Origin of the sequence: Variovorax paradoxus, from assembly GCA_016806145.1 — a bacterium.
In the GTDB taxonomy this organism is placed as follows: domain Bacteria; phylum Pseudomonadota; class Gammaproteobacteria; order Burkholderiales; family Burkholderiaceae_C; genus Variovorax.
On the sequence record CP063166.1, the window covers coordinates 5,579,125 to 5,635,481 of the forward strand.

The following is a 56,357-nucleotide window of genomic DNA, read 5'->3' on the forward strand; positions in this document are numbered from 1 at the left end:
CCACCAGCAGCCGGCGGCGCGCGCCCTCGTAGCCGCGCCGCGCGCGCTGTACCGGCTGCGGCCGGCCGGCGCCGGCCACCGCCTCGTGCACGCGCGGCAGGAACAGCCGCACGCAGAACAGCGAGCCCACGCCCGGCGTGCTGCTGACCTTCATCTCGCCGCCCATCAGGTCGGTCAGCATCTTGGCGATGGTGAGGCCCAGCCCCGCGCCCGGCGCGGCCGCGGCGCCGGCCGAATCGCCGCGCGCGAAGGGCTCGAAGATGCGCTCGATCTCGGCCGCCGTCATGCCCGGGCCGGTGTCCTCGATCTCCACCGCGGCGAACTCGCGCGCATAAGCGAGGCGCAGCGTGACCTGGCCGGCGGCCGTGAACTTGATCGCGTTGCCCAGCAGGTTGATGAGGATCTGGCAGACCCGCTTCTCGTCGGCACGCACCACCTCGGGCAGCGCGCCCGCGGCCTCGAAGCGGAAGGCCAGGCCCTTCTCGGCCGCCTGCAACTCGAACATGTCGGCCAGCTCGCGCAGGGTGTCGGCGAAGCGCATCGGCCGCGCATGCAGCGTGAGCTTGCCGGCCTCGATGTGGGCGATCGCCAGGGTGCCCTCGATCAGCGACAGCAGGTGCTCGCCGCCGCGCTTGATGACCGCCACCGCCTGCTGGCGGTGCGGCGGCACCGAATGGTCTTCGCCCATCAGCTGCGCATAGCCGAGGATGCTGTTGAGCGGCGTGCGCAGCTCGTGGCTGATGGCGCTGATGTAGCGGCTCTTGGCCTGGTTGGCCTGGTCGGCGGCGCGCCGTGCCTGATCGGCCGCGAGCTTGGCCTGCTCGGCCACCTCGCGCGCCTCCTCGGCGGTGCGCGTGGCCGACTGCAGCGCGCGGTCGGTCTCGCGGTGCAGCTCGATCTCGCGCACCAGCAGGTGGGTCTGGCGGTTCGATTCCTCCTGCGCCACCTTGCGGCTCTGGTGCGCCAGCACCAGCCACCAGGCGACGATGCCCGCGATCACCAGCAGCGCCATGTAGGCCTTGAGGAAGCCCGAGCGCAACGAGGCCTGCTGCGCGGCCGCGAGCGCCTGCGCCACCTCGCTCTGCGCGGCCAGCTCGAGCGCGCGCTCGCCGAGCGCGCGCAGCTCCTGCTGGTAGAGCACGCCGAACACCACCGCCAAGAGCGGCACGATGATCAGCATCAGCAGCAGGAAGTGGCCCAGGCCGGTGTCGAGGTAGCGCCAGCTGCGCCGCGGCAGCAGCCAGCGCAGCACCGCCGACCACTGCGCCGACAGGCTCGCATGCGGCTTGCAGAGGTCGCCGCAGCGGGCGTCGAGCGTGCAGCACAGCGAGCAGATCGCGCCCTGGTAGGCCGGGCAGTGGGCCATGTCGGGGCCTTCGTATTCGCGCTCGCAGATCACGCAGCGCTGCACCGCGAGGCGGCGGTAGGCGCCTTCGGACTCGACCCGGGCCCACTGCACCGGCCGGCCAGCGGCCACTGCGGCGCCCTCGACCGAGCCGCGCGCCAGGTAGTAGCGCCCGCCCGTGGCCCAGGCCAGGAGCGGCGAGGCGACGAGCGCCGTGCCGAGCGCGATCAGCGCCGAGAAGGCCTGCGCCAGCGGCCCGAACACGCCCAGGTGCGCTGTGATCGACAGCAGCGAGGCCAGCGCCATCGCGCCCACGCCCACCGGGTTGATGTCCCACAGGTGGGCGCGCTTGAACTCGATGCCCGGCGGCGACAGGCCCAGCGGCTTGTTGATGACCAGGTCGGCCACCACGGCCATCATCCAGGCGATGGCGATGTTGGCGAACAGCCCGAGCACGTCGCCCAGCGCCTCGAACACGTTCATCTCCATCAGCATGAAGGCGATCAGCGCGTTGAACACCACCCACACCACGCGCCCCGGGTGGCTGTGGGCCACGCGCGAGAAGAAGTTGCTCCAGGCCAGCGAGCCCGCGTAGGCGTTGGTGACGTTGATCTTGAGCTGCGAGATCACCACGAACAGCGCGGTGGCCGCCACCGCCCAGCCGTAGTTCGGAAACACGTACTCGTAGGCCGCGAGGTACATCTGGTTCGGATCGACCGCGCGCTCCACCGGCACCATGTGCGTGATCGCGAGGTAGGCCAGCGCGGCGCCGCCCAGCATCTTGACCACGCCCAGCACCACCCAGCCGGGCCCGCCGGCCAGCACCCCGGCCCACCAGCGGCCGCGGCTGGCAGCGGTGCGCGCGGGCATGAAGCGCAGGTAGTCGGCCTGCTCGCCCATCTGCGTGATGAGCGCGATGCCCACCGTGAGCGCGGCACCGAACAGGTGCAGGTTGAATCCTTGCGCACCACTCTTGGCGCCGTTGTAGTGCGTGATGCCCGCGAACGCACCAGGATCGCGCACCAGCACATAGGCGAAGGGCACGACCAGCATCAGCAGCCACAGCGGCTGCGTCCACAGCTGCAGCCGGCTGATCGCCGACACCCCGTGCGTGACCAGCGGGATCACCACCAGCGCGCAGACCAGGTAGCCCCAGACCGGCGGGATGCCCAGCGCCAGCTCGAGCGCGTAGGCCATCACGGCCGCCTCGAGCGCGAAGAAGATGAAGGTGAAGCTCGCGTAGATCAGCGAGGTCAGCGTGGAGCCGATGTAGCCGAAGCCGGCGCCGCGCGTGAGCAGGTCCATGTCGACGCCGTAGCGCGCCGCGTACACGCTGATCGGCAGGCCCGCGAGGAAGATGATCAGCCCCGTGGCCAGGATGGCCCAGAAGGCATTGGCGAAGCCGTACTGCACCAGCAAGGTGGCGCCCACTGCCTCGAGGATCAGGAACGAGGCCGCCCCGAAGGCCGTGTTGGCGACCCGCCATTCGGACCATTTGCGAAAGCGCTGCGGCGTGTAGCGCAGCGCATAGTCCTCGAGGGTTTCGCTCGCGACCCAGCTGTTGTAGTCGCGCCGCACCTTGACGATGCGCTGCGGCGCGTCGTCGGACTCGGTGGGGGGGACGGCGGTGGGCGGGCCAGGGTTCACACCGTTTCGGTGCATCTTTCGTGCCACCCGGCGCCCCGCGGACCCGGCGCCATACGGCATTCGGCGAACAGGGCACGACTGTTGCAACAGCCCTGCTCTGCCCATAATGGCCGCCTCCTCCCGCCACCCGATGCCGTCTCCATGGAACTGACTCCGCGCGAAAAAGACAAGCTGCTGATCTTCACCGCGGCGCTGCTCGCCGAACGCCGCAAGGCCCGCGGCCTCAAGCTCAACTACCCCGAAGCCATCGCCCTGATCTCGGCCGCCGTCATGGAAGGCGCGCGCGACGGCAAGAGCGTGGCCGAGCTCATGAGCGAGGGCCGCAACGTGCTGACGCGCGCCGACGTGATGGACGGCATCGCCGAGATGATTCCCGACATCCAGGTCGAGGCCACCTTCCCCGACGGCACCAAGCTCGTGACGGTGCACCAGCCCATCGTCTGAACGACCGCACACCCAGAACAACCAAGGACAAGCCCTCATGCGCCCATCCACCCTCTCCTCCAGGACCCTCGCCCTGCTCGCCGCCACCCTGCTGCCCCTGGCGGCCAGCGCCCACACCGGCGTCGACGGCGGCCTGCACCACGGCCTCGTGGCCGGCTTCATGCACCCGCTGACCGGCACCGACCACCTCGCGGCGATGGTCGCCGTGGGCGTCTGGAGCGCGCTGTCGGCGCGCCGCGCCTGGCCCGACCTGCTGTGGGCGCCGCTGGCCTTCGCCGGCATGCTGCTGGCGGGCGCGCTGGTCGGCCTGGCCGGGCTGCAGCTGCCGGCCGTCGAACCGATGATCGCGGCCTCGCTGCTGGTGCTGGGCCTGCTGGTGGCCGCGCGCGTGCACCTGCCGGCCGGCGTGGCGATGGCGGTGGTCGGCCTGTTCGCGGTCTTCCACGGCGTGGCGCACGGCCACGAGCTCGCGGGCGAGCAAGACGCCGCCCTCACCCTCGCCGGCATGGTCGGCGCGACCGTGCTGCTGCATGCCGCCGGCATCGCGCTGGGCTGGGCGCTGCGCCATGCCAACGCCTGGCTGCCGCGCATCGCGGGCGCCGCGGTGGTCGGCCTCGGCGCCACGCTGCTGGCGCAGGCCATCTGAGGCGAGGCACCGGTCCATGATCCCCGGCGAAATCCTCACCGACGACGGCGACCACCCGCTCAACCCGGGCCGCCGCACCCTCACGCTGGTGGTGCAGAACACGGCCGACCGGCCGATCCAGGTCGGCTCGCACTACCACTTCGCCGAAACCAACGGCGCCCTCGGCTTCGACCGCGAGGCCGCGCGCGGCATGCGCCTGAACATCGCCTCGGGCGCCGCGGTGCGCTTCGAGCCGGGGCAGCAGCGCACGGTCGAGCTGGTCGATTTCTCGGGCGACCGCATCGTCTACGGGTTCCGCGGACTCGTTCAAGGAAAGCTCTAAGCCATGGCCACCATCGGGCGACGCGCCTACGCAGAAATCTTCGGCCCCACGGTGGGCGACCGCGTGCGGCTGGCCGACACCGATCTGCTGATCGAGGTCGAGGCCGACTACACGCTGCGCGCCGGCGGCTACGGCGAGGAGGTCAAGTTCGGCGGCGGCAAGACGATCCGCGACGGCATGGCGCAGTCGCAGCGCACGCGCGCGCAGGGTGCCATCGACACGGTGCTCACCAACGCGCTGATCCTCGACCACTGGGGCATCGTCAAGGCCGACATCGGCCTGAAGGACGGCCGCATCGCCGCCATCGGCAAGGCCGGCAATCCCGACGTGCAACCGGGTGTCGATATCGTGATCGGCCCGGGCACCGAGATCATCAGCTGCGAGGGCAACATCGTCACCGCCGGCGGCATCGACAGCCACATCCACTTCATCTGCCCGCAGCAGATCGAGGAGGCGCTGGCCTCGGGCGTGACGACCATGCTGGGCGGCGGCACCGGCCCCGCCACCGGCACCTTCGCGACCACTTCCACGCCCGGCTCCTGGCACATCGAGCGCATGCTGCAGGCGGCCGACGCATTCCCGATGAACCTCGGCTTCCTCGGCAAGGGCAACGCCAGCCTGCCCGGCGCGCTGCACGAGCAGATCGAGGCCGGCGTGATCGGCCTCAAGCTGCACGAGGACTGGGGCACCACGCCCTCGGCGATCAGCAACTGCCTCGACGTGGCCGAGGCCACCGACACGCAGGTGGCGATTCACAGCGACACGCTCAACGAATCGGGCTTCGTCGAGAACACGATCGCGGCCGTGGGCGGCCGCGCGATCTGCGCCTTTCACACCGAGGGCGCGGGCGGCGGCCATGCGCCCGACATCCTGCGCGTGGTGGGCGAGGCGAACTTCCTGCCCTCCTCGACCAACCCCACCATGCCCTACACGGTGAACACGCTCGACGAGCACGTCGACATGCTCATGGTGTGCCACCACCTCGACGCGGGCATCGCCGAAGACCTGGCCTTCGCCGAATCGCGCATCCGCAAGGAAACCATCGCCGCCGAGGACGTGCTGCACGACCTCGGCGCGATCAGCATGTTCAGCTCCGACAGCCAGGCCATGGGCCGCGTCGGCGAGGTGGTGCTGCGCTGCTGGCAGACCGCACACAAGATGAAGCTGCAGCGCGGCACGCTGCCCGAGGACAGCGCGCGCAACGACAACTTCCGCGCGAAGCGCTACGTGGCCAAGTACACGATCAACCCCGCGATCGCGCACGGCATCGCGCACGAGGTGGGTTCGATCGAGGTCGGCAAGTGGGCCGACATCGTGGTGTGGAAGCCGGCCTTCTTCGGCGTGAAGCCCTTCACCATCATCAAGGGCGGCAGCATCGCGATGGCGGCGATGGGCGACCCCAACGCCTCGATCCCGACGCCGCAGCCGGTGCACTACCGCCCGATGTTCGGCGCCTATGGCGGCTCGCTCGCGAAGGGCTCGCTGACCTTCGTCTCGCAGGCCGGCCTGGCCGCGGGCATCAAGGAGCGCTACGGGCTGGCGAAGAACCTGGCGGCGGTGAAGAACATCCGCAACGTGCGCAAGAAGGACCTGATCCACAACGGCTACACGCCGAAGATGGAGATCGATGCGCAGACCTATGCGGTGCGCGCGGACGGGCAGTTGCTGACCTGCGAACCGGCGAAGCTGCTGCCGATGGCGCAGCGCTACTTCCTGTTCTGAGACGGAGCCAGAAAGTCCGGCGCGGCACGCCGGCTTGACAGGCTGCGTATCCTTGAAAGCATCGTTCCTGTCTTCAGACGCGCCACGCGTCCCACCGCACCATGCTCACCGCCAACAAACTCATGCCCCAGGGCCGCGGCCTCGCGCCCGTGCTGCTCAAGCGCGCCGCCACCATCGAACTCGACTGGGACGTGCGCCAGAAAAGCCGTTTCGACGCCACCGATTCGCAGGGCCGGCAGATCGGCGTGTTCCTGCCGCGCGGCACGGCCGTGCGCGGCGGCGACGTGCTGGTGGCGGAAGACGGTTCGCTGGTGCGCGTGATCGCTGCCCCGCAGCCGGTGTTGCGCATCACGCACTGCACGGCCCACGGCACGCCCTTCGACCTGACGCGCGCGGCCTACCACCTGGGCAACCGTCATGTGCCGATCGAGCTCAAGCCCGACCACCTGAAGATCGAGCCCGACCATGTGCTGGCCGACATGCTGCGGTCGATGCACCTGATCGTGGTGGCGGTCGAGGAGGCCTTCGAACCCGAGGGCGGGGCCTATGGGTCGCACGAGCATTCGCATGGGGGTGGGCATAGCCATGACCATGATCACTCGCATGGTCATGCGCACTCTTCGGGGCCGAAGCCGCTGGTGTTGGCGCCGGAACTGCTCGATGGTCACGACCACTCTCACTGAGATGGGGGCTGGGTTCTCTGTTCGAGGCCGTTTGTTTCGGTGGGGGCGGGCGCACGCCGACGGGGTACTCCCCTCCGCGAATGTCCCCCGCCCTTCGGGCTCCTCCTTTATTTCGCTGCGGGGAGTACCCCATCGACGTGCGCCAGACGCGCCGTGCTTGATCGACCGGCACCACCGCTGCGCTTCTCGTGCACAGGGCAGTGGGTGCTTCCCGCAGCGAAATAAAGGAGGAGCCGAAGGCGGGGGACATTCGCGGAGGGAAGTACCCGCTGTCCTGTGCACGCGCCCCGGACCAGAACAACCGATGCGCCACCCTTCGGACGTGAGCCGACATGGCTGACACACCACAGCCCCAAAGCCTCCTCCAGCTCATCTGGCTCGCCTCCCCCGCCCTCCCGGTCGGCGGCTTCTCGTACTCCGAAGGTGTCGAGGCCGCCGTCGAATGGGCCGGCGTCGACACCGAGGCCAGCGCGGCCGAATGGCTGTCCGACCAGTTGCACCTGAGCTTCACGCGCGGCGACCTCGCGCTGGTCGCGCAGGCCATCGCCGCCTGGCGCGCCGACGACAAACAGCGCATCCGCACGCTCAACGACTGGGTGCTGCAGACGCGCGAATCGGCCGAGTTCTTCCTGCAGACCGAACAGATGGGCCGCTCCTTCGTCGAATGGCTCAAGCTGCACCATGCCGACACGGCCGAGGTCTTCGCCGGCCTGCCCGCGAGCTATCCCGTGGCCTTCGCGTTCGCGGCCCACCGCTCGGGTGCTTCGGTGCACGACGGCTGCCTGGCCTTTGCCTTCGGCTGGGCCGAGAACATGGTTGCGGCCGCGGTCAAGGCCGTGCCGCTGGGGCAGAGCGCGGGACAGCGCATCCTCGGGCGGCTCGCGCAGGAGATTCCCGCGGCCGTGAACCATGCGATGCAGCTGTCGGACGACGATCGGCAGGCCTTCGCACCGCTCCTGGCCGTGCTGTCGGCGCGGCACGAAACCCAGTATTCGCGGCTCTTCCGCAGCTAGATTCTTTTCTTCACGCACCCACCATGACCTCCGCCCTGCACCACATCCCCAACCGCACCAAGAAGCTGCCGCCGCTGCGCGTGGGCATCGGCGGCCCCGTCGGCTCGGGCAAGACCACGCTGCTGGAGATGCTCTGCAAGTCGATGCGCGACAGCTATGACCTGGTCGCGATCACCAACGACATCTACACCAAGGAAGACCAGCGCCTGCTGACCGTGGCCGGCGCGCTGCCGGCCGAACGCATCATGGGCGTGGAGACCGGCGGCTGCCCGCACACCGCGATCCGCGAGGATGCCTCGATCAACCTCGAGGCCATCGACCGCATGCTCGAGGACTTTCCCGATGCCGACGTGGTGTTCGTCGAATCGGGCGGCGACAACCTCGCGGCCACCTTCAGCCCCGAGCTCTCGGACCTCACGATCTACGTCATCGACGTGGCCGCGGGCGAGAAGATCCCGCGCAAGGGCGGCCCCGGCATCACCAAGAGCGACCTGTTCGTCATCAACAAGACCGACCTCGCGCCCTACGTGGGCGCCAACCTCGACGTGATGGAACAGGACACGCAGCGCATGCGCCGCCAGAAGCCCTACGTGATGACCAACCTCAAGACCCTGACCGGCGTGGCCGAGGTCGTGCGCTTCATCGAGGAGCGCGGGATGCTCAAGACGGCCTGAGGCCGTCGCTTCACAGCTCGCTGCCGTCGCGCAGCTGGCGCTGCTTGTAGACCAGCCGCACGCTCGCGCGGCGCGGATCGCCCACGCGCTGCACGTAGACGTCCATCTCGCCGCTGCTCCAGGCCGCATAGGCGCTGCCCGGATCGTTGGCCGCGAGCTCGGCACCGAAGGCACCGCGGCCCCACTGCAGCAACTCGGCGAAGGCCGCGCCGCCGCCATCGGGCAGGCCTTGCGCCGAGGCCGCGTACTCGACGCGCCGCAACTGCGAATCGGCGAAGAAGAAGGTCGGCTCGAACACCAGCCCCGCCAGGGCCTGGGGCGCGCCATGCCAGCTGCCCAGCAGGCCGCCCGCGAGCCGCTGCGGCCGCGCTACGCGCTCGGCCGAAGGCAGCGCGGCGCGCAGCTCGTCGGCCGACATGCCGAGCCGCACGCCGGGCGGCAGCGCTTGCGCCTGCGCGGCGAGGCTTGCGAGACAGAGGGCACCGGCGCCGAGCAGGCGCGCTACGGGTGAAGAGAAGGAAGGAATGGACATCGGGCAACGACGAAACGGGCGACAGCGGCCTGTGACCCGCAGTATCGCCCCGAGTTCGCGACGGCACCGTGTAACTGCCGATACCCGACCCATTCGCCCTTTGTAGACTGCGCCGATGACACCTCAAGACGTGCTCGACCACTACGACCGGGCCGCGCTGTGGCCCGCCGATCGCCCCGACCGCACTGCCGCCGGCCTGCCCGCCGCCTATGCCGACGCGCTCGCGCTGCGCGCCCTGCGGCTCGCGCGCGGCGAACGGCCCGTGGGCTACAAGGTCGGCTTCACCAACCGCACCATCTGGCAACGCTATGGCGTTTTCGCGCCGATCTGGGGCCCGGTGTGGAACACCACGCTGACGCTGTGCGACGGCCGAGGCAGCGTCGACCTCGCGGGCACGGTGCAGCCGCGCATCGAGCCCGAAGTCGTGTTCGGCATCGCCGCCACGCCGCCGCAGGGTGCCACGCTCGAGAAGCTGTTCGCCTGCGTCGAATGGATCGCGCCGGGCTTCGAAATCGTGCAGTCGCACTGCGAAGGCTGGAAGTTCGGCGCCGCCGACACCGTGGCCGATGGCGCGCTGCATGCGCGCCTGCTGGTCGGACGGCAGCGGCCGCCGCGCGAGTTCGCGAGCGACGGCGCGGCGCTCGATGCGCTGCTCGCGCGCACGCGCCTGCGCCTGTCGCGCAACGGCACGCAGGTCGAGGAAGGCACGGGCGCCAACGTGCTCGACGGCCCGCTGCATGCGCTGCTGCACTTCCTGCACGAGCTGCAGGCCTGCCCCGGCGCACCCGCGCTGCAGCCGGGCGAGGTGGTCACCACCGGCACCTGGACCGACGCCTGGCCGATCGCGCCCGGCCAGGTCTGGCGCAGCGAGTTCGACGCGCCCTTCGACGGCATCGAAGTCACGCTGCGCTGAGCGCGCGGCTCAGCCGGCCTTGCGGAAGGTCAGGTTGATGCGCACGCTGCCCAGCAGCGGATGCGGCTTGTCCTTGAGCGGCAGCACGCCATGGAAGCGCAGCCGGTCGGGACCGCCCCACACCACCACGTCGCCATGCGCGAGCGGCACGCGCTCGACCGCGTCACCGCGCGCGAGCCCGCCGAACTGGAACACCGCCGGCATGCCCAGCGACACCGAGACGATCGGCGCGCCATGGTCGCGTTCGTCGCGGTCCTGGTGCAGCGAGAGCCGGGTGCCGGGCTGGTAGCGGTTGACCAGGCAGGCATCGGGCGCGAAGCCCGGGAAACCCGCCGTCTCGGCCGCCTCGCGGGCGAGCCGCGCGAACGCGGCGGGCATCGCGGGCCAGGGCTTCTGCGACAGCGGATCGATCGCGTCGTAGCGGTAGCCGCTGCGATCGCTGACCCAGCCCAGCGGACCGCAGTTCGTCATCGCCACCGACATGGTGTAGCCGCCGGGCGTCACCAGGTGCCGGAACGGCGACACGCCCTCGAGGCCCGGCAGCGCCGCCAGCAGCTCGCTCGCGAAAGGCAGCGCGAAGCCGCGCAGCACGCAGGCACCCGGGCCCAGCGGCTCGGGTGCGCGAAACGGTTCGTCGGTGGCGGGGAAGAGCTCGAGGGTCATGGCGGATACGGCCCTCGAAAATACCGCAAGCCGGCGTACCGGGTCCGGCCGGTTCCGGACATCCGGTGCCGCCGCGGTGGTTCTCAGGCCGTCTCGAGCATGCCCGCGAGCCGCGCCGCGATCAGCCCATGGGCTTCGGCCATGATGCGGTCGACCAGCTCCTGCACGGTCGGCACGTCGTGGATCAGGCCCGCCACCATGCCGCAGCTGAAGGCGCCCGCGTCCACGTCGCCCTCGATCATCACGCGCGGATAGATGCCCGCCACCTGGTCGTGGATGTCCGAGATCTGAAGGTCCGCGCCCTTCGCGCGCTCGATCGCCAGCAGTTCCTCCACGCCCTTGTTGTTGAGCACGCGCTCGGTGTTGCGCAGGCCGCGCATCACCAGCCGCGTGTCGAGCTCGCTGGCCGCGACGATCGCGCGCTTGACGTTCTCGTGCACCGGCGCCTCCTGCGTGGCGATGAAGCGCGTGCCCATGTTCATGCCCTCGGCGCCGAGCGCGAGCGCGGCCACGAGGCTGCGGCCGTCGGCCATGCCGCCCGAGGCGACGAATGGAATGCGCAGCTCGTCGGCCGCGCGCGGCAGCAGGATCATGTTGGGCACGTCGTCCTCGCCCGGATGGCCGCCGCACTCGAAGCCGTCGACGCTGACCGCATCGCAGCCGATGCGCTCGGCCTTCAGTGCATGGCGCACCGAGGTGCACTTGTGGATCACCTTCACGCCGGCCGCCTTGAGCGCCGGCATGTGTTCCTCGGGGCTGCGGCCCGCGGTCTCGACGATGCGCACGCCGCCCTCGATGAGCGCGGCGATGTACTCGGGATAGGGCGGCTTGGAGAAGGTCGGCAGGAAGGTCAGGTTCACGCCGATCGGCTGGTCGGTCATCTCGCGGCAGCGCGCGATCTCGCGCGCCAGCAGCTCGGGCGTCTTCTGCGTGAGCCCGGTGATGATGCCGAGGCCGCCGGCATTCGACACCGCGGCCGCGAGTTCCGCGAAGCCCACGTAGTGCATGCCGCCCTGGATGATCGGATGGCGGATGCCGAAGAGTTCGGTGATGCGTGTTTTCATGGTCGATGAGGGTGGAGGAAGAGGACGGGGAACGCGGCGCTGCCGCTCACCAGCGTTCCATGTACGGACGCAGGTCGAGCTCGAAGGTCCAGGCATCGCGCGGCTGCGTGTGCAGGTGCCAGTAGTTCTCGGCGATGTGCTCGGGGTTCAGGATGCCGTCCTCCGACTTGAGCGCGTAGCGCTCGGGGAAGCTGGTGCGGATGAACTCGGTGTCGATCGCGCCGTCGACCACCACGTGCGCCACGTGGATGTTGCGCGGCCCCAGCTCGCGCGCCATGCTCTGGGCCAGCGCGCGCAGCGCATGCTTGGCACCCGCGAAGGCCGCGAAGTTGGCGGCGCCGCGCAGGGCCGCGGTGGCACCCGTGAAGATGATCGTGCCGCGGCCGCGCTCCACCATGCGTTTGGCCGCTTCACGGCCGTTGAGGAAGCCGCCGAAGCAGGCCATCTCCCAGATCTTGAAGTACTTGCGCGCGGTCTCCTCGAGGATGCTCGAGGGCACGTTGGCGCCGATGTTGAACACCAGCACCTCGACCGGCCCGACCTCGCGCTCGACCCGATCGAACAGCGCGATCACCTCCTCCTCCTTGCGCGCATCGGAGCCGAAGGCCACGGCCTTGCCGCCGGCCGCCTCGATGCTCTCGACCAGCGGCTGCAGCTTCTGCGCGTCGCGCCGCGTCACGCAGGCGGTGTAGCCGCCGGCCGCGAAGCGCCTGGCGATCGCCCCGCCGGTGGAATCGCCCGCGCCGATGATCAGCGCCACACCGGCGCCCGCATTGCCCTGGCTCATGTCGTCTCCTTGATTGAACGCTCGTGGACCAAAGCACGGTAAAGGAGAGGCATCGGGCTGTCAATCGAGCGCGCGACAGCATTCCGGCGGCGCATGCGGCCGGCGCGGTTCAGTCCAGGTGGTTGCGCTCGATGTCGCGGCGGGTCGAGTTCAGGATGTCCTGGCGCGTGCGGTCGTTCTCGACCACGCGCGCCATCAGCAGCGCGCCCACGCACTGCGCCATCACGGCCCAGGCCGCGTCGTCGTCGCCCTCGAGGCGCTGGCTCCAGGCCTTGTGCAGCTTCTTCAGGCCGCGCTCCACCGCCGCGCGCACGGCCGGGTCGGAGCGCGCGATCTCGGCGCCCAGCGCGGGCAGCGCGCAGCCGGTCTCGGGATGCAGGGCATGGGCGCTGCTGAGGTAGCTCTTGAGGCAGCGCGCCACGTGGTCGGGCGGCGAGTCGGGCGTGCCCGCGAGCATCTCGGCGCTGTTCTCCATCTCGCGCTCGATCAGCGCCGCGAACAGTTCGCCCTTGGAGCCGAAGTGGCTGTAGAAGGCGCCGCCCGTGAGGCCGATGGCCGACATCAGCGCATCGACGCCGGTGCTGCTGAAGCCCCCCTTCTTGGCGATCGCTCGGCTGCTCTCGAGCAGCTTCTCGCGGGTCTCTTCCTTGTGGTTGGGGGCGTAGCGCATGGCGGTTCCTCGGCGCGGAATTCCGGTGGACAGGACGAAGGGAAAAATAACATACGATCGTTCAGCCATCCTGACGACTGGCCATCGATCGCTGCTCGTTTTCGCGGGTCCCTTGCAAGGCCCGCGCCCGCCGCGGAAGAACTTTTCAGGCCGCCGGTGCACCGATCCCGAGCAATTCCTTCACCAGCACGTACTGCGCATCGAGCATCGAGGTGCCCAGCGAGATGCGGCAGCCGCGCGCCTGCGCCGCGGCCAGCAGCGGCGTGATCGCGGGCGTCATGATGATCTCGGCCACGTCGGTGCCGGCCGCCAGGTGCGCCAGGTGCGCCACGTCGAGCGGCAGCGCATCGCCCTCGTGCATGCCCATCGAGGTGGTGTTGACCACGAGGTCGAAGCCGCCCGGATCGTTCGTGCCCGCGCGCACGCTGCAGTCCGGGTACGCGGCGGCCACGTCGGCCGCCAGTGCCTCGGCCCGCTCGTTCGTGCGGTTGTGGATCACCAGTTCGCGCGCGCCCGCCTCGGCGATGCCGAAGGCCACCGCGCGCCCCGCGCCGCCCGCGCCGAGTTGCAGCACGCGGCGCCCGCGCAGCGCGATGCCCTGCCCCGCGAGCCCGTCGACGAAGCCGCGGCCGTCGAGGTTGTCGCCCGTGAGCCGGCCCTCGGCGTCTCGCCGCACGAAGTTGACCGCGCCGATGCGCGCCGCGCGCGGCGTGGTCGCGTCGAGCAGCGGCAGCACCGCGATCTTGTGCGGGATGGTCACGCCGAAGCCGAGCACGTTGCGCATGCGGCGCAGCGCGTCGATCACGGTCGCGAGGTCGGCGGGGCCCACGTGCAGCGGCGACACCGCGATGTCGAGGCCCTCGGCCGCGAAGCGGTCGTTGAGCCGCAGCGAGCCCACCACGTGGGCCACGGGATCGGCCAGCATCAGCATGATGCCGGTGCGGCCGGTGATGCGCATCTCGGTCATGGCGACGCTCAGGCGGGCAGCTCGAACGGGGCCGGATCGAGGAAGCGCCGCAGCACGTTGCCGGTGATGCGGCTCACATTGTTGTCGTAGCCGTTGTGGCTCAGCGAGAGCACGTAGGAGATCGAGCCGGTGGAGAACACCGCGCCGCCCTTGGCGGTCTCGAAGAACACCATGTCGGCGCGCACCAGCGCGTTCTGCTCGCCGTCGAGGCCGTGCACCGTGGTGCGGTACTCCTCGGGCGTGGGCAGCGCGCCCGGGCCCAGGCCGTGCGAGGTCGCGAGCATCACCGCATGCGGCGGCGAGCCGAGGCCGACGTCGAAGCGGTCGATCTCGATGCCGACCGCGCCGCCGATGCGCACGCCGTAGTCGCCGATGCGCTCGCCCTGCGCGATGCCCTCGACCGCGAACGCCACGCGCGGCTCGGCCGCGTCGGGCGTCAGCAGGTAGTAGCCCGCGTGGTCGTAGACCATGGCCGAGAAGCCCACGCCGATCAGCTTCTGCGGCGCGAAGCCGCTGTGGCGCCACAGCGCGCCGGGCTCGCCGGTGCCGGCCAGGTGCACCTCGCCGGGCTGCGATTCCCAGGTCCGCGTGCCGGCCATGCCGCGCCGCACCTCGACCGCGGCCGGTGCCTTCGGATGGAAGGCGCAGCGCCAGTAGAAGCCGTTGGCGCCGAGCGCGAGGTGGCGTCCGCCCGCGTTCTGGAAGGCCATGATGCCGTTCATCATCGCCTCGCTGTAGTACTCGGGATGCGACAGCGTCGCCAGCACCCGATAGCCCGCGAGCGCGCCCGCGCCCTGGCGGTCGAGCTCGACGTCGGTCACCACGTCGTAGTCGATGCCCTTCTCCTCGAGCCAGTCGAGGAAGTGGCTGTCGATCGCGAGGTTGCCGGGCTGCGAGCGCGGCCGCATGTTGAGCACCGGGCGCAGCCACGAGCTGTAGGCGCGGCCGCTGCCGTCGATGTGGTGGTCGTAGGTCGACTGGCCGACCTCGGGATGCTCCTGCAGGTAGATGTCGTCGCCGGTCAGCATCAGCAGGCGCTCGGTCAGCACCTCGAAGTGCACCGCATGCAGCCGCAGCGCGCTGTTGGCGTAGGCCATGTAGGTCATGCTCGCGGCCAGCACCGCGAGCGGCGCGCGCTTCGCATCGGCCGCGGGCGTCACGAAGAAGGTGATGAAGGTCTCGGCCGCGCTGCCGTCCACGGGCCGCAGGCGCAGCGCGTGGAAGCCCGACTTCCAGTCGGCCGGCACGTCGAGCTCGAGCGTCGCGGGCCAGCCGCAGTCGTAGATGTCGTCGCTGTGGAAATGGATCGCGCCGTACTCGCGCGGCGCCAGCCGCCAGTCGTGCACGTCGCCGGTCCAGTGCACGCCGGTCATGCCGCGGCAGGGCAGCTGATGCAGCCGGCCGTCGAGGCGGTTGGGCGAGCGGTCGAGCACCTCGAGCGTGTCGATGCCGTGCGAGAAGTCCCAGCCCGCGATCAGCGCGGCATCGGCCAGGCCCGGGCGCGCGAGGTCGTCGCAGCGGCGCAGCGCGTCCACGCCCAGCAGGCCTTCCGCGATGCGCGGTGCCTCGATCTTGCCGTCGTAGTGCGCGCCGCAGCGGCCGCCGGTGGCCGACAGCGCATGCGCGGCCACGGTCAGCGGGCCCTGCGAATCGAGGCGCCAGCCGCCCGGCTTCGTCGCGCGCGCCTCGCGGCGCTGCTCGGGCAGCGCGCCATCGGCCAGCCGGCATTGCGACAGCACCATCTCGCCGGTCGTCGCATCGAGCGCGCCCTGCACCCAGTACCAGCGGCGCTGCTCGAGCGGCGCATCGGTCTTCAGCTCGATCGCGCCATCGGCGCCGCCCACGCGCAGGCTCAGGCCGTCGCGCGACAGCTGCAGCGCCCAGCCGCGGCCGCTGTCCTCGCACCAGCGCGCGAGCACGGTCTGCGGCGTGGCCAGCAGCCGCGTCGGCCAGACGTAGCAGCCGAACGAGAACGCACCCTCGGGCGCGAAGCGCGCATCGGCGGGCACCGACATGAAGGAGCCGCAGGGCGCCTCGTGGAACGCGACCGCATGCACGCCGTCGATCGGCGATGCGAGCTCGCGGTACTTGATGCCGGGGCCGGTGGCGTCGGCGTCGGCGCAGCGCACGCGCACGAACTTCACGTCGGCCTGCTGCTTCGCTTCGCTGCTGAGGTGGAATCGGATGCGTTCGCCGGCGCGCACGCTGAGGGTGTCGGGGTAGCCGACGAAGGCATTGGTGTCGATGGGGGCGCTCATGGTCGTCTCGCGGTGTGCTTCTTCAATCCAGCTTCAGCTCGGTGCCGGTCAGCGCCTTCCAGCGCAGGCCGAACACATGCCACTCGGCGTCGTCGAGCGACTCGAACACCACGTCGTGGAACACCTTGACCTTCTGGCCGCGCTCGTCGGGCATCTGCGCCAGCGCCCAGCGGCGGCCCGGCTCGACCATCACCAGCAGATAGCGGCCGGGGAAGGCGCCCCAGCGCATGCGATGCAGGAGCTTCTTCAGTTCCTCGCTGTGCGGGCCGCGGATGCAGCCGCGGAATTCGCGCGCGAGGTCGGTGCGTTGGGGGTCGAGTACGTAGCGCGCCGCGTTCGGGTCGCTGGTGTGGTCCATCATGGGGTGGGAGGCTTTCTGCCGGTCGGTGGCGGCTGGTTGCGCAGCGCGAGCAGTTCTTCGGCGCGCGCGGGATTGGCATCGATCTCCCCGAGCACGCGCACGAAGTCGCGTCCGCCCTCGATCAGGTCCTGCTCGATGGCGTGGCGCACCAGCGCGGTGTCGCGCTGCTGCAGCCCGCGCAGCACGTTCACGTGCTGGTGCTCGGCGTCGTAGGTCGGATGGCCGTGGGGATAGAGGAAGTTCATCATCGGCCCCACCTGCACCCAGATGCGGTCCAGCAGCTCGGTGAGCTGCGGCATGCCCGAGTGGCGGTAGATGCCGAAGTGGAAGTCGAAGTTGTGCTGCAGCGCCGCGCGGTAGTCCTTGGTCTTCTCCGCGCGCACCAGCAGCCGGTGGCTCTCGGTGAGCTGCTTGATGGTGGCGTTGTCAAGCAGCGGCACGGCACGCTCGGCCGCCAGCGGCTCGAGCGCGAGGCGGATGTCGCGCAGCTCGAGGTACTCGGCCAGCGAGAGCTGGCGCACGCGGATGAAGTAGCCCTCCTTCATCTCGAGCGCGCGGTCGCGCACGAGCTGGATCAGGGCCTCTCGCACCGGCGTCTCGCTGGTGCCCATGGTCTTGGCCAGCTCGCGGATCTTCAGGCGCTGGCCCGGCTGGAAGGTGGCCGACATCAGCTGCTCGCGCAGGTGCTCGTAGATCTGGCTCGCCAGATTGGTGCGTTCGACCACGTTGATGACCGGGGTTGCCATGGGCTTCTCTCTCCTTGATTGCGTGTGTGCCGGGAATCGCGCGGCGGCGTATTGTGGCCCTGCCGTGGCCCCGCGAGCGGCACTCACGCGACCGGGATCAGCGTCCCAGCCAGGCGATCCAGCGGTCGCGCAGCATCTGGCGGTTGTTGCCGATCCACTCGTAGTCGGCCACGATCAGCTTGTCGAAGTTCTCGGCCGAGGTCGCGAGCATGGCGCGGCGCTCGGGCGGGAACAGGCTCGCGGTCTTGCCGTTGCCGGTGTCGTAGTTCACGGCATTGACGAAGTTCACGTGCTGCTCGGGCGCCGAGGCATAGAAGAAGTCGAGGTAGGCCATGGCCGCCTTCGGATGCGGCGCGCCCTTGGGGATCGACATGTAGCCGACGTCGCGCACGGCGCCGTCCCACGACACGGCGATCGGCACCTTGGCGTTCATCAGCGAGATCAGGCGGCCCGAGTAGCCCATGCTCATGACCACTTCCTTGTTGCGCATGATCTGCTGCAGCTGGTCGCCGCTCTTCCACCAGACGGCGACGTTGGGACGCAGCTTGTCGAGCTTCTTGTAGGCGCGGTCGAGGTCGAGCGGGAACAGCTTGTCGGGCGCGACGCCGTCGGCCAGCAGCGCCGCCACCGGCACCCACCATTCGCGGTCGCCGGTGTCGGGCAGGCCGCGCGGGCCGGGGAACTTGGCCGTGTCCCAGAAGTCGGCCCAGGTCTTGGGCACGTTGGCGCCCTTGAAGGCCTCGGTGCTGTAGCCGATCTGCATGCCGCCCACGGTGCGCATCACGCCGTAGGTGGTGCAGGCGCCCTTCACGCCGTTGGCGGTGACGTTGGGCAGCTTGCTGCAGTCGATGGCCTGCAGCAGTTCCTTCTTCTGCACCAGGTCGGGCGGGGTGGCGGTCACGATGTCGAACTCCATGCCGCCGCTGCGCGACATGGCCTGCACCTTGGCCCACTGGTCGGGCACCTCGATCGCGGCGGGCACCACCTCCACGCCCTTGGCCTTGGAGAACGGGGTGTAGAAGTACTGCACCAGCGTCTTCTCCATCAGGCCGCCGGTGGTGGCGATCACCAGTTCCTTCTCGAGCCCCTGCGCCGAGGCGCCGGTGAACGCCGCGCAGGCGAGCAGCGCGAGGGCGGCACCCTTGTTTCGAGTCAGACATTTCATCATCGCGAACTCCTTGTGAGTGAGGACCAGGAAAAAACGGGGGACGTGCTCATTCGGCGCGGCGCCGGCGCTCGAGCACGCGCAGCAGCGCCACGGCGATCAGCACCGCGATCGACAGCAGCGTGAGCAGGGTGGCGATGGCCGGGATCACGGGCGTGAGGTTCTGCTCGATGTCCTCGAACATGCGCCGCGGCAAGGTGCGCTGGCGCACGCTCGAGACGAAGAACGAGACCACGGGCTCGTCGAAGGAAATGATGAAGGCGAACAGTGCGCCGCTCAGCAGGCCCGGCACGATCAGCGGCAGGGTCACGTGGAAGAAGGCGCGCGCACGGCTCGCGCCGCAGCTCATGGCGGCCGACTCGAGGTCGGGGTCGACACGCGACAGCGCGGCCGAGACGGTGAACACCACGAAGGGCAGCGCCAGCACCGTGTGCGCCGCCACGAAGCCGGCCAGCGAACCGACCACGCCCAGGCGCTGGTAGAACAGGTAGCAGGCCACCGCCACCGCGATGTGCGGCGCGATCACCGGGCCGATCACCATCAGTTGCGTGGCCGAGCGGAAGCGCTCGGTGCCGCGCACGATGGCATACGACACCATGGTGCCGATGACCACCGAGCACACCATGGTGAGCGCGGCCACCTGCAGGCTCAGCAGCGCCGCCTTCTGCCACTGCGGATCGCCGAAGAACTCCTGGTACCAGTGCAGCGTGAAGCCGCTGGGCGGGAACTCGAGGAAGTCGGCCGGGCTGAAGGACATCGGCACGATGATCAGCGTGGGCACCATGATGAACAGCACCACCAGCCAGACGTAGGCGCGCAGCGAGAAGGCGCCCAGGTCGAAGGGCGCCCGGTGGCGCACGGTGTTCTCGTTCTTGCTCATGCGCCGCCCCCGATCAGCCGGTTGAAGCTCACGGCCTTGTTGAAGACCATGGTCAGCGTGGCCACCACCACCATCAGCACGCCAATCAGCGCGGCCGCGAAGGGCCAGTCGAGCATCTCGCGCACCTGCTGCGAGACCAGCGTGGCGATCATCAGCTCCTGCGGGCTGCCGACCAGCGCCGGCGTGACGAAGAAGCCCAGCGCCGAGAGGAACACCATCAGGCAGCCGCTCCACACGCCCGCGCGGCTCATCGGCAGCAGCACCTCGAAGAAGGCGCGCCGGCGGTTGGCGCCGAGCATGGCGGCCGCGCGCATGTAGTCGTCGGGGATGTTCTTGAGCGCCGAGTAGATCGGCAGGATCAAAAAGGGCAGCAGCACGTGCGCCATCGCGAGCACCACCGCGCCCTCGGTGTAGAGCAGCTTCACGGGCTCGCCCGTGAGGCCCAGCCACTGCAGCGCGTTGTTGACGATGCCGTCGCGGCGCAGCAGCACGATCCAGGCCGCCGTGCGCACCAGCACGCTGGACCACAGCGGCAGCAACACGCAGGCCGTGAGCAGCGCGGCCACGGCGCCCTTCACGCGCGTCATCATGTAGGCGATGGGAAAGCCCAGCACCAGCGCGAGCACGGTCGTCAGCAGGCTGATCCAGCCGGTGCGCAGCATCACGCGCACGTAGACCGGGTTGTCGAACACGCGCGCGTAGTTCGCGAGCGTGGGATGCGGTTCGAGCACGCTGAGCGACAGCAGGCTCAGCAGCGGATAGACGAACACCAGCAGCAGCAGCGCGAAGAAGGGCGCGAGCAGCACGGCCGACGCCGCCACGCTGAGCTGCCGTCCGCCGAGCCACAGGCGCGAGAACGCCGAGGGCGAGGCCGCGATGACGGGCACGGTCGCGGTGCTCATGCCGCGGCCACCTCGTCGCCATAGATGCGCAGCGCATCGGCCGGCCACAGCAGGCCGACGCGGTCGCCGGCCGCGAGCGCGACGCGGCTCGGGTCGGGCAGCCGCGCGCGCAGCTCGGTGCCGTCGGACAGCTGCGCGATGCACAGCACGGTGGAGCCGCTGTAGATCACGCCGCTCACGGTGGCGCGCAGCGCGGCCGGGTCCTCGGGGCTGCCGATCACGATCTGCTCGGGGCGCAGCGCGGCCACCGCGCGGCCGCCGGCGGCCACGCGGCCCACCAGCGCATCGGTGCGCACCTCGCGCGGGCTCGCGCCGCCGGGCAGCTGCACCAGCGCGCCCTGGGTGCGCAGCGGGCCGATCTCGGCCGGCATGAAGTTGGTCTCGCCGATGAAGCCCGCGACGAAGCGCGTGCGCGGCCGCTCGTACAGCGCCTTGGGCGCATCGAGCTGCTGGATGCGGCCCTGGTTGAGGATCGCCACGCGGTCGGCCATGGTCAGCGCCTCGCCCTGGTCGTGCGTGACGAAGACCACCGTGATGCCGAGCTGCGACTGCAGCCGCTTGATCTCGAGCTGCATCTCCTCGCGCAGGTTCTTGTCGAGCGCGCTCAGCGGCTCGTCCATCAGCAGCACCTTCGGCTTGTAGACGATGGCGCGCGCCAGCGCCACGCGCTGCTGCTGGCCGCCAGAAAGCTGCGCCGGCATGCGCTTGCCGTAGCCCTCGAGCCGCACCGTGGCCAGCGCCTGCTCGGCCAGGCGATGGCGCTCGGCGCGCGCCACGCCGCGCATCTTGAGGCCGAAGGCCACGTTGTCGAGCACCGAGAGGTGCGGGAACAGCGTGTACTTCTGGAACACCATGCCGAGGTTGCGCTGGCTCGCGGGCAGGTAGGTGACGTCGCGGCCGTCGATGGCGATGCTGCCGGCATCGGGCAGCTCGAAGCCCGCGATGCTCATGAGGATCGAGGTCTTGCCCGAGCCGCTGGGCCCGAGCAGCGCGAGGAATTCACCGGGCTGCACGCTCAGCGACACATCGTCCACCGCGCGCACCGCACCGAAGCGCTTGGCGAGGCCGCGGATCTCGATGCCGGCACCGCCGACGCGTTCGGAGCCAGCAACGGGCGGTTGGGTTGCCGTGGATGCCATGCTGCGGATTCCTCTGGGTGCGTGCGGGAGTGCGTGAGATAGGGACGTCAGCGCCGGCCGAAGCGCGCTGCGACGGCGGCGAAGGCCGCGTCGGTGGCCTGCAGGGCCCGATCGATGTCTTGCACGGTGTGTGCCAGCGACAGGAACATGTTGTGCTTCGGATGCAGGTAGACGCCGCGGCGCAGCGCCTCGACCGTGAACACCGCGCCCTTGTCGAAGCCCGGGTCTTCGTCGAACAGGATCAGCGGCAATGCCGCCGGGCCGGTCTGTCGCACCGGCACGCCATGGCTCGCGGACTGCGCGGCGATGCCGTCGCGGAAGCGTTGGCCCATGGCCTGCACATGGCCCACCACGTCCTGCGCATCGGCCACTTCGATCGTCGCGAGGCCCGCGGCCATCGCCACGCCACCCGACCAGAACGAACCCGTGGTGTAGATGCGCGTCGCCGCTTCGCGCAGTGCATCGACACCGGTCACGGCCGCGAGTGCATAGCCATTGGCGATCGACTTGCTCCAGGCGCTGAGGTCGGGCCGCACGCCCACGGTCTCCCAGCTGCCGCCCGCATGCACGCGGAAGCCCGCGCGCACCTCGTCGAGGATCAGCGCCGCACCGGCCTGGTCGCAGAGTTCGCGGGCGCGGCGCGCGAACTCGGGCGTGGGCAGCTCCTGGTCGATGCCCAGGTCATGCTTGAAGGCCGCGCAGACGATGGCCGCGAGGTCCGTGCCCGCTTGTGCGACTGCCGCCTCGAGGCTCGCGATGTCGTTGTAGGTGTAGTGGATCAGGTGCGCGCGGTCCTCGGGCGTGATGCCCTGCGGGATCGGCGTGCACCAGGGATCGGCGCCGTGATAGGCCTTGGTCGCTACCAGCACCTTGCGCTTGCCCGTGGCCGCGCGCGCCACCATCAGGCAGACGGTGGTGGCATCGGTGCCGTTCTTCTGGAACAGCACCCAGTCGGCATGGGCGCTGCGCGCGACGAAGCGTTCGGCCAGCTCGACGAAGCGCGCCGTGGGACCGTCGAGGCAATCGCCCAGCGCCTGCTGCTTGCGCGCCGCTTCATCGACCTGGGGATGGTGATGGCCCAGCAGGTTCGGGCCCCAGCTGCACATGAAGTCGATGTACTCGTTGCCGTCGACGTCCCAGACACGGCAACCCTCGCCGCGTTCGAAGAACTGCGGATAGCCCGCGGGCAGCGAGGCCGCATTCAGGTGCCCCGTCATGCCGCCGGGCACGACCTTGGTGGCGCGTTGCCGAAGCTGGAGATCGTGCTGGTTCGGCCTGTTCTGCGAGGCGGCGGACGACATTCGGGAACCCTTCGTTGCGTTGGTTTTTGAGGCATGATATATCATATTTACTGTAGCGCAATAGCTCACGAACCCGGCATCCGCCCTCGCTCGAGAACGATCGGAGACACCCATGGCATTACTGTTCGGCGCCCTCGCCGATGACCTGACCGGCGGCATGGAACTGGCCGCGATGCTGGTGGCGCACGGCGTGCGCTGCGGCTTCGTGACGCGGCCCGAAGCGCTGGCCGAAATCGGCGACGAACTCGACGCGGTGGTGATCGCGCGCAAGACGCGCGTGGTGCCGGCAGCCGACGCGGTCGCGGCCTTCGAGGCCGGCGCCCGCGCGTTGCTCGAGCGCGGCGCGCGCCAGCTCTTCTTCAAGTACTGCGCCACCTTCGACTCCACCGACGACGGCAACATCGGCCCCTGCGCCGACCTGCTGCGCGAGCTCACGGGCGCGAAGCTCACCGCCTTCTGCCCCTCGTTCCCCGAGGCCGGCCGCCGCGTGTTCCAGGGCCATCTGTTCGCCGACCAGATGCTGATCTCGGAGTCGCCCAAGCGCTTCGATCCGCTGACGCCGATGCTCGACCCCAACCTCGTGCGCACGCTGCAACGCCAGACGAAGACCCGCGTCGGCCTGATCCCGCAGCAGGTGGTGCATGCGGGCCCCGAGGCGATGCGCGCGCACGTGGCCGCGCTCGAGGCCGAAGGCACCGGCTTCGCGATCGCCGACGCGGCCGAGCCCGAGGACCTGCGCGCCCTCGCCGGCCTGACCTGGGACTGGCCGCTGATGACCGGCAACTCCTCGATCGGCGCCTACTACCCCGCGCTGTGGTGCGAGCATGGCTGGCTGGCACCGGGCGACCGCGCGCCGCGCCTGCCGGCGGTCGAGGGTCCGGGCGTGGTGCTGGCGGGCAGCTGCGCCGACCGCTCGATCGAACAGCTGCGCGCCTTCGAGCGCGAACGGCCGGTGCACTGGATCGACGTCGAACGCGCGATCGACGGCATCGACGTGATCGGCGAAGCGCTGGATTGGGCGCTCGCGGCGCTGCCGCAAGGCCCGGTCGCGATCGCGACCTCGGCGCATGCGCCGGTGATCGAGCGCGTGCAGGCGCGCATCGGCCGGCACGAGGCGGCGGCGCTGGCCGAGGACATCCTCGGCCAGCTCGCGGTGCGGCTGCGCGATGCGGGCGTGAAGCGCTTCGTGATCTCGGGCGGCGAGACCTCGGGCTCGGTGCTCGAGCACCTGGCCATCGACCGGCTGCAGGTCGGCCCCTATGCCGGCCCCGGCATCGCACGCGCGGTGACCCTCGGCGCGGCGCCGCTCGCGCTGTGCCTCAAGTCGGGCAAGCTGGGTCCGGTCGACATGCTGCTGCCCATGCTGCAGAGCATGCGTGACGCGGCTCGCTGATGAACCGAACGCACCTTCTTCGCTTCACCGCGCCGACGCGCGCAAGGAACCGCCCATGACCACGACCCCGTCTCCCCTTCCCCTGTCCGAAGACGCCCTGCGCCAGGCCCTGGCCGCGGGCTATCGCCGGCTCGCGCAGCTCGGCCTCAACAACGGCAGCGCGGGCAACATCAGCTGCCGCTTCGACGGCGGCGCGCTGATCAGCCCCACGGGCGCCGATGCCGACACCATCGACCCGCGGGCGCTGGTGTCGATCACGCTCGACGGCGAGACCCGCGGCGCGGGCATCCCGTCGAGCGAATGGGCGATGCACACCGCCATCTACCGCCGCTACCCGCAGGCCGAGGCCGTGGTGCACACGCACTCGGATGCCTGCGTGGCGCTGTCGGCCCAGCGCCGGCCGATCCCGGCCTTCCACTACATGCTCGCGGGCTTCGGCGGCGACGACATTCCCTGCGCGCAGTACGCCACCTTCGGCACCGACGCGCTCGCGCAATCGGCGGTCGACGCGCTCGAGAACCGCAACGCCTGCCTGCTCGCGAACCACGGGATGATCTGCCACGCGGCCACGGTCGAGAAGGCGGTGGCGAACGCCGCCAAGCTCGAGACCCTGGCGCGCCAGTACTGGATGAGCGCGCAGCTGGGCACGCCCGTGATCCTCGACGCGCGGGAGATGGAGACGGTGCGCCAGCGCTACCGCGGCTACGGCAAGTCGCGGCTGTCCACGCGCGGCTGAGCCGGGCGGGAGGGGCGCCGAACGATCGGTGCCCAAATCCGGCGTCCTTGCGGTTGAGCGCGCGCGGCGTGCGCCGAACAATCCGGCCACCCTCCACTCGGCCCCTTCGGCCCGCACGCCATGAAGCCCGCCTCCCTTCGCGCCCTCGCCGCGCGCCTCCTCGTCGCCGCGTCGGTCACGGCGAGCTGCGCGCTCGCGCTCGCCGACACCACGCCGCTGCGCATCCTGGTCGGCTTTCCGGCCGGCGGCTCCACCGACCTGATCGCGCGCCAGCTCGCGGCCGGGCTGCAAACCGAGCTGGCGCGGCCGGTGGTGGTCGAGAACCGCGCGGGCGCGGGCGGCCAGATCGCGGCCCAGGCGCTGAAGGCCGCGCGGCCCGACGGCCACACGCTGTTCCTGTCGAACGGGCACACGGTCTCCATCGTGCCGGTGACGATGGCGAATCCGGGCTTCGACGTCGCGAAGGACTTCGCGCCGGTCGGCCTCGTGACTTCGAACCCCGACGTGTTCGCGGTCAACCCCGCCGTGATCGGCGCGGGCGTGACCGACATCCGCGGCTTCGCGGCCTGGGCCCGTGCCCATGCCGGCAAGAACAGCGTGGGCGTGCCCGCGCCCGGCAGCGGGCCCGAGTTCGCGGTCGGCGTGCTGTCGCGCGCGCTGGCGACGCCGATGACGGCCGTGCCCTACCGCGGCGACGGCCCGCTGGTGCAGGACCTCGTGGCCGGTCAGGTGCCCGCGGGCATCGGCGGCGTGGGCGCGATCCTGCCCTACGTCGAGAGCGGCAAGCTGCGCCTCCTCGCCGTCAACGGCCCGGCCCGGATCGCGCGGCTGCCCGAGGTGCCGACCTATGCCGAGGCCGGCATCGCGGGCCTCGAGGAGATGATGTTCACGGCCGTGTTCGCGCCGGCCGGCACGCCCGATGCGCTGCTGCGCCAGTACAACGCGGCCATCGTCCGGGTGGTGAATGCGCCGGCCTTCGCGCAGAGGATCGCGAGCCTGGGCGTGACCGCCGCCACCAGCACGCCCGAGGCGCTCGCACAGCGCGTGGAGAGCGGTCGCGCCGCCTACGGCCAGCTCGTGAAGACGCTCGACTACAAGCTGCAGTAGCGGCCGCGGACACGGCCGCGGCGCGGCACGCGCGCGCGGGCCGCGGCGGCGATCAGGGCAGAATCGCCTGCGCCGCGCCGGTCGGCCCGCCTCGCCTGTCCATGCCGCCTTCCTCGCTTCCTTCCCGCCCTTCCCGCGCGCGCCGCCGCTGGCGCGCGCTGCTGCTGGGCGCCGGCCTGCTCGCGCTCGCGGCGCTGCTGATCGGCGCCGCCGGCCAGTGGGCCGCCGCGCGCGAGGCGAACTTCCAGGCCGACTCGATCCGCCGCGCGATGGAAGTGCACGTGCTGGGCCTGCGCGACTCGGCCGGCAAGTACAGCTACCTGCCGTTCACCGCGGGGCTGCATCCCGAGGTGCTGGCCGCGCTCGCGCACCCCGGCGACGCGGCCGTGAAGCAGCGCGCCAACCTCTACATCGAGGAGGTGAACCGGCAGGCCGGCTCCGACGCGCTCTACCTGATCGACCCGCAGGGCCTCACGCTCGCGGCCAGCAACTGGGCCACGACGCAGAGCTTCGTCGGCGAGTCCTATGCCAACCGGCCCTACTTCATCGATGCGCGCGCGGGTCGCAGCGGCCTGTTCTACGGCGTGGGCCAGACCACCGGCGCGCCGGGCCTGTTCATCTCGGCGCCGGTGCGCTCGGACGCCGGCGCGGTGATCGGCGTCGTGACGGTCAAGGTCAGCCTGCGCGCGCTGCAGGAGGCCTGGACCTTCGTGCGCGACCCGATCCTGTTGACCGACGCGCGCGGCATCGTGTTCCTGAGCTCGGTGCCCGAGTGGATGTACCAGGCCACGCGGCCGCTCGACGCGGTGCAGCTCGAACGGCTGCGGCGCGACCAGCAGTACGGCGCGCGCGCCAGCTTCCCCGCGCTGCCCTGGAAGACGCAGCGCGGCGACGGCGAGCCCGGCTACCTGGTGCGCACCGCGCTCGGCGGCAAGCCGCGCAGCTTCCTCGCGATCGACGAGCCGCTGCCCGACCTGGGCTGGACCCTCACGGTGATGGTCGACCATGCCGAGGTCACGCGTGCCCGCGAACGCACCTGGATGCTGGGCCTGCTGGGTGCCGGCGTGCTGCTGCTCGGCGGCCTCTACTGGCGGCTGCGCGAACGCCGCTTCGCCGAGCAGCGCGATGCGCGGCGCGAACTGGAGCTGCGCGTGCGCGAGCGCACCCACGAGCTCGACCAGGCCCATGCCTTCCGCAAGGCGATGGAGGATTCGCTGCTGGTCGGCATGCGCGCGCGCGACCTCGAGGGCCGCATCACCTACGTCAACCCGGCCTTCTGCGAGATGACCGGCTACGGCGCCGACGAGCTGCTCGGCAAGCTGCCACCCTACCCCTACTGGCATCCCGACGAGGTGCCGCGCCACTGGCACCACTACGACGCCATGATGAGCGGCCAGCCCGCGCTGTCGGGCTTCGAGTCGCGGCTGCGCCATCGCGACGGCCGCGAGGTCATCACCATGGTCTACACCGCGCCGCTGATCGATGCCGACGGCGGCCACGCGGGCTGGATGAGCTCGGTGGTCGACATCACAGAGCAGAAGCGCGCCGAGCAGCGCCAGCGCCAGAACGACGAGCAGCTGCAGCACGCGCAGCGGCTCGCGAGCCTGGGAGAGATGGCCTCCACGCTGGCGCACGAACTCAACCAGCCGCTGATGGCGCTGAGCAGCTTCGCGGGCGCGGCCAAGGCCTTCGCCGAACAGGGCAACCAGGCGCTGCTGGCCAGCAGCCTCGACGAGACCATGGCGCAGGCGCGGCGCAGCGCCGAGATCGTGCGGCGCATCCGCGGCTTCGTGCGCCAGCGCACCGCGGGCACGGAGGACTGCGCGGTGTCGGCGCTCGCGGCCAATGCGCTCGCGCTGCTGCAGGGCGAGATGCGCCAGCGCCAGTCGCGCGCCGAGGTGCGCATACCGGCCACGTTGCCGCCGGTGCGCGGCGACCGCGTGCTGCTCGAGCAGGTGCTGCTGAACCTGCTGTCCAACAGCCTGCAGGCGATGCAGGCCACGCCGCCCGAGCAGCGCGTGGTCGAGATCGAGGCCGAGGTGGTCGAGGGCCGCATGGAGATCCGCGTGCTCGACCGCGGCACCGGCATCGACGACGCGCTCGCCGAGCAGGTGTTCGCGCCCTTCTTCACCACCAAGCCCGGCGGCCTCGGGCTCGGCCTCAACATCTGCCGCACCATCGTCGAGGCGCACCGCGGCCGGCTGGTGTTCGACCACCGCCCCGGCGGTGGCACGGTATTCACCCTCGTGCTGGAGATCCCCTCCCCATGAACGCATCCGCCAACAACCTCTGCGTGGTCGACGACGACGAGGCCGTGCGCCGCTCGCTCGGCCTGCTGCTGCTCTCGCGCGGCTACGCGGTGCAGACCTTCGCCTCGGGCGAGGACTTCCTGGCCGGCGCCGACCTGCAGCGCGCGGGCTGCGCCATCCTCGACCTGCGCATGGACGGCATGAGCGGGCTGCAGGTGTTCGACGCGCTGCGCGCGCAGGACAGCCCGCTGGTGGTGCTGTTCCTCTCGGGCCACGGCGACATCCCGATGGCGGTGGAGGCGGTGCAGAACGGCGCCTTCGGCTGGCTCGAGAAGCCCTGCAACGACGAGCAGCTGCTCGACAGCATCGCGCGCGCCCTGCAGCGCGCCGGCGAGATTGCCACCAGGCGCCAGGCCCGGCAGGCCGCGCAGGCGCTGTGGGACAAGCTCACGCCGCGCGAGATGCAGGTGGCGCGGCTGGTGGCCGAGGGCAAGCCGAACAAGCAGATCGCGCTCGAGCTCGCGCCGCTCGAGCAGCGCACGGTCGAGACCCACCGGGCCCACGTGTTCGCCAAGCTCGGCCTCGCGAACAGCCACCAGCTCGACCGCTTCCTGCGCGAGCACGGGCTGTAGCCGGGGCCGCGCCACCCCGGAGACGCCGACCTAGGGTTAACCCTTGCGTACCGATACGTAGCCGCGCGGCGGCGGGCTACGGACGACGGCGCGCGCGTGCCGCGACAGACTTCCCGGGCACCGATTCAGGCCGCCTCCAGCGGCCGCGACCCGAGACAAGGACACGCCATGAACACCCTCGCCCGCACCGGCGGCGCCCCCGCCGGCGCCTCGCCGGCCGACACCACGCCCTACACCTTCGAGGAGAAGCGCAAGCGCATCTTCGCCATCTTCGCCGCCTCCTCGGGCAACCTGGTGGAGTGGTTCGACTTCTACGTCTACGCCTTCTGCGCGATCTACTTCGCGCCGGCCTTCTTCCCCAAGTCCGACCCCACGGTGCAGCTGCTGAACACCGCCGGCGTGTTCGCGGCCGGCTTCCTCATGCGCCCGGTCGGCGGCTGGCTGTTCGGCCGCATCGCCGACCGCAAGGGCCGCAAGACCTCGATGGTGACCTCGGTCGTGATGATGTGCGTGGGCTCGCTGGTGATCGCCTGCCTGCCGACCTATGCGCAGATCGGCGCCGCCGCGCCCGCGCTGCTGCTGCTCGCGCGGCTGCTGCAGGGCCTGTCGGTCGGCGGCGAGTACGGCACCACCGCCACCTACATGAGCGAAGTGGCGATGCGCGGCCAGCGCGGCTTCTTCTCCTCGTTCCAGTACGTCACGCTGATCGGCGGTCAGCTGCTCGCGGTGGTGGTCGTGGTGGTGCTGCAGCAGGTGCTCGACGAGGCCGAGCTCAAGGCCTGGGGCTGGCGCATTCCCTTCGTGCTGGGCGCCGTGGCGGCCATCGTGGCGCTGCTGCTGCGCCGCACGCTGACCGAGACCGCCAGCACCAAGACCCGCGCCGCCAAGGGCGCCGGCACCATGGGCGAGCTGTTCCGCCACCACAAGCGCGCCTTCCTCGTGGTGCTGGGCTACACGGCCGGCGGCTCGCTGATCTTCTACACCTTCACCACCTACATGCAGAAGTACCTGGTGAACTCGGCCGGCATGTCGATCAAGACCGCCAGCAACGTGATGACCGCGTGCCTCTTCATCTACATGTGCATGCAGCCGCTGTTCGGCGCGCTGTCGGACCGCATCGGCCGGCGCAGCAACATGCTGCTGTTCGGCGCGCTCGGCATGCTGATGACGGTGCCGGTGCTCAGCAGCCTGCAGAACGTCGCGAGCCCGCTGATGGCCGGCGTGCTGATCACCATCGCGCTGGCGGTGGTGAGCTTCTACACCTCGATCAGCGGCATCGTGAAGGCCGAGATGTTCCCGCCCGAGGTGCGCGCGCTCGGCGTGGGCCTGTCGTACGCGGTGGGCAACGCCATCTTCGGCGGCAGCGCCGAGTACGTGGCGCTGGGCCTGAAGTCGATCGGCCACGAGTCCTACTTCTACTGGTACGTGACGGCGATGATGGGCGTGGCCTTCCTGGTCAGCCTGCTGCTGCCGCGCCAGGCCACCTACCTGCATCACGACAAGTAAGGCGCTCGCGCACCGAGAAGAGTCCCGCCGCGGGGTCCGCGCCGGGACTCTTTTTTTGGGGCCCCTTACTCCGCCACTTACTCCGCGCCGAGGCTGCGCAGGTAGGCGCACAGCATGTCGGCCAGCGCCTCGGAGTAGGCCTTGATCTGCGCCTCGGTGCGCGGCGTTTCGGAGAACTGCTTGCCGACCGCGCCGAAAGTGGTGGTGACCAGATCGCCGGCCAGCGCGCGCCGCGCCTTCGACAGCGTGGGCAGCACTTCGCGCAGGAAGGCCTGCATCGCGCGCTCGCCCGCGGCGCGCGCGGCCTGCGCCTCGGGCGCGTCGCGGTAGAACGGCGCCGCGTCGTGCAGGGCGGTGCGCATGCCGGCCTCCTCGCACTCCGAACGCACGAAGGCATGCACCAGCCGGCGCAGGCGATCGAGCGGCGGCGTCGCCACGTCCTCGAGGATGCCGCACAGCAGTTCGGTGGTCTGGCGCCATTCGTCGCTCTGCAGCCGGAACAGGATCGAGGCCTTGTTCGGAAAGTACTGGTAGACCGACCCCACGCTCACGCCGGCGCGCTCGGCCACGCGCGTGGTGGTGAAGCGGTGCACGCCCTCCCTGGCCAGAACCTGAAGGGCGGCTTCGAGGATCGCCGCGACGAGGTCGCTCGAACGGGCCTGCTGGGGCTGTCTTCTAGAGGAGAGCGGGGCACTGCGGCGGGTGGGCATGGCGTGGCTTTCGGAACGCGAATGGAAAATCTGAAGGTTCCTTCATATTATCGACGCACACCGTCCGACTCCTGAAGAACACCATGAACACACTGACCACCGCACCGCTCGCGCCCCTGCTGGAGCGCCTGTTCGCCGAGGCCGATGCCTCCTCGCCGCGCACCAGCGCCGCCGTCGCCGGCCTGTCGAACGACGAGCTCGCGCGCCTGATGCAAAGCCGCACCGAGTACCTCGATTTCTACGCCCGACTGAAGGACTTCCCGCTCGCCGTCTCGCGCGAGACCGGCACGCTGCTCTACATGCTCGCGCGCGGCAACGGCGCGCGCAGCATCGTCGAGTTCGGCACCTCGTTCGGCATCTCCACCCTGCACCTGGCCGCGGCCCTGCGCGACAACGGCGGGGGCCGGCTGCTGAGCACCGAGTTCGAAGCCTCGAAGGTGGCGCGCGCCCGCGCGAACCTCGCGGCCGGCGGCCTCGCCGACCTGGTCGAGGTCCGCGAAGGCGATGCGCTGCGCACGCTGGCCACCGACCTGCCCGACAGCATCGACCTGCTGCTGCTCGACGGCGCCAAGGCTCTCTATCCCGAGGTGCTGGCCCTGGTCGAGTCACGCCTGCGCCCCGGCGCGCTCGTGATCGCCGACAACGCCGACCACAGCCCCGAGTACCTCGCGCGCGTGCGCTCGAGCGCGGCCGGCTACCTGTCGGTGCCCTTCGCGTCCGACGTCGAGCTCTCGATGCGGCTGGGCTGAGCCCTTCCTTTTCCCCGCCAGCCCGCTGGCCGTAAGCGTCTGACGTCAAGCAACGCACCCCCGCGATCCTCGCGGCCGGGGTGCGTTTTCCTTTCCTGCGCACCGGCCGTTCGAGGAACAACCTGGACCTCCTCATGACCTCCACTTCCGCCCCGGCGATTCCCGCGCCGTCCCGCTCCGCGCAGAGCCGCCTGCTGCTGCTCGCCGCGGTGCTCTTCATCTCCTACCTCTGCGTCGGCCTCTCGCTGCCCGTGGTACCGGTCCATGTGACGACGCGGCTGGGCCTCGGCAACTTCTGGGCCGGCCTCGCGGTCGGCATCGCCTTCCTCGCCACCGTGCTCACGCGCGCCACCGCCGGCAGCCTGTCGGACCGCCAGGGCCCGAAGCGCGCCGTGGTGCGCGGGCTGGCCTTCTATGTCGCGGGCGCGCTCGTCGCATGGCTCGCGGGCCTGTGGATTCCCTCGCCGTGGATCGGCTTCGGCCTGCTGGTCGCGGGCCGCCTGCTGCTGGGCCTCGGCGAGAGCCTGGTGGCCGTCGGCGTGATCGGCTGGGGCATCGGCCTCGTCGGTCCCGCGCGCTCGGGCCAGGTGCTCGCGCTCGTCGGCGCCGCCATCTACGGCGCACTCGCGGTCGGCGGTCCGGTCGGCCTCGCGCTGCTCGAGCGCTTCGGCTTCGCGGGCGCGATGGCCGCGAGCGCGCTGCTGCCCTGCATCGGACTGCTCGCGGTGTGGCGCCTCGAGGGCGTGGCGGTGCAGCCGGGCGCGGGCCGGCCTTCGCTGCGCAGCGTGCTCGGCATCATCTGGCCGCATGGGCTGATCGTGTGCCTGCAGGGCATCGGCTTCGCGGCCATCGGCGCCTTCTTCGTGCTGCACTTCCGCGACCAGCACTGGTCGCATGCGGGCCTCGGTCTCACGGCCTTCGGCAGCGGCTTCGTGCTGGTGCGCATCCTGTTCGGCCACCTGCCCGACCGCATCGGCGGGCTGCCGGTGGCGATCGTGTCGCTGGCGGTCGAGGCCTTCGGCCAGGCGCTGATCTGGCAGGCACCGAGCCCCGTCGCCGCGCTCGCGGGTGCCTTCCTCACCGGCCTCGGCTGTTCGATGATCTTTCCGGCCATGGGCCGCGAGGTCGTGCGGCTGGTGGCACCGCAACTGCGTGGCACCGCGCTCGGCGGCTTCTCGGCCTTCCAGGACCTGGCCTACGGGCTCACCGGTCCCGTGGCCGGGCTGCTCGCGGACCGCGCGGGCTATGGCGGCGTGTTCCTCATCGGCGCGGGCGCGGCGCTCGCAGGCCTCGCGATCGCACTGCGGCTGCGCAGCGTCTCGCGTGCATGAGAAAGCCCCACTCTCCCTTCGCACCGCAGGCCCTCTCTCGCGTTCGAATACACTCCACGCCGCTTGCAGCCTGCATCCGAGGCTGCGCCGTCATAGGCAACATGACGAATCAAACCTATCAGGAACTCAGTTGAACCGCATCGAACTCGTTGAGAAAATCGCCACCACCCACAACGTCAGCAAGGCAGAAGCCGCGCGCATCGTGGAAACGGTCACCAGCTCCATCGTCGCCGCAGTGAAGAAGGGCGACCCCGTCCAGATCGTCGGCTTCGGCACCTTCAAGCAAGTCGCTCGCGCAGCCCGCACCGGTTTCAACCCGAGCGTCGGCACCAAGATCAAGATCGCCGCCCAGAAGGTGCCGAAGTTCGTGCCGGGCGCCGCCTTCAAGGCCGCCGTGGATCCGAAGGCCGCCAAGCGCAAGGCCGATGCCAAGCCCGCCGCCAAGTCGGCTGCGAAGCCCGCTGCCAAGCCGGTCGCGAAGAAGGCTGCCGCCGCTCCCGCCAAGAAGGCCGTGGCCGCGAAGAAGAAGTGATGCCACGCGGCCTCTCGCAGGCCGCATGCACGCGATGAAGACGGCCCCGCGGGGCCGTTTTCTTTTGGGGCGGCCGAATCAGGCGCGCTTCCTCGGCCGCCGCACCGCCTGCGCGCCCGTGCTGAATTCGGCCGCCGCCTCCACCACCCACTCGCTGAACAGCTGCACCGCCTGGGAATCGCGCTTGTGCTCGGGGTACACGAGGCAGTAGCGCTTCTCGTGCTTGAGGCTGATGTCGAAGGGCATGGCCAGCGTGCCGCGCGCCACGTCCTCCTGCACGTAGAAGCGCGGCACCAGCCCCACGCCCAGGCCCGCGCGCGCGGCATCGATCACCATCGCATAGAGCTCGAAGCGCATCGCCGGCGGCGGCACCGGCTGCGTCGAGCCCGCGACCTCGAACCAGCGCTGCCAGGCCTCGGGCCGCACGCGCTTGTGCAGCAGCGGCAGCGCGATCAGGCCGGCGGGCTTCTTCAGCTTCGAGAGGTCGAAGTGGGCCGGGCTCAGCACCGGCACCACCTCCTCCTCGAACAGGTGCACCTTCTCGACCGCATCCCACACCGGGTCGTCGAAATGCAGCGCGGCATCGAGGTTGGTGCCGCGGAACGCGAAGGGCTCGGCGCGCTCCGACAGGTTGACGGTGATGCCCGGGTTCTTGCGCAGGAAGTCGTGCAGCCGCGGCAGCAGCCAGCGGCTCGCGAAGGTCGGGATCACGGCGAGCTCGAGCACGCCGCCCGCGCCCTTGTGCTGCATCAGCGACTTGGTGTGCAGCTCGATCTCGTCGAGGTTGCCGCGGATGTTGCGCGCATAGAGCCGGCCCGCGTCGGTCAGCACCACCTGCTTCTTGCCGCGGCTGAACAGCTTCACGCCGAGAAAGCCCTCGAGCACGGCGATCTGCCGGCTCACCGCGCTCTCGGTCAGGTACATCTCGGCCGCGGCGCGCGCGAAGCTCTCGTGGCGCGCGGCCGACTCGAACAGCGACAAGGCGACGGTGCTGGGGATTTTTCGCTTCATGACGGATCGCGGCCCTTGGATCGAGGCCCCATTCTTGACCAGGACCAGCCGCGGCGGCACCTATTCCTCCACCTGGATGCGCGCGGCGCGCACCACCGTGCCCCAGCGCGCGTTCTCGCTCTTCACGAAGGCGCCGAAGTCGCGCGGCGCGATGTTCGAGGGCGTGTAGCCGATGTCGGTCATGCGCGCGCGTGCCGCCGGATCGCGCACCACCTTCTCGACCTGCGCCTGCAGCGCCTCGACCACGGCAGCGGGCGTGCCGGGCGGCGCGAGGATGCCGAACCAGGTGTCGGCATCGACCGCGTAGCCGAGCTCCTTGAGCGTCGGCACGTCGGGCAGGCCCGCGAAGCGCTCGGGCGAGCCGAGCGCGAACAGCTTGAGCTTGCTGCGGCTCGCGACCGCCAGCGGCGTGGGCACGAAGCCGTACTCGACGTCGCCGGCCATCACGGCCGACATCACGGGCGCGGCGCCCGCATAGGGCACGGGCAGCGCCTTCGTGCCCTCGGCGCGCGAGCGCAGCAGCTCCATGCCCATCTGCGCCATGCTGCCCGGGCCCCAATGCGCATAGGTGACCTCCCTGGCGCGCGCGCGGGCCACGAAGTCGGCCACGTCCCTGGTCTCGCTCGCGGGCCGCGCGGCCATCACGAAGCCCATCTTCGCGACCAGTGCCACGGGCTGGAAGCCATCGGGGTCGTAGCGCACGGCCTTCTTGTAGATGTGCGGCGAGACCGAGATGAAGTCGGCCGCCGCGAACAGCAGCGTGGTGCCGTTGGCCGGCGCGGCATAGACGTAGTTGGCGCCCAGGATGCCGTTGACCCCGGGCCGGTTCTCGACGATCAGCGGCTGGCCCAGCGTGCTGCCGATCTGCGTGGCGACCAGCCGCGCGAGCACGTCGGTGCCGCCGCCGGGCGCATAGGGAACGACCAGGCGTATCGGCCCGGGCGGTGCCCAGTCGGCGCGGGCCGCGAAGCCGCCGAGCGCCGCGCAGGCGATGGCCAGGGCCGCGAGGCGGCGCGTCGTGATGAAGGGCATGTCTGTCTCCTTGGTGGTGTGTGTGGACGTGCCGCGCCGCACCGCGCGGGCGGTGGCGGGGAAGCAGCCGAAAAGAAAGCGGGGGCCGCGCCGGCGCGCTAGCGCGGCGCCGCGTGGCGCGCGGCATGCGCGCCCGCGATGCGGCCGAACACGGCGCCGCGCAGCACCGAGGTCGCGCCCGTGTAGACCTGGTGGTAGAGGCCAGCGGCCTCGCCGGCCGCGTAGAGGCCGGGGATGGTGCGGCCGTCGTTGTCGACCACCTGCGCATCGCGGTTGGTCTTCACGCCGCCGAAGGTGAAGCAGATGCCCGACATCACCGGGTAGGCGCAGAAGGGGCCGCGCGCCAGCGGCAGCGCCCAGTTCGACTTGGGCGGCGCGATGCCCGCGGTGGCCACGCCGTCCACCGCGAGCGGCGAGAAGCGCGCGTCGGCATCGCCCGCGCAGGCCGCGTTGAAGGCCGCCACCGTGGCCAGCAGGCCGGCCGGGTCGATGCCGCAGGCGCGCGCGAGCGCTTCCAGCGACCCGGCCTCGATCGGCGGCTGGTCGGTGCGGATGCCCTTCTTCCAGTTCGGCACCTCGTGGATGCGCTGGTCGTAGACCATGAAGGCGATGCCGTCGGGCTGGTCCTTGATGGCGCGCGCGATCGGGTCGTAATGCACGTCGACCGGCCCGGGCGCCTCGTCGACGAAGCGCCGGCCCTCCTTGTTGACCAGCAGGCCGTACGAGAAGCTCATCACCAGCGGCTCGACCTGGGCCGAGCGCGGGTCCATCGGCTCGGCATGGTAGGAGCCGAAGTCGCCGGCCGGCGCGCCGCCGGCATCGAGCGCCATGCGAATGCCCTCGCCGCGGTTGTAGTAGCCGCCGCGCGCCACCGGCCGCAGGTAGCGCGCCTGCGGGCCGATGTAGCGCGTGAGCATCTCGGGGTTGCCCTCGAAGCCGCCCGTGCCCAGCACCACGCCGCGCGCCACGATGCGCCGCACGCTGCCGTCGGGCCCGACGGTGTCGACCGCCAGCTCGCCGCGCGCATCGGCACGCCGCAGTTGCTGCGCGGTGCTGCGGTAGCGGATCGACACGCCCAGGCGCAGCGCTTCGTCGCGCAGCGCCTCGATCAGCGCGAGGCCCCCGCCCACCGGCATCAGCCGCGGTCACGAAGTAGGTCGGCAGCGCCGCGAAGCGCACGCCGAAGCCCTGGAGCCACCGCACCGTGGCGCCGGCCTCGCCGGCCAGCGTGGCGACCAGCTCGGGGTCGGGCATGCCGTGCGCCTTGACGTGCGGCGGCCAGTCCTCGTAGGGCGCGGCCGCGTGCTGCACGATCTCGGGGTCGATGTGGTGGCCGGCGTTGGCCACCAGCAGTTCCTCGAAGTCGTCGCTGACCTCGGTCTCGCTCTTCATGCGGAAGTAGGACTCGGTCCAGCGCGTGTTGCCGCCGAACTCCTCGGGCGTGGCGCGTTCCAGCACCGTCACGGTCGCGCCCGCGGCGGCCGCGGCCACCGCCGCGCTCAGGCCCGAGATGCCGCAGCCGACGACGAGCACGTCGCAGCGGTCGATGGGCAGGGATGCTTCGTTCATGTCTCTACTTTCTTTCTTCTGGCGCCGGCATGCCTGGAGCGAACCCGCTCAGTACTTGCGGATGAACGGGTCCGGCATGTCGAGCTCGGTCGAGATCCACACGCTCTTGGTCTCGAGGAATTCCTTCACCGCCTCCACGCCGCCCTCGCGGCCCTGGCCGCTGTCCTTGAAGCCGCCGAAGGGCGTGGTGAAGCTGGTCGAGCGGTAGTTGTTGATCCACACGGTGCCGGCCTTGAGCCGCTCCGACATGTGCATCGCGCGGTGCAGGCTGCGCGTCCACACGCCGGCCGCGAGGCCGAAGCGGATGTCGTTGCCGATGCGCACCGCGTCGGCCTCGTCCTTGAACTTGAGCACCGACAGCACCGGCCCGAACACTTCCTCCTGCGCGATGCGCATGCCGTTGTCCACGCCCGTGAAGATGGTCGGCTCGACGAACTGGCCCGCGCCGTAGCCCGGGCCGCTGCGCACCTTGCCGCCGAAAGCGCAGTGCGCGCCCTCGGCCTTGGCGATGTCGATGTAGCTCACCACCTTGTCGAACTGCGGCCGCGTGGCCACCGGCCCCACCTGCACGTCGGGCAGCGAAGGGTCGCCGAGCTTGGCCTTGGAGGCGATCGCGACCAGCCGCTCGACGAACTCGTCGTGGATGCTCTCCTGCAGCAGCAGCCGCGAGCCCGCCATGCAGGTCTGGCCGCCGGCCGAGAAGATGCCGGTGATCACGCCGTTGGCGGCGCGCGCGAGGTCGGCATCGTCGAACACGATGTTGGGCGACTTGCCGCCGAGCTCGAGCGTCACGCGCTTGAAGTGCTTGGCCGCCGCCACGCTCACGCGGCGCCCGCCCTCGTCGCCGCCGGTGAAGGCGATGCAGGCCACGCCCGGATGCTCGACCAGCGGCTCGCCCACCTCCTTGCCGAAGCCCGTGACCACGTTGAACACGCCGGGCGGAAAGCCCGCCTCGACGAACAGCCGCGCCAGCTCGAGCAGCGACACCGAGGTGTGCTCCGAGGGCTTGGCGACGATGGCGTTGCCGGCCGCGAGCGCCGGCGCCACCTTCCAGGCCGTCAGCAGCAGCGAGGAGTTCCACGGCGTGATGGTGCCGACCACGCCGATCGGCTCGAGGCGCGTGTAGTTGAAGACCTTGGGCTTGTCGATCGGGATCACCGCGCCCTGGATCTTGTCGGCCAGGCCGCCGTAGTAATAGAAGTACTTCGCCATGTACGACACCTGTCCGCGCACCTCGCTGCGCAGCTTGCCGTTGTCGCGCGCCTCGGCCTCGGTGAGGGTGTCGAGGTTGGCCTCGATCAGCGCGCCCAGGCGATGCAGCAGCATGCCGCGCTGCGTGGCCGACATCTGGCCCCACGGGCCCTGCATCGCGGCCTCGGCCGCCTTCACCGCGCGATCGACGTCCTCGGCATTGCCCTGCGGAATGCGGGCCCAGGGCTCGCCCGTGAACGGGTCGAGCGAATCGAACCACTGGTCCGAGGCGCTCGCCTGCCATTCGTTGCCGATGAAGAGTCTGTACTGCTGCATTGCTTGCGTGCTCCGTGGGTGGGCCGGGTGAACTGGATGAATGGCGTTCAGTTTCCGGCGCGGCACGCGGGGGCACAAGCGATGAGTCCTGGGCCTCTCGTGAGCTTTCGTCATCGATGGTCGCGGTGGCGTTCAGCGCAGCACGCGCGACTTGTCGTAGGCCTCCTCGAAGATCTGGTGGATCAGCTCGCGGAACCAGCGGTGGCCCGCGTCGTGCTCGTTGCGCGGATGCCAGACCGCGTCGATCGACAGGCCCAGCTCGGGCAGCGGCATCGGCACCGCCACGCAGTCCGAGCCCGAGAGCACGCTGTCCATCCAGTGCGCGGGCATGGCCGCGATCAGGTCGGTCGATTCGATCACGGGCACCATGCCGAGCCAGGTCGGCACCTGGATCATCACGCGGCGCGCGAGCCCGCGCTCGGCCAGGATCTCGTCGAGGATGCTGCTGCCCACGCCCGAGACCTTGAGATGGCCCAGCGAGAGGTACCTGTCGAGCGTCATCGGCTCCGAGGCCGCAGGATGGCCCTTGCGCATCAGCACCATCCACTGGTCGTCGAGGATGCGCCGCGAGGCCGACAGCACCGAGCGGCCGCGCGACACCGACAGCCGGATCTCCACGCCCTCGTACTCCACGCGGTCCGAGGGCTGGTACATGTCGAAGGACTGCACCGACAGGCTGACGCCGGGCGCCACCGAGCTCAGGTGGATGCACAGCCGCGGCAGCAGCAGCACGTCGACGTAGTCGGACAGCCGCAGGTGGAAGGTGCGGCGCGCGGTCGCGGGATCGAAGCCGCCGCGCACCTCGATCGCGCTCTCGATCTCGCTGAAGGCCTTGCGAAAGCTCGTGGCCAGCCGCACGGCCTCGGGCGTGGGCGCCATGCCCTGCGGCGTGCGCGTCAGGAGCGGGTCCTTGAACTGCGTGCGCAGGCGGCGCAGCGCATGGCTCACCGCCGAGGCGGTCAGGCCCAGGCGGGTCGCGGCCTTGACCACGCTGCGCTCCTCGAACAGGGCTTCGAAGATGACCAGCAGATTGAGGTCGATGCTGCGCAGGTTCAGGGGCGAGCCGCCGGCGGCGTTCATGGGATGAATCCGGTTCACGATGAAGATGACAAAGATGATCTTGCCGCACGCGGGGGGCTCTCAGAACAATAGCCCGCATCTCCAGCCTCCTCTCCATGGCATCGATCTTCTTCTCCATGGCATCGCTTTCCATGCACGACCGGCTTCCTCCGACCCCCGCCATTCCCGACAGCGCCCGGATATTCCCCGAAGGTTCCTGCGACACCCACTTCCACGTCTTCGGCGACGCGCGCGAATTCCCGCTGATCGACGAGCGCTCGTACACGCCGGCCCCGGCCTCGATGGCCGACTACCGGGCCGCCTTCGGCCCGCTGGGCGTCGAGCGCTGCGTGCTGGTGCAGCCCAGCGTCTACGGCCGCGACCATTCGCTGCTCAAGCGCACGCTGCGCGAGGCGGCGCCCGGCAGCATGCGCGGCGTGGCCGTGATCTTCGAGGACACGAGCGAGCGCGAGATCGAGGAACTGCATGCGCTGGGCGTGCGCGGCGCGCGCTGCAACGCGCTGTTCTCGGGCGGCGTGTCCGCCGCCAGCCTGCGCGCCATTGCCGACCGCATCGCGGCCTTCGGCTGGCACCTGCAGCTGCTGGTCGACGTCGAGCACGATCCCGATCTGGTGCCGCGCGTTGCCGCCACCGGGTTGCAGGTGGTGGTCGACCACTTCGGCCATCCGGCGCCCGGCGCGACACCGCAGGGCCGAGGGCTCGCGAACCTGCGCGCGCTGCTCGCGGAAGGGCGCGCCTGGGTCAAGTTCTCGGGCGCCTACCGGCTCAGCGCATCGGCCTGCGCCACCGATCCCGCGGTCATGCCGCTGGCCCATGCGCTGGCACGCGCCAACCCCGAACGCATCCTCTGGGGATCGGACTGGCCGCATCCCGGCATCGACGCGCGCTCCACCGCCAGCAGCGAACTGGCCGGAGCGCTGCGCGGCTGGCTGCCCGACGGGGACCTGCGGCAGGTGCTGGTTCGCAACCCCACGCAGCTTTACTGGAACCATTGATTCATCACAGGGAGACGTTCGAATGACCGACAACAAGTTCAACCGCAGAACCTTCATCCAGGGCGGCGTCGCGCTCGCCGCATCGGCGGCGGCATTGCCCGGCAGGGCGCAGGGCCGCGCCTTTCCGACCAAGCCCCTCACGCTGATCGTGCCCTTCGCGCCGGGCGGCAACGTGGACATCACGGCCCGTACCCTGGGCGTGCCGCTGACGCGGCATGCGGGGCAGTCGGTGATCGTCGACAACCGCGCCGGCGGCGGCGGCGCCGTGGGCACGAGCTGGGCCGCGCGCGCCGAGAACGACGGCCATTCGCTGCTGGTGGCCACGCCGGGCCAGCTCGGCACCCTGCCCGAGATGATCAAGGTGCCCTACCGCGCCGACAACTTCGTGCCCGTGGCCGTGCTGAGCCGCACGCCCGTGGTGGTGGTGGTGCGCGCCAACGATGCGCGCTTCAAGACCGCGGGCGACTTCCTGCAGGCGATACAGGCCCGGAGCGAGAACGTGACCATCGGCCATGCGGGCCCGGGTTCGCCGAACCACCTGGCGCTGCTGCAGCTCGAGGATGCCGCGAAGGCACGCGTCAATGCCGTGCCCTACAAGGGTTCGGGTCCGGCCGTGGTCGACCTGCTCGGCGGCCAGATCGACGCCGTGATCGACCAGATCACGAGCTCGGCGCCGCACATCAAGAGCGGCGGCCTGCGCGCGGTGCTGGTGCTCGGCCCGCAGGTCGGCGGCATGCTGGCCGGCGTGCCGAACCTCGCGCAGCAGGGCATTCCGAGTTTCGACGCCACCACCTTCGTCGGCGTGTTCGCGCCCAGGGGCATCGCGCCGCAGACCGTCGCGAGCCTGCAGGGCTGGATCGCGAAGTCGGTGGCCGAGACCGAGTTCTCGAAGCCAATCCGCGAACTGGGCAGCGAGCCCTTCGCCGAGAGCGCGGCCTATCTGCAGCGATTGGTGCAGGAAGACGCCGTGCTGGCGACGCGGCTGGTGAAGCAAGGCCGCCTCAAGGCGGACTGAGCGGCACTGCACGGCCGGCCATGATCGCCAACGTTCCCCCCCCGGTCACGCTGGCGCAGCACTACCGGCGTTTTCTCGCGGCGCTGGCGGCCGAAGGCTTCGAGGGCGAGATCAGCCAGCGCCACGCCGACCGCACGGTGCTCGCGACCGACAACTCGATCTATCAGCGGCTGCCGCAGGCCGTGGTGTTCCCGAAGCATGCCGAGGACGTGGTGCGACTCGCGACGCTGATGGACCGCGACGAGCACCGGCGCGTGGTGCTCGCGCCGCGCGGCGGCGGCACCGGCACCAACGGGCAGTCGCTGACCGACGGCGTCGCGGTCGACCTCTCGCGGCACCTCGACGGCATCGTCTGGATCGATCCGGTGCGGCGCGTGGCGCGCGTGCAGGCCGGCGTGGTCAAGGACCAGCTCAACGCGGCGCTCGCGCCGCACGGCCTGTTCTTCGCGCCCGAGCTGTCGACCTCGAACCGCGCCACCATCGGCGGCATGGTCGGCACCGACGCGAGCGGCCAGGGCAGCTGCGCCTACGGCAAGACGCGCGACCACGTGCTCGCGCTCGAGGTCGTGCTGCCGGGCGGCGAACGCTTCGAAAGCCGCCCCGCCGGACCCGATGAACTCCAGGCCCATCTGGCGCGCCCGGGCCGCGTGGGCGATGCCTGGCGCTGTGCGCACCGGATCGCCGAGCGCGATGCCGCGCTGATCGAGCAACGCTTTCCCAAGCTCAACCGCTGCCTCACCGGCTACGACCTCGCGCACCTGCGCGAGCGCGACGGGCGCTTCAACCTCAACAGCGTGCTCTGCGGCGCCGAAGGCTCGCTGGGCTTCATCGTCGAGGCCGAGCTCAACCTGCTGCCGATTCCGCGCCACACGGTGCTGGTCAACGTGCGCTATGCGAGCTTCATGGATGCGCTGCGCGATGCCCAGGCGCTGATGGCGCATGCACCGCTGTCGATCGAGACCGTGGACTCGCGCGTGCTGATGCTCGCGATGGAGGACATCGTGTGGCAGGGCGTGGCCGAATACTTTCCCTCGAGCGAAGACAGCGCGCCCACGCGCGGCATCAACATGGTCGAGTTCAGCGGCGATTCGCAGGAGGCACTCGAGACCCGCGTCGCGGCCTTCGTCGCGCACCTCGCGCGCGATGCCGGCGCGGCGCGCCTGGGCCACACCATCGCGGCCGGCCATGCCGCCGTGACCCGGGTCTATGCGATGCGCAAGCGCGCGGTGGGCCTGCTGGGCAATGTGCAGGGCGAGGCGCGGCCGCAGCCCTTCGTGGAAGACACCGCCGTACCGCCCGAGCGGCTCGCCGACTACATCGCCGAGTTCCGCGCGCTGCTCGACGGCCATGGTCTCTCGTACGGCATGTTCGGCCATGTGGATGCCGGCGTGCTGCACGTGCGGCCCGCGCTGGACCTCAAGGACCCGGCCCAGGCCGCGCTGATCCGCCCGCTCTCCGACGCGGTGGCGCGGCTCACGCAGAAGTACGGCGGCCTGCTCTGGGGCGAGCATGGCAAGGGCGTGCGCTCCGAGTACGCACCGGCCTTCTTCGGCCCGCTGTATGCGTCGCTGCAGGAACTCAAGGCCGCCTTCGATCCGCGCAACCAGCTCAACCCCGGCAAGATCGCGACGCCCGCGGGCATCGACGCGGCGCTGCTGCGCATCGACGAGGTGCCGATGCGCGCCGACGCCGACCGCCGCATCGACGAACGCGTGTGGCAAAGCTATGCCAGCGGCCTGCATTGCAACGGCAACGGCGCCTGCTACGACTTCGACCCCGACGACGCGATGTGCCCCTCGTGGAAGGCCACGCGCGAGCGCCGCCATTCGCCCAAGGGGCGCGCTTCGCTGCTGCGCGAATGGCTGCGGCTGCAGGGCGAGGCCGGCGTCGACGTGCTGCAGGCCGCGGCGCGGCAGCCCTCGTTCCTGGCCGGGCTGCCCGCGCGCTGGCGCAACGGCCGGCGGCGTTCGAACGCAGACGACTTCTCGCACGAGGTCTACGAGGCGATGGCCGGCTGCCTGGCCTGCAAGTCCTGCGCGGGGCAATGCCCGGTGAAGGTCAACGTGCCGGAGTTCCGTGCGCGCTTTCTCGAGCTGTACCACGCGCGCTACCTGCGCCCGCTCAAGGACTACTTCATCGGCTCGCTCGAATACAGCATGCCCGGCCTTGCGCTCGTGCCCGCGCTCTACAACCGCCTGATGGACCTGCCCGCGGTGCGCGGCCTGCTCGCGCGGCATGCCGGCATGGTCGATGCGCCGCTCTTGAGCCGCTTCGATTTCGGCGCCACCCTGCGGCGCTGGAACGTGCGCCACGCCACGCCCTCGGCGCTGGCGCGGCTGAGTGCCGACGAGCGCGCGCGCTCGGTGGTGCTGGTGCAGGACGCCTTCACGCGCTACTTCGAGACGCCGGTGCTCGCGGCTTTCATCGCGCTGGCCGCGCGGCTGGGCTACACCGTGTGGCTCGCGCCCTTCAGGCCCAACGGCAAGCCGCTGCAGGTGCAGGGCTTTCTGCGCGCCTTCGACCGCGCGGCGCGCCGCAACGCCGACATGCTCGATGCACTGGCCCAAGGCGGTGTGCCGCTGGTCGGCCTCGATCCCGCGATGACGTTGGTCTACCGGCAGGAGTACGCCAAGCTGCCGCGGATGGCGCGCCTGCCTTCGGTGCTGCTGCCGCAGGAGTGGCTGCTCGACGCGCTGCCCGCCGAAGCGCCGCCGCGTGCTGTGCCGGGCGACTTCCGCCTGCTTGCGCATTGCACCGAGAAGACCAACGCGCCCGCGGCCGCCGCGCTGTGGCCCCGGGTGTTCGCGCGCGCCGGCCTGCGGCTCGAGGCACAGGCCAGCGGCTGCTGCGGCATGTCGGGCACCTACGGCCACGAGCAGCGCAACCTGCAGACCTCGCAGCAGATCTTTTCGCAGTCGTGGGCGCCGCTGCTGACGGCCGAGCCCGCGCCGGCGGAATTCCTCGCCACGGGTTACTCGTGCCGCAGCCAGGTCGAGCGGCTGCAGGCGCGACGCCTGCGCCATCCGGTGGAGGTGCTGGCGCAGCTGTATGGCGCCGGCTGCGAAGAGGACGCCGCCACCGCACGTTGAACCCCGTCGATGAAAGGCGCTATCTTGTGCGCCGATCCATCGACCGGGTTCCCATGTCCAACGCCAGACTGCCCTCCTTCAAATTCCTGATCGGCTTCGAAGCGGCCGCGCGCCTGGGCAACTACTCGCGCGCGGCCGAGGAGCTTCACGTCTCGCAATCGGCCATCAGCCACCAGATCGCGCAGCTCGAGCAGCAGGTCGGCCAGCCGCTGTTCCGGCGCAAGGGCCGCGGCGTGGAGCTGACCGTCGCCGGCGGCCTGTTGCTCGACAGCGTGGGCAAGTCGCTCGAGCAGATCCGCCACGGCCTGCACCGCATCGAGACCTACATGGACGACCGCCTCGTCACGCTGGTCTGCCCCGCGCCCGTCGCGCACGGCTGGCTGCAGCCGCGCATTGACCGGCTGCTGCAGGCGCATCCCGATCTGTGCCCGATCGTCTCGGTCGACGAGAGCGCCCGCTTCATCGATGAGCTCGACGTGGACATCGCGATCACGCGCGAACCGCTGCAGCAGCCGGACGTGTTCGAGGTGCCGTTGCTGAGCGACGAACTGGTGGCGGTTTGCGTGCCCGGCGTCGACTCGGAGGCCGCGCCCGGCCTGCTGAGCCTCGAGGCCGACCTCACGAGCGACCGCATCGGCCCCTTCATCCGCGAGCACTTCGGCCCGCTGCGCAAGGCCGCGATCTACGACGACCCGCGCCTGCTGCTCGATGCCGCGCTGCGTGGGCGCGGCATCGCGCTGGTGTCGCGGCTGTCGGCCGACGATGCGCCGCGCGACGGCCGCTTGCGCCACCTGGCGGCCTGGCCGAGCCTGCCGCTCGGCAGCCTCTGGATCTCGCGCACCCAGGGCCCGTCGCGGCTGCCGCTGGTGCGCGAGGTGTTCGATAGCCTGCTGGGGTTCGCGCGTGAAGACGGTCATTTCATGAGCCATATCGATTGATATGACCAAGAAAGATCAATTGTGCGGATGAATGAGCGTCTACAGAATCCGGGACTCCGTAGAAACCCTGATTCTCATAACGACTCGACGAACACTCCTGGGCCTCGGTGGCCTGGGCCTCTTCCATGGACTGCTGAGCGCCTGCGGCGGGGGCGGCGGCAATGCCGGCGGCCCCGCGCTCCCCTTTCCGCCGCCGGCGCCCGCGCCCGCGCCCGCGCCCGCACCTTCCCCCGCGCCCGCCAGCACCTGGCGCATGCCCGACGAGGGCGGTGCCCATCGCGCAGTCTGGATGGCGTTCGCCGCGCGCGAATCGATCTGGAGCGCCGAGCTGCGCGAGCCGGTGCAGCGCGCGCTGGCACGCATCGCCAATGCGATCAGCGTCCATGAGCCGGTGAAGATGCTCGTGAACGCCGAGGATGCCGCCACGGCGCGGCAGCTCTGCGGCTCCAACGTGCAGCTGATCGAACACCCGATCGATGACCTCTGGATGCGCGACACCGGTTGCGTGTTCGTGCGCAACGCCCGCGGCGAGCGGGCCGCCGTGAACTTCAACTTCAACGGCTGGGGCCGCAAGCAGCCGCATGCGCGCGACGCCACGGTGGCGGCGCGCATGGCCGGGCTCGCGGGCGTGCCGCTGCTGCGCAGCCGCCTGGTGCTCGAAGGCGGCGGCATCGAGGTCGACGGCGAAGGCACGGCCATCGTCACCGAGAGCTGCGTGCTCAACGAGAACCGCAACCCGGGCGTGACCAAGGCCGCGGCCGAGGAAGAGCTCCGGCGCCTGCTGGGACTCACGAAGATCATCTGGCTGCCCGGCATCGCCAACCGCGACATCACCGATGGCCATACCGACTTCTATGCACGCTTCCTCAAGCCGGGCGTGGTGGTGGCGGCACTGGACAACGACCCCGAGTCCTTCGACCATGCCGTGACCCGGCGCCACCTGGAACTGCTGCGCACGGCGACCGATGCGCGCGGACGCGCCCTGCGCATCGTCACGCTGGCCACGCCGGGCCGGGTGCGCCCCATCTACGCACGCAAGGAGTTCGCGGCCGGCTACGTGAATTTCCTGCTGACCGACAAGGCCCTGTTCCTGCCCGAGTTCGGCGATGCGGCGGCCGATGGGGCGGCCCGCGCGGCGCTGTCCGCGGAACTGCCGAGCCACCAGGTCGTGCAGCTCGACATCGATGCCATCGCCGCGGGCGGCGGCGGCATCCACTGCACCACGCAGCAGGAGCCGGCGTGACCCCGAACGCTTTCGCCAGGAGACCGACATGCATTTCTCAATGACCCGCCGCCGCCTGACCAGCGCCCTCGGCCTCGCGCCGCTGGGCTGCATCGCCATCGCACCCGCAGCCGCGCCCGACAGCTGGCAGATGCCCGACGAGGCCGCGCCGCACCGCGCCACCTGGATGTCCTTCGGCCCGAGCGAGGCGATCTGGGGCCGGCGCCTGCTGACGCCGGTGCGCCAGCACCTGGCCCACATCGCGCGCACCATCGCCGAGTTCGAACCCGTGCACCTGCTGGTGCGCGAACGCGAACACGACCTCGCCGCGCGCCTGTGCGGCAACCGCGTGCGGCTCGAGGTGCAGCCGGTGGACGACCTCTGGATGCGCGACACCGGGCCGGTGTTCGTGCGCAATGGCGCGGGCGAATGGGGCGGCGTCGACTTCAACTTCAACGGCTGGGGCGGCAAGCAGGCCCATGCCGACGATGCCGAGGTGGCCGGCTATGTGAGCGGTGCCGCCAAGGCGCGGCCGCTGGCGACGGAGCTGGTGCTCGAGGGCGGCGGCATCGAGGTCGACGGCGCGGGCACGGTGCTGATCACCGAGAGCTGCGTGCTCAACGCCAACCGCAATCCCGGCTGGCGCAAGCAGGACTGCGAGGCCGAGCTGCGGCGCCTGCTGGGCCTGCGCAAGATCATCTGGCTGCCCGGCATCGCGGGCCGCGACATCACCGACGGCCACACCGACTTCTATGCGCGCTTCGCGGCACCGGGCATCGTGGTGGCGGGCCTGGAGAACGACCCCGATGCCTACGACCACGCCGTGACCCGGCGCCACCTCGAGATCCTGGGGCAGGCCACCGACGCGCGCGGCCAGCGGCTGCGCGTGGAAGTGCTCGCGGGACCGGACACGGTGCGCGACGCGTACGACAGTGAGGAGTTCGCGGCCGGCTACATCAACTTCTACGTCTGCAACGGCGCCGTCATCGCGCCGCAGTTCGGCGATGCGCGCGCCGACGGCAACGCCCGCGCACTGCTGCGCGAGCTGTTCCCGAAGCGCGAGGTGGTGCAGCTCGACATCGATGCGATCGCCGCGGGCGGCGGCGGCATCCACTGCACCACGCAGCAGCAGCCGCGCTGAAGTTCCTCAAGCCACCGGCGGCAACCGATCGAGCAGCTTGTCGAGCGTGATCGGATAGCTGCGCACGCGGATGCCGGTCGCGTTGTAGACCGCGTTGGCGACCGCGGCCGCGACGCCGCACATGCCGAGCTCGCCCACGCCCTTGGCTTTCATCGGCGAGGAGATCGGATCGGTCTCGTCGAGGAACACCACGTCCTGGTGCGGGATGTCGGCATGCACCGGCACCTCGTAGCCCGCGAGGTCGTGGTTGACGAAGAAGCCATGCCGCTTGTCGACCGCCAGCTCCTCCATCAGCGCGCCGCCCACGCCCATGGTCATCGCGCCGATCACCTGGCTGCGCGCGGCCTTGGGGTTGAGGATGCGGCCCGCGGCGCAGACCGCGAGCATGCGCCGCACGCGGATCTCGCCGGTGACGGCATCGACGCCGACCTCGACGAAATGCGCGCCGAAGGTCGACTGCTGGTACTTCTTGTCGAGGTCGCCGTACTCGATGCCGTCCTCGGCCGAGAGGCCCTCGGCGCCCGCGGCCTCGGCCAGCGGCACCGTGCGTTCGCCGGCGCGCACCATGCCGTCGGCAAATCTCGCATCGGCGACCGCGAAGCCCAGCTTGCCCGCCACCGCCTCGCGCAGCTTCATGCAGGCCGCGAACACGCCCGAGGTCGAGTTGTTCGCGCCCCACTGCCCGCCCGAGCCGGCCGAGGCCGGGTAGGCCGAATCGCCGAGCCGCACCTGCACCTTGTCGAGCGGCAGCCCCATGGTCTCGGCGGCGGTCTGCGCAATGATGGTGTACGAGCCGGTGCCGATGTCGGTCATGTCGGTCTCCACCGTGACCATGCCGCGGTTGTCGAGCCGCACGCGCGCGGCCGACTTCGTGAGCAGGTTGTTGCGGAAGGCCGCGGCCACGCCCATGCCCACGAGCCAGCGGCCGTCGCGCTGCTGCCCCGGCGCCGCGTTGCGCCGGTTCCAGCCGAAGCGCTCGGCGCCGGTGCGCAGGCACTCGATGAGGCTGCGCTGCGAGTACGGGCGCTCGGGCTTCTCGGGATCGACCTGGGTGTCGTTGAGCACGCGGAACGCGATCGGATCGAGCGCCAGCTTCTCGGCCATCTCGTCCATCGCGACCTCGAGCGCCATCAGGCCCGGCGCCTCGCCGGGCGCGCGCATCGCGTTGCCCTCGGGCAGGTCCAGCACCGCAAGCCGGGTGGCCGTGAACCGGTTCGCGCCGGCATACAACAGCCGCGTCTGGTTGACCGCCGTCTCGGGCTGGCCACCCTCGAGGTCGCCCGACCAGCCCTCGTGCGCGATGGCCGTGATGCGGCCGTCGCGCGCGGCGCCGATGCGGATGCGCTGCACGGTCGCGGGCCGGTGCGTGGTGTTGTTGATCATCAGCGGCCGCGTCAGCGCCACCTTCACGGGCCGGCGCGCCGCGCGCGCGCCCAGCGCGGCGAGCAGTGCATCGGCGCGCACGAACAGCTTGCCGCCGAAGCCGCCGCCGATGAAGGGCGAGACCAGGCGCACGTTCTCCTTCGGGATGCCCAGCGTCTTGGCGACGTCGCCGACGCCCCAGGCGATCATCTGGTTGGCGGTCCAGATCGTGAGCCGGTCGCCCTGCCACTGCGCGATGGAGGCATGCGGCTCCATCATCGCGTGCGACTCGTCGGGCGTGCTGTAGGTCGCGTCGAGCTGCACCGGCGCCGCGGCGAAGGCGCCCGCGAAATCGCCGACCCTGGTCTCCGGCTCGCCCGACATGGGACTGGCCTTGGGCGGCTTCGCCGACGCCATCTCGGCCGCGAGGTCGAAGCGGCCGGCCGCGCGCGTGTACTCGATGCGCACCAGTTGCGCCGCAGCGCGCGCCTGCTCGAAGCTCTGGGCCACGACCACGGCCACCGCCTGGTGGTAGTGGTCGATCTCGGGGCCTGCCAGCAGCTTGGCCGTGTTGAAGTCGCCCTTGGCGAGCTTGCCGGCATTGCGCGCGGTGACGATAGCCAGCACGCCCGGCGCGGCCTGCGCCGCGCGCAGGTCCATCGAGGCGATGCGGCCCTTGGCGATGCCGGCGCCGATCACGTAGCCGTAGGCGGCGCCCGGCACTTCGGCATGGCGTTCGTAGGCATAGCGCGCGCTGCCGGTGGTCTTGACCGGGCCGTCAATGCGGTCGGTGGGCCGGCCGATGACCTTGAGCTGGTCGATCGGGTTGGTGGTCGCGGGGGTGTCGAATTTCATGATGTTCAGCTCCTCGCCTGCACCAGGGCCGCCGCGAGCGCGCGTTCGGCCAATGGCAACTTGAATGCGTTCTCGTGGGTCGGCCGCGCATCGGCCAGCAGCCGTGCGCTCACCGCGCGCGCGCCCTGCGGCATCGCGGCCTCGGCGGCCTCGATGCGCCACGGCTTGTGCGCCACGCCGCCGAGCGCCACGCGCCCGGTGCCATCGCGCTGCACGATGGCCGCCACCGACACCAGTGCGAAGGCATAGGAGGCGCGATCGCGCACCTTGCGGTAGACCTGCGTGCCGCCCACGGGCCGCGGCAAGGTCACGCCGGTGATCAGCTCGTCGCGCTCGAGCGCGGTCTCGATGTGCGGCGTGTCGCCGGGCAGCCGGTGGAAGTCGGCGATGGGAATCACGCGCGTGCGTCCATCGGGCTTCACGGTCTCGACGGCCGCGTCGAGCACGCGCATCGCCACCGCCATGTCGCTCGGATGGGTCGCGATGCAGGCCTGGCTGGCGCCGATCACCGCGAGCTGCCGCGTCACGCCGCCGATGGCGCTGCAGCCGCTGCCGGGGCGGCGCTTGTTGCAGGGCTGGTCGGTGTCGTAGAAGTAGGGACAGCGCGTGCGCTGCAGCAGGTTGCCGGCCGTGGTCGCCTTGTTGCGCAACTGGCCCGAGGCGCCGGCCAGCAGCGCGCGCGACAGCACGCCGTAGTCGCGGCGCACGCGCTCGTCGGACGCCAGGTCGGTGTTGCGCACCAGCGCGCCGATGCGCAGGCCGCCGTCGGTGGTCGGCTCGATGCGGTCGAGCTTCAATGTGTTCACATCGACCAGGTGCACCGGCGCCTCGATCTGCAGCTTCATCAGGTCGAGCAGGTTGGTGCCGCCCGCGATGAACTTGGCGCCGGGATGGCCGGCCACGGCCGCCGCGGCCTGCGCGGGCGTTTGCGCGCGTTCGTAGGTGAAGGGCTTCATGCGCGGCTCCCGGCCACCTCGGTGATGGCGTCGACGATGTTCGAGTAGGCGCCGCATCGACAGATGTTGCCGCTCATGCGCTCGCGCAACTCGTCGGCCGACAGCAGCGGCCGCGCCATGAGATCGGCGCTCACGTGGCTGGGCACCCCGCGGCGCACTTCGTCGATGGCGCCGACCGCCGAACAGATCTGGCCCGGCGTGCAGTAGCCGCACTGGTAGCCGTCGTGCTTGACGAAGGCCGCCTGCAGCGGATGCATGGCCTGCGGCGTGCCCAGTCCTTCGATGGTCGTGACCTGCGCGCCCTCGTGCATGACCGCGAGCGTGAGGCAGGAATTGATGCGGCGTCCGTCGAGCAGCACGGTGCAGGCGCCGCACTGCCCATGGTCGCAGCCCTTCTTGGTGCCGGTCAGGTGCAGGTGTTCGCGCAGTGCGTCGAGCAGGGTCGTGCGCGTGTCGAGTTCGAGCGCATGCGATTGGCCGTTGACCTGCAGCGAGAGTCTGGTGGGAGGCATGTTCGTGGGCGGTGGTGATGCCGCGGCCGGCGCGGCCGCGGCGGGCAGGTGGGACGAGACCGCCGCGGCGGTGGCGGCGGTCGCGATGAGCGCGTCGCGGCGGGTGATTGATGTCGTGGGGCTTTCCATGGGGACTCCTGTTGTTCGAGGGTCGGGTGCGCGTGGGAACACTCTGATAGCGCGAGCCACCGGGGTTCGCAGTAGGAGAAGGGATGTTGTTGGGTCCCGTGGGGGGCTCGTCGCGCGAGGACGCTGGGCGGCCAGCGCTCGTTCGCCCGTCCGGTGCGGGCGTGGCGAAGCACCATTCTTGGGACGTGCTCGAGGAATCGATTGCGCGTTTCGCGCGTTTTCTTGCCTGATTCGACGAGCTTGCGCGGGCGCGCGGCGATGCGAACGTCCGCGTGTAAGAAGGCGGGCTTACAAGTGGCTGTGGCTACGCCTGACGCTGCGAGCCAGCAACACGGTCGCGCCTACCTGCATCCCAACGAAAAAAGTCCCGTTGCATGGGCTGCGCGGGACTTTCAAGAACTGGCTTGGATCGATCTTGGCGGAGAGTGTGAGATTCGAACTCACGGACGGTCGCCCGTCGGCAGTTTTCAAGACTGCTGGTTTAAACCACTCACCCAACTCTCCGAAGCCCGCAATTCTATGCCGAGCCCGCCCCGTGCTCAGTCCTCGGGCAGGAACAGGGTCTGCAGGTCGCTGAGGAAATCGAGCCCGCGCTCGGTGGGCCACACGCGGCTCAGGTCGCGTTCGACGAGGCCCTTGCGCTCGGCCTCCTCCAGGCCGCGCTGGATCGCGGTGAAGGCCAGGCCGGTGCGTTCGCCGAACTGCATCAGCGTGAAACCGGCCTTCAGACGCATGGCGTTCAGCATGAACTCGAACGGCAGGTCGGCCAGCGCGACCTCGTCGCTCTGCGCGACGGCGGTGCCGGCACGGGCGTTGTCCATGTACAGGCGCGGCTCGCGAAAGCGCACCTGGCGCACGATGCGATGGGCGAAGCTGAGTTTGCTGTGGGCGCCGGCGCCGATGCCGAGGTAGTCGCCGAACTGCCAGTAGTTGAGGTTGTGCGCGCAGGTGTGGCCGGGCCGCGCATAGGCCGAGACCTCGTAGCGCGACATGCCGATGGCGCCGGTGCGCTCGGTGATGCGGTCGAGCATGGCGTAGGCGATGTCGTCCTCGGGCAGCTGCGGCGGGAACTTGGCGAACCAGGTGTTCGGCTCGATGGTGAGGTGATAGACCGACAGGTGCGGCGGCGCGAGCGCGAGCGCCTGCGTGAGGTCGGCGTCGAGCTGCTCGAGCGACTGGCCCGGCAGCGCGTACATGAGGTCGAGGTTGAAGGTGTCGAACGAGGCCGCGGCCTCCTCGGCGGCGGCGATCGCCTGGGCGCGGTCGTGCACGCGGCCCAGCGCCTTCAGGTGCTCGTCGTTGAAGCTCTGCACGCCCAGCGACAGCCGCGTGACGCCGGCCGCGCGGTAGGCGCGGAAGCGGTCGCGCTCGAAGGTGCCGGGGTTGGCCTCGAGCGTGATCTCGCAGTCGGGCGTGAGCTTCAAGCGCGCGCGCACGTCGCCCAGCAGGCGGTCGATGGCCTGGGGCGAGAACAGGCTCGGGGTGCCGCCACCGATGAAGATGGCCTGCACGCCACGGCCCCAGATCAGCGGCAGCGCGGCATCGAGGTCTGCAATGAGCGCGTCGATGTAGGCGGACTCGGGCATGCCGTCGGCCTCGGTGGGGCTCGTGGCGCGCCACTCATGGGAATTGAAATCGCAATACGGGCACTTGCGCAGGCACCACGGCAGGTGGATGTACAGCGTGAGCGGCGGCAGCGCCGTCAGCTGCAGCGGGCCGGGGCGCATCCAGTGCAGCACGTCGTTGGCATGCGGCGCGCCGACCGGCGCGGCGGGCTGGATGGGAACGACGGACGAGGGAGCGCTCACAGCCATCGCTCGCGCATCAGCGCCAGCATGGCGCGCGCGGCCTGGCCGCGGTGGCTGTGGGCGTTCTTCACCTCGGGCGTGAGCTGGGCGAAGGTCTTGCCGAAGGCGGGCAGGAACATCACGGGATCGAAGCCGAAGCCGTTGTCGCCGACCGGCGCCGGTGCGATCTCGCCGGCGACGCGGCCCACGGCGATCAACGGCTCGGGGTCGTCGTGGCGGCGCAGCGCGACCAGGGTGCTGACGAGCGCGGCGCGGCGGTTGGCCTGTCCGGCCAGTTGCTCGAGCAGCGCCTTCACGTTGTTGGCATCGCCCTTGGGATAGCCGAACTGGGTGGCGTAGTAGGCGGTGTCGACGCCCGGCAGGCCGCCGAAGGCATCGACGCACAGGCCGGCGTCGTCGGCGATGGCGGGCAGGCCGGTGGCGGCGCTGGCGTGGCGTGCCTTGGTCAGCGCGTTCTCGACGAAGGTGCGGAACGGCTCCTCGGCCTCGCTCACGCCGAGCTCCGACTGCCGCACGAGCGTGACGTCGAGTTCGGCGAAGAGCTGCTGCAGTTCGGCCAGTTTGCCGGCGTTGTTGGAAGCCAGGACGAGTTTCATACGTGGAAAGGAATATCGGCGGCGGCCTTCTGCGGGCCGCGGTTCATGGCTGCTACTTCGACTGCAGGGCCTGCTGCTGCAGGACGACGAGTTCGCCGATGCCCTTTTCGGCCAGGCCCAGCAGCAGGTTCATCTCTTCGCGCGTGAAGGCCACGCCCTCGGCCGTGCCCTGCACTTCGACGAAGTGGCCGGCGCCGGTCATGACGACGTTCATGTCGGTGTCGCAGGCGGAGTCCTCGGTGTACTCGAGGTCGAGCAGCGGCGTGCCGCCGACGATGCCCACCGAGATGGCGGCGACGTGGCCCTTGATCGGCGAAGCGGCCAGCGCTCCGGCGGCGATCAGTTTGCTGACGGCATCCTGCGCGGCGACGAAGGCGCCGGTGATGGCGGCGGTGCGGGTGCCGCCGTCGGCCTGCAGCACGTCGCAGTCGAGGTGGATGGTGCGTTCGCCGAGCGCGGCGAGGTCGAACACGGCGCGCATCGAGCGGCCGATGAGGCGCTGGATTTCCTGCGTGCGGCCGGTCTGCTTGCCCTTGGCGGCCTCGCGGCTGCTGCGGGTGTGGGTGGCGCGCGGCAGCATGCCGTATTCGGCCGTGACCCAGCCTTCGCCGCTGCCCTTCTTGTGCGGCGGCACCTTCTCCTCGACCGAGGCGGTGCACAGCACGCGCGTCTGGCCGAACTCGATCAGCACCGAGCCCTCGGCGTGGATGGTGAAGCCGCGCGTGATGCGCACGGGGCGCAACTGGTCGGCGGCGCGGCCGCCGCTACGGGTGAAAGCTGTCATGGTCTGGTGAAGAAAAAGGAAAGGAAAACGCGGGTGCGCCCCCGGTCGGGATGGCGCGGAACGATTCAGGTCTTGCGGGCCGCCGAACGCCGGATGGCTTCGTTGATCTCGGCGATGGAACGCTCGATGGCGTCCTCGTCGAGGTCCTCGATCTCGTCGTCGGCGAGCATGCCGGCCTGGATGGTCGAGGCGAACACGCCGTCGCTGATGCTGTCGGTGGAGATGCCGGGCTCCTCGCCGGGTGCATCGGGCATCTCCCACTCGAGCGCGATCAGCGTCACGTTGTCGCTGTGCGAGCCGCCCTTGCGCAGCGCCATCTCGGCGAGGTCGGGCGCGGCATCGGACACGGGCTTGCCCGACGACAGGGTGTGGACGATGAGCGCGTCGTCGAGCACGCCCCAGACGCCGTCGGAACACAGCATGATGCGGTCGCCGCGCTGCAGCGCGAGCGGGGCCGACACGTCGAACAGCGGCGTGGTGGGCGAGCCCAGGCAGGTGAGCAGCAGGTTGCGGTTGGCAGGCGAGGACTCGGACACGCCGCGGTGGCGCGGGCGCTCGGCATGCGAATGGTCGAGCGTGCGCACCAGCAGGCGGCCGTCGCGCACGACGTACAGGCGCGAGTCGCCGCAATGCATCCAGGTGGCCATGCCGGCCTGCAGCACGGCCGCGACGACGGTGGTGCGCGGCGTGTCGAGCATGGCCTTGCTGCTGGCGTAACGCATGATCTGCTGGTGCGCGGCCATCGCCGATTCGGCGAGGAAGGCCTTGGGCTCCTTCACCATCGGACGCGCCTCGCGCTGGTAGAGCGCGGCCACGGTCTGCAGCGCGATCTGCGCTGCCACCTCGCCCTCGGGATGCCCGCCCATGCCGTCGGCCAGCACGAACAGGCCCGATTCGCGCGTGTAGCAATAGCCCATGCGGTCTTCGTTCTTGACGCGGCCGCCCTT

The 56,357-nt window shown here is 70.6% G+C and carries 50 protein-coding genes, 1 tRNA gene and 1 pseudogene (2 of these 52 only partly in view); 23 read left to right on the forward strand and 29 right to left on the reverse strand.

The features are described from left to right. A protein-coding gene (locus INQ48_26085; GenBank protein QRF56764.1) for a response regulator crosses the window boundary here: on the reverse strand, positions 1–3,007 show its 5' portion. It extends 602 nt beyond the left edge of the window; the window shows 3,007 of its 3,609 coding nt (coding positions 1–3,007); its start codon is at positions 3,005–3,007; its stop codon lies beyond the left edge, outside the window. A 126-nt stretch (positions 3,008–3,133) separates the two neighbouring features. Between INQ48_26085 and INQ48_26090 the strand changes: the two genes are divergently transcribed. The 7 genes from INQ48_26090 (at position 3,134) to ureG (ending at position 8,496) form a co-directional block, all read left to right on the forward strand. Then, positions 3,134–3,436, forward strand: coding sequence for an urease subunit gamma (locus INQ48_26090; GenBank protein QRF56765.1), 303 nt, complete (start codon positions 3,134–3,136; stop codon positions 3,434–3,436). A gap of 37 nt (positions 3,437–3,473) precedes the next feature. Next, positions 3,474–4,082 (forward strand): HupE/UreJ family protein, encoded by a 609-nt coding sequence (locus tag INQ48_26095; protein QRF56766.1) that lies wholly within the window; start codon positions 3,474–3,476, stop codon positions 4,080–4,082. 16 nt (positions 4,083–4,098) lie between these two features. Beyond that, complete coding sequence (locus INQ48_26100) at positions 4,099–4,404, forward strand: urease subunit beta (protein ID QRF56767.1); 306 nt, start codon at positions 4,099–4,101, stop codon at positions 4,402–4,404. 3 nt (positions 4,405–4,407) lie between these two features. After that, positions 4,408–6,126 (forward strand): urease subunit alpha, encoded by a 1,719-nt coding sequence (gene ureC, locus INQ48_26105; protein ID QRF56768.1) that lies wholly within the window; start codon positions 4,408–4,410, stop codon positions 6,124–6,126. Positions 6,127–6,227: 101 nt separating this feature from the next. Further along, positions 6,228–6,809: an urease accessory protein UreE gene (gene ureE / locus INQ48_26110; GenBank protein QRF56769.1), complete on the forward strand. Its 582-nt coding sequence runs from the start codon at positions 6,228–6,230 to the stop codon at positions 6,807–6,809. A gap of 332 nt (positions 6,810–7,141) precedes the next feature. After that, on the forward strand, positions 7,142–7,822 hold the full coding sequence (locus INQ48_26115; GenBank protein ID QRF56770.1) for an urease accessory protein UreF: 681 nt from the start codon (positions 7,142–7,144) through the stop codon (positions 7,820–7,822). A gap of 23 nt (positions 7,823–7,845) precedes the next feature. After that, positions 7,846–8,496 (forward strand): urease accessory protein UreG, encoded by a 651-nt coding sequence (gene ureG, locus INQ48_26120; protein QRF56771.1) that lies wholly within the window; start codon positions 7,846–7,848, stop codon positions 8,494–8,496. 10 nt (positions 8,497–8,506) lie between these two features. Here the strand turns inward: ureG and INQ48_26125 are convergent, their stop codons facing one another. Further along, entirely contained in the window at positions 8,507–8,914 is a 408-nt protein-coding gene (locus INQ48_26125) for a hypothetical protein (protein QRF60903.1), read from the reverse strand. A gap of 229 nt (positions 8,915–9,143) precedes the next feature. Here INQ48_26125 and INQ48_26130 point away from each other — a divergent pair, with 229 nt between their 5' ends. Continuing rightward, entirely contained in the window at positions 9,144–9,941 is a 798-nt protein-coding gene (locus INQ48_26130) for a hydratase (protein QRF56772.1), read from the forward strand. Positions 9,942–9,950: 9 nt separating this feature from the next. Here INQ48_26130 and alkB read toward each other — a convergent pair whose 3' ends face one another. From alkB to INQ48_26195, 13 genes are all read right to left on the reverse strand, one after another. Further along, entirely contained in the window at positions 9,951–10,604 is a 654-nt protein-coding gene (alkB, locus tag INQ48_26135) for a DNA oxidative demethylase AlkB (protein ID QRF56773.1), read from the reverse strand. 83 nt (positions 10,605–10,687) lie between these two features. Then, positions 10,688–11,668 carry a nitronate monooxygenase gene (locus INQ48_26140; GenBank protein ID QRF56774.1) on the reverse strand — a complete coding sequence of 327 codons (981 nt, stop codon included), beginning with the start codon at positions 11,666–11,668 and terminating at the stop codon, positions 10,688–10,690. A gap of 46 nt (positions 11,669–11,714) precedes the next feature. After that, entirely contained in the window at positions 11,715–12,455 is a 741-nt protein-coding gene (locus tag INQ48_26145) for an SDR family oxidoreductase (GenBank protein QRF56775.1), read from the reverse strand. A 109-nt stretch (positions 12,456–12,564) separates the two neighbouring features. After that, positions 12,565–13,125: a TetR/AcrR family transcriptional regulator gene (locus INQ48_26150; GenBank protein ID QRF56776.1), complete on the reverse strand. Its 561-nt coding sequence runs from the start codon at positions 13,123–13,125 to the stop codon at positions 12,565–12,567. 145 nt (positions 13,126–13,270) lie between these two features. Then, entirely contained in the window at positions 13,271–14,083 is an 813-nt protein-coding gene (locus INQ48_26155; protein ID QRF60904.1) for a shikimate dehydrogenase, read from the reverse strand. 17 nt (positions 14,084–14,100) lie between these two features. Continuing rightward, complete coding sequence (locus tag INQ48_26160; protein QRF56777.1) at positions 14,101–16,350, reverse strand: N,N-dimethylformamidase; 2,250 nt, start codon at positions 16,348–16,350, stop codon at positions 14,101–14,103. A gap of 22 nt (positions 16,351–16,372) precedes the next feature. Continuing rightward, entirely contained in the window at positions 16,373–16,711 is a 339-nt protein-coding gene (locus INQ48_26165) for a hypothetical protein (GenBank protein ID QRF56778.1), read from the reverse strand. Further along, entirely contained in the window at positions 16,708–17,457 is a 750-nt protein-coding gene (locus INQ48_26170) for a GntR family transcriptional regulator (protein QRF56779.1), read from the reverse strand. The genes INQ48_26165 and INQ48_26170 overlap by 4 nt, the downstream gene beginning before the upstream one ends. A 97-nt stretch (positions 17,458–17,554) precedes the next feature. Then, positions 17,555–18,622, reverse strand: a complete 1,068-nt coding sequence (locus INQ48_26175; GenBank protein ID QRF60905.1) for an extracellular solute-binding protein — start codon at positions 18,620–18,622, stop codon at positions 17,555–17,557. A gap of 49 nt (positions 18,623–18,671) precedes the next feature. Further along, positions 18,672–19,502, reverse strand: a complete 831-nt coding sequence (locus INQ48_26180; GenBank protein QRF56780.1) for an ABC transporter permease — start codon at positions 19,500–19,502, stop codon at positions 18,672–18,674. After that, positions 19,499–20,404, reverse strand: coding sequence for an ABC transporter permease (locus INQ48_26185; GenBank protein ID QRF56781.1), 906 nt, complete (start codon positions 20,402–20,404; stop codon positions 19,499–19,501). The genes INQ48_26180 and INQ48_26185 overlap by 4 nt, the downstream gene beginning before the upstream one ends. Beyond that, positions 20,401–21,543 carry an ABC transporter ATP-binding protein gene (locus INQ48_26190; protein ID QRF56782.1) on the reverse strand — a complete coding sequence of 381 codons (1,143 nt, stop codon included), beginning with the start codon at positions 21,541–21,543 and terminating at the stop codon, positions 20,401–20,403. The genes INQ48_26185 and INQ48_26190 overlap by 4 nt, the downstream gene beginning before the upstream one ends. Positions 21,544–21,590: 47 nt before the next feature. Further along, positions 21,591–22,844 (reverse strand): aminotransferase class III-fold pyridoxal phosphate-dependent enzyme, encoded by a 1,254-nt coding sequence (locus tag INQ48_26195; GenBank protein ID QRF56783.1) that lies wholly within the window; start codon positions 22,842–22,844, stop codon positions 21,591–21,593. A 112-nt stretch (positions 22,845–22,956) separates the two neighbouring features. Here INQ48_26195 and INQ48_26200 point away from each other — a divergent pair, with 112 nt between their 5' ends. The 6 genes from INQ48_26200 (at position 22,957) to INQ48_26225 (ending at position 30,467) form a co-directional block, all read left to right on the forward strand. After that, positions 22,957–24,237 carry a four-carbon acid sugar kinase family protein gene (locus INQ48_26200; protein QRF56784.1) on the forward strand — a complete coding sequence of 427 codons (1,281 nt, stop codon included), beginning with the start codon at positions 22,957–22,959 and terminating at the stop codon, positions 24,235–24,237. 55 nt (positions 24,238–24,292) lie between these two features. Beyond that, complete coding sequence (locus tag INQ48_26205; GenBank protein ID QRF56785.1) at positions 24,293–24,973, forward strand: class II aldolase/adducin family protein; 681 nt, start codon at positions 24,293–24,295, stop codon at positions 24,971–24,973. Between the two features lie 120 nt (positions 24,974–25,093). Beyond that, the gene (locus INQ48_26210) at positions 25,094–26,080 is read left to right on the forward strand and encodes an ABC transporter substrate-binding protein (protein ID QRF56786.1); all 987 of its coding nucleotides are present in this window, start codon (positions 25,094–25,096) and stop codon (positions 26,078–26,080) included. Between the two features lie 101 nt (positions 26,081–26,181). Continuing rightward, complete coding sequence (locus tag INQ48_26215) at positions 26,182–28,350, forward strand: PAS domain S-box protein (GenBank protein ID QRF56787.1); 2,169 nt, start codon at positions 26,182–26,184, stop codon at positions 28,348–28,350. Next, positions 28,347–28,961 (forward strand): response regulator transcription factor, encoded by a 615-nt coding sequence (locus INQ48_26220; protein ID QRF56788.1) that lies wholly within the window; start codon positions 28,347–28,349, stop codon positions 28,959–28,961. Before INQ48_26215 ends, INQ48_26220 begins: the two co-directional genes overlap by 4 nt. Positions 28,962–29,129: 168 nt before the next feature. Continuing rightward, complete coding sequence (locus tag INQ48_26225; protein QRF56789.1) at positions 29,130–30,467, forward strand: MFS transporter; 1,338 nt, start codon at positions 29,130–29,132, stop codon at positions 30,465–30,467. 77 nt (positions 30,468–30,544) lie between these two features. Here INQ48_26225 and INQ48_26230 read toward each other — a convergent pair whose 3' ends face one another. Continuing rightward, positions 30,545–31,177, reverse strand: a complete 633-nt coding sequence (locus INQ48_26230; GenBank protein ID QRF56790.1) for a TetR family transcriptional regulator — start codon at positions 31,175–31,177, stop codon at positions 30,545–30,547. Between the two features lie 83 nt (positions 31,178–31,260). On the opposite strand from INQ48_26230, the gene INQ48_26235 reads away from it, so the two are divergent. The 3 genes from INQ48_26235 (at position 31,261) to INQ48_26245 (ending at position 33,789) form a co-directional block, all read left to right on the forward strand. Beyond that, positions 31,261–31,926, forward strand: coding sequence for an O-methyltransferase (locus INQ48_26235; GenBank protein QRF56791.1), 666 nt, complete (start codon positions 31,261–31,263; stop codon positions 31,924–31,926). Positions 31,927–32,060: 134 nt separating this feature from the next. Then, positions 32,061–33,257 (forward strand): arabinose transporter, encoded by a 1,197-nt coding sequence (locus INQ48_26240; GenBank protein QRF56792.1) that lies wholly within the window; start codon positions 32,061–32,063, stop codon positions 33,255–33,257. Between the two features lie 130 nt (positions 33,258–33,387). Next, entirely contained in the window at positions 33,388–33,789 is a 402-nt protein-coding gene (locus tag INQ48_26245) for an HU family DNA-binding protein (protein ID QRF56793.1), read from the forward strand. A 78-nt stretch (positions 33,790–33,867) separates the two neighbouring features. On the opposite strand, the gene INQ48_26250 is transcribed toward INQ48_26245, so the two are convergent. The 5 genes and pseudogenes from INQ48_26250 to INQ48_26270 all read right to left on the reverse strand — a co-directional run bounded on the left by INQ48_26250 (position 33,868) and on the right by INQ48_26270 (position 40,008). Next, positions 33,868–34,800 (reverse strand): LysR family transcriptional regulator, encoded by a 933-nt coding sequence (locus INQ48_26250; GenBank protein ID QRF56794.1) that lies wholly within the window; start codon positions 34,798–34,800, stop codon positions 33,868–33,870. A 60-nt stretch (positions 34,801–34,860) separates the two neighbouring features. Then, positions 34,861–35,832, reverse strand: a complete 972-nt coding sequence (locus tag INQ48_26255) for a tripartite tricarboxylate transporter substrate binding protein (GenBank protein QRF56795.1) — start codon at positions 35,830–35,832, stop codon at positions 34,861–34,863. 98 nt (positions 35,833–35,930) lie between these two features. Next, positions 35,931–37,401: pseudogene (locus INQ48_26260) on the reverse strand (FAD-dependent oxidoreductase). A gap of 48 nt (positions 37,402–37,449) precedes the next feature. Beyond that, positions 37,450–38,928: an aldehyde dehydrogenase gene (locus INQ48_26265; protein ID QRF56796.1), complete on the reverse strand. Its 1,479-nt coding sequence runs from the start codon at positions 38,926–38,928 to the stop codon at positions 37,450–37,452. A 132-nt stretch (positions 38,929–39,060) separates the two neighbouring features. After that, complete coding sequence (locus INQ48_26270; protein QRF56797.1) at positions 39,061–40,008, reverse strand: LysR family transcriptional regulator; 948 nt, start codon at positions 40,006–40,008, stop codon at positions 39,061–39,063. A 131-nt stretch (positions 40,009–40,139) separates the two neighbouring features. Between INQ48_26270 and INQ48_26275 the strand changes: the two genes are divergently transcribed. The 6 genes from INQ48_26275 to INQ48_26300 all read left to right on the forward strand — a co-directional run bounded on the left by INQ48_26275 (position 40,140) and on the right by INQ48_26300 (position 48,408). Further along, entirely contained in the window at positions 40,140–41,003 is an 864-nt protein-coding gene (locus INQ48_26275; GenBank protein ID QRF60906.1) for an amidohydrolase family protein, read from the forward strand. Between the two features lie 22 nt (positions 41,004–41,025). Beyond that, positions 41,026–42,018 carry a tripartite tricarboxylate transporter substrate binding protein gene (locus INQ48_26280; protein ID QRF56798.1) on the forward strand — a complete coding sequence of 331 codons (993 nt, stop codon included), beginning with the start codon at positions 41,026–41,028 and terminating at the stop codon, positions 42,016–42,018. A gap of 20 nt (positions 42,019–42,038) precedes the next feature. Beyond that, positions 42,039–45,107 carry an FAD-binding oxidoreductase gene (locus INQ48_26285; GenBank protein ID QRF56799.1) on the forward strand — a complete coding sequence of 1,023 codons (3,069 nt, stop codon included), beginning with the start codon at positions 42,039–42,041 and terminating at the stop codon, positions 45,105–45,107. A 53-nt stretch (positions 45,108–45,160) separates the two neighbouring features. Beyond that, a complete protein-coding gene (locus tag INQ48_26290) occupies positions 45,161–46,045 on the forward strand; it encodes a LysR family transcriptional regulator (GenBank protein ID QRF56800.1) in 885 nt (294 codons plus the stop codon). A 253-nt stretch (positions 46,046–46,298) separates the two neighbouring features. Then, entirely contained in the window at positions 46,299–47,288 is a 990-nt protein-coding gene (locus INQ48_26295) for an agmatine deiminase family protein (GenBank protein QRF60907.1), read from the forward strand. Between the two features lie 28 nt (positions 47,289–47,316). Continuing rightward, positions 47,317–48,408, forward strand: a complete 1,092-nt coding sequence (locus INQ48_26300; GenBank protein ID QRF56801.1) for an agmatine deiminase family protein — start codon at positions 47,317–47,319, stop codon at positions 48,406–48,408. A 6-nt stretch (positions 48,409–48,414) separates the two neighbouring features. Here the strand turns inward: INQ48_26300 and INQ48_26305 are convergent, their stop codons facing one another. The 8 genes from INQ48_26305 to INQ48_26340 all read right to left on the reverse strand — a co-directional run. Further along, complete coding sequence (locus tag INQ48_26305) at positions 48,415–50,625, reverse strand: xanthine dehydrogenase family protein molybdopterin-binding subunit (GenBank protein ID QRF56802.1); 2,211 nt, start codon at positions 50,623–50,625, stop codon at positions 48,415–48,417. A 5-nt stretch (positions 50,626–50,630) separates the two neighbouring features. Beyond that, a complete protein-coding gene (locus tag INQ48_26310) occupies positions 50,631–51,581 on the reverse strand; it encodes a xanthine dehydrogenase family protein subunit M (protein QRF56803.1) in 951 nt (316 codons plus the stop codon). Further along, a complete protein-coding gene (paoA, locus tag INQ48_26315; protein QRF56804.1) occupies positions 51,578–52,222 on the reverse strand; it encodes an aldehyde dehydrogenase iron-sulfur subunit in 645 nt (214 codons plus the stop codon). The genes INQ48_26310 and paoA overlap by 4 nt, the downstream gene beginning before the upstream one ends. A 416-nt stretch (positions 52,223–52,638) precedes the next feature. Then, a tRNA-Ser gene (locus tag INQ48_26320) sits at positions 52,639–52,726 on the reverse strand. Between the two features lie 35 nt (positions 52,727–52,761). Continuing rightward, positions 52,762–54,036, reverse strand: a complete 1,275-nt coding sequence (locus tag INQ48_26325) for an oxygen-independent coproporphyrinogen III oxidase-like protein (protein ID QRF56805.1) — start codon at positions 54,034–54,036, stop codon at positions 52,762–52,764. After that, positions 54,027–54,626 (reverse strand): RdgB/HAM1 family non-canonical purine NTP pyrophosphatase, encoded by a 600-nt coding sequence (rdgB, locus tag INQ48_26330; protein ID QRF56806.1) that lies wholly within the window; start codon positions 54,624–54,626, stop codon positions 54,027–54,029. Before rdgB ends, INQ48_26325 begins: the two co-directional genes overlap by 10 nt. A gap of 52 nt (positions 54,627–54,678) precedes the next feature. Continuing rightward, positions 54,679–55,410 carry a ribonuclease PH gene (gene rph, locus INQ48_26335; protein QRF56807.1) on the reverse strand — a complete coding sequence of 244 codons (732 nt, stop codon included), beginning with the start codon at positions 55,408–55,410 and terminating at the stop codon, positions 54,679–54,681. A 65-nt stretch (positions 55,411–55,475) separates the two neighbouring features. Continuing rightward, positions 55,476–56,357: the 3' portion of a serine/threonine-protein phosphatase gene (locus INQ48_26340; protein ID QRF56808.1), read on the reverse strand. The gene runs 30 nt beyond the window's last position; only the last 882 of its 912 coding nucleotides appear in the window; its start codon lies beyond the right edge, outside the window; its stop codon occupies positions 55,476–55,478.

Excerpts from the sequence above, each read along its gene's own strand:
- INQ48_26165 (QRF56778.1), bottom strand. The coding sequence starts at position 16,711 with ATGATGGACCACACCAGCGACCCGAACGCGGCGCGCTACGTACTCGAC.
- INQ48_26090 (QRF56765.1), top strand. The coding sequence starts at position 3,134 with ATGGAACTGACTCCGCGCGAAAAAGACAAGCTGCTGATCTTCACCGCG.
- INQ48_26155 (QRF60904.1), bottom strand. The coding sequence starts at position 14,083 with ATGCGCATCACCGGCCGCACCGGCATCATGCTGATGCTGGCCGATCCC.
- INQ48_26170 (QRF56779.1), bottom strand. The coding sequence starts at position 17,457 with ATGGCAACCCCGGTCATCAACGTGGTCGAACGCACCAATCTGGCGAGC.
- ureG (QRF56771.1), top strand. The coding sequence starts at position 7,846 with ATGACCTCCGCCCTGCACCACATCCCCAACCGCACCAAGAAGCTGCCG.
- INQ48_26270 (QRF56797.1), bottom strand. The coding sequence starts at position 40,008 with ATGAACGCCGCCGGCGGCTCGCCCCTGAACCTGCGCAGCATCGACCTC.
- INQ48_26100 (QRF56767.1), top strand. The coding sequence starts at position 4,099 with ATGATCCCCGGCGAAATCCTCACCGACGACGGCGACCACCCGCTCAAC.
- INQ48_26130 (QRF56772.1), top strand. The coding sequence starts at position 9,144 with ATGACACCTCAAGACGTGCTCGACCACTACGACCGGGCCGCGCTGTGG.
- INQ48_26195 (QRF56783.1), bottom strand. The coding sequence starts at position 22,844 with ATGTCGTCCGCCGCCTCGCAGAACAGGCCGAACCAGCACGATCTCCAG.
- alkB (QRF56773.1), bottom strand. The coding sequence starts at position 10,604 with ATGACCCTCGAGCTCTTCCCCGCCACCGACGAACCGTTTCGCGCACCC.
- INQ48_26115 (QRF56770.1), top strand. The coding sequence starts at position 7,142 with ATGGCTGACACACCACAGCCCCAAAGCCTCCTCCAGCTCATCTGGCTC.
- INQ48_26230 (QRF56790.1), bottom strand. The coding sequence starts at position 31,177 with ATGCCCACCCGCCGCAGTGCCCCGCTCTCCTCTAGAAGACAGCCCCAG.
- INQ48_26235 (QRF56791.1), top strand. The coding sequence starts at position 31,261 with ATGAACACACTGACCACCGCACCGCTCGCGCCCCTGCTGGAGCGCCTG.
- INQ48_26215 (QRF56787.1), top strand. The coding sequence starts at position 26,182 with ATGCCGCCTTCCTCGCTTCCTTCCCGCCCTTCCCGCGCGCGCCGCCGC.
- INQ48_26305 (QRF56802.1), bottom strand. The coding sequence starts at position 50,625 with ATGAAATTCGACACCCCCGCGACCACCAACCCGATCGACCAGCTCAAG.
- INQ48_26205 (QRF56785.1), top strand. The coding sequence starts at position 24,293 with ATGACCACGACCCCGTCTCCCCTTCCCCTGTCCGAAGACGCCCTGCGC.
- INQ48_26295 (QRF60907.1), top strand. The coding sequence starts at position 46,299 with ATGCCCGACGAGGGCGGTGCCCATCGCGCAGTCTGGATGGCGTTCGCC.
- INQ48_26175 (QRF60905.1), bottom strand. The coding sequence starts at position 18,622 with ATGAAATGTCTGACTCGAAACAAGGGTGCCGCCCTCGCGCTGCTCGCC.
- INQ48_26285 (QRF56799.1), top strand. The coding sequence starts at position 42,039 with ATGATCGCCAACGTTCCCCCCCCGGTCACGCTGGCGCAGCACTACCGG.
- INQ48_26200 (QRF56784.1), top strand. The coding sequence starts at position 22,957 with ATGGCATTACTGTTCGGCGCCCTCGCCGATGACCTGACCGGCGGCATG.
- INQ48_26300 (QRF56801.1), top strand. The coding sequence starts at position 47,317 with ATGCATTTCTCAATGACCCGCCGCCGCCTGACCAGCGCCCTCGGCCTC.
- ureE (QRF56769.1), top strand. The coding sequence starts at position 6,228 with ATGCTCACCGCCAACAAACTCATGCCCCAGGGCCGCGGCCTCGCGCCC.
- INQ48_26145 (QRF56775.1), bottom strand. The coding sequence starts at position 12,455 with ATGAGCCAGGGCAATGCGGGCGCCGGTGTGGCGCTGATCATCGGCGCG.
- INQ48_26250 (QRF56794.1), bottom strand. The coding sequence starts at position 34,800 with ATGAAGCGAAAAATCCCCAGCACCGTCGCCTTGTCGCTGTTCGAGTCG.
- INQ48_26275 (QRF60906.1), top strand. The coding sequence starts at position 40,140 with ATGCACGACCGGCTTCCTCCGACCCCCGCCATTCCCGACAGCGCCCGG.
- INQ48_26095 (QRF56766.1), top strand. The coding sequence starts at position 3,474 with ATGCGCCCATCCACCCTCTCCTCCAGGACCCTCGCCCTGCTCGCCGCC.
- INQ48_26225 (QRF56789.1), top strand. The coding sequence starts at position 29,130 with ATGAACACCCTCGCCCGCACCGGCGGCGCCCCCGCCGGCGCCTCGCCG.
- rdgB (QRF56806.1), bottom strand. The coding sequence starts at position 54,626 with ATGAAACTCGTCCTGGCTTCCAACAACGCCGGCAAACTGGCCGAACTG.
- INQ48_26290 (QRF56800.1), top strand. The coding sequence starts at position 45,161 with ATGTCCAACGCCAGACTGCCCTCCTTCAAATTCCTGATCGGCTTCGAA.
- INQ48_26180 (QRF56780.1), bottom strand. The coding sequence starts at position 19,502 with ATGAGCAAGAACGAGAACACCGTGCGCCACCGGGCGCCCTTCGACCTG.
- INQ48_26160 (QRF56777.1), bottom strand. The coding sequence starts at position 16,350 with ATGAGCGCCCCCATCGACACCAATGCCTTCGTCGGCTACCCCGACACC.
- INQ48_26190 (QRF56782.1), bottom strand. The coding sequence starts at position 21,543 with ATGGCATCCACGGCAACCCAACCGCCCGTTGCTGGCTCCGAACGCGTC.
- paoA (QRF56804.1), bottom strand. The coding sequence starts at position 52,222 with ATGGAAAGCCCCACGACATCAATCACCCGCCGCGACGCGCTCATCGCG.
- INQ48_26325 (QRF56805.1), bottom strand. The coding sequence starts at position 54,036 with ATGGCTGTGAGCGCTCCCTCGTCCGTCGTTCCCATCCAGCCCGCCGCG.
- INQ48_26150 (QRF56776.1), bottom strand. The coding sequence starts at position 13,125 with ATGCGCTACGCCCCCAACCACAAGGAAGAGACCCGCGAGAAGCTGCTC.
- INQ48_26310 (QRF56803.1), bottom strand. The coding sequence starts at position 51,581 with ATGAAGCCCTTCACCTACGAACGCGCGCAAACGCCCGCGCAGGCCGCG.
- INQ48_26265 (QRF56796.1), bottom strand. The coding sequence starts at position 38,928 with ATGCAGCAGTACAGACTCTTCATCGGCAACGAATGGCAGGCGAGCGCC.
- rph (QRF56807.1), bottom strand. The coding sequence starts at position 55,410 with ATGACAGCTTTCACCCGTAGCGGCGGCCGCGCCGCCGACCAGTTGCGC.
- ureC (QRF56768.1), top strand. The coding sequence starts at position 4,408 with ATGGCCACCATCGGGCGACGCGCCTACGCAGAAATCTTCGGCCCCACG.
- INQ48_26240 (QRF56792.1), top strand. The coding sequence starts at position 32,061 with ATGACCTCCACTTCCGCCCCGGCGATTCCCGCGCCGTCCCGCTCCGCG.
- INQ48_26280 (QRF56798.1), top strand. The coding sequence starts at position 41,026 with ATGACCGACAACAAGTTCAACCGCAGAACCTTCATCCAGGGCGGCGTC.
- INQ48_26210 (QRF56786.1), top strand. The coding sequence starts at position 25,094 with ATGAAGCCCGCCTCCCTTCGCGCCCTCGCCGCGCGCCTCCTCGTCGCC.
- INQ48_26255 (QRF56795.1), bottom strand. The coding sequence starts at position 35,832 with ATGCCCTTCATCACGACGCGCCGCCTCGCGGCCCTGGCCATCGCCTGC.
- INQ48_26125 (QRF60903.1), bottom strand. The coding sequence starts at position 8,914 with ATGTCGGCCGACGAGCTGCGCGCCGCGCTGCCTTCGGCCGAGCGCGTA.
- INQ48_26220 (QRF56788.1), top strand. The coding sequence starts at position 28,347 with ATGAACGCATCCGCCAACAACCTCTGCGTGGTCGACGACGACGAGGCC.
- INQ48_26185 (QRF56781.1), bottom strand. The coding sequence starts at position 20,404 with ATGAGCACCGCGACCGTGCCCGTCATCGCGGCCTCGCCCTCGGCGTTC.
- INQ48_26140 (QRF56774.1), bottom strand. The coding sequence starts at position 11,668 with ATGAAAACACGCATCACCGAACTCTTCGGCATCCGCCATCCGATCATC.